Genomic DNA, 57671 nt, shown 5'->3' on the forward strand with positions numbered 1-57671 from the left:
TGCATGTATTAGGCACGCCGCCAGCGTTCGTCCTGAGCCAGGATCAAACTCTCATGAAAGATTGTTTCATGAGCTTCTAGCTCATTTTATTGCTGACTTATTTATAGTAGTTCGCACTACTTTAAATTGTTTGGGTTGTTAACTTCTGTTAACTCCCTACACAAATTGGTTCGTCTTCTTTGTTCAGTTTTCAAAGGTCTATGTCGTTGCGTTTGCTGCAACTTTTATATCATATCACAAGCAATAAATGCTTGTCAATAGATTTTTAAAAAATAATTTTAGAGCATTTTGCCCTCCGTTGCTCTCTTGAAGCAACTCATATATAATAGCAACTCCCACTAACACTTGTCAATACTTTTTCAATAAAAAATAAAAAAACTTGTTCCCAAAGCGGAAACAAGTTAATAAACTGGTGGATAAATTGATATTAAAGTTTTTCTAGCATGTAATGGAAGGACTTATTTGTTTGTTTTTGTACCATTAAGACACCATCACCTAAAGGTAGGATACTAGTTTTTAAATCTGGATGGCCAGAAATTTCATCTAGCAGTAAATTTAACTTCTTATGGATTTTTCTAACGCGTTTAGGAATTGTCTCTAAATCATCGAAAACTGTTCCACCTTGGAAGATATCATCTATCATCAAGACGCCACCTACTCTTAAGCGGTCAATACAATAAGGGAAAAAATCGTAATATTTGGCTTTAGCAGAATCCATAAAGATAAAATCATAAGTTTTATCAAGCTGTGGCAGGATATCCACTGCATCCCCTTCTAGGATGGTGACTCGGTCTTCTACCCCTAGTCTAGCAAAATTCTCCTTGGCTTCATTAATCATTAAATCATAGCGATCAATGGTGTCCACATGTCGCTCTTCATGCCCATAAACCATTAGGCTAGCGGAAAATCCAATTGCCATGCCGACTTCAAGTATTTCTTTGGGCTGAATTAGACCTAAAAGAAAGTCTAAATAGACTGCTGTTTCATGAGGAATAATAGGAACACGGCGTTGGTGGGCGTTCATTTCTAAATCATAAATAGCCGCCGGAAAATCTCCTTGTCCATGACGCATAAAATTTAATATCCGTTCATCAACAACGGGACGGTCTAACATTTCGTTTAATTGTCGCTTCTCAGTCATTGTATCTACCCCTTATCTGTCATTCATTTAGAAACAAAAAGAGAGGCCGGGCTCCTAGCCTCACCCTCTCCATTATCAAAGCCGCATTAATAGTTATCTACTTACTATTAATCGACTAAATCGTCATTATCTTCTTCCGGATATTTTTCTTTGACTTGAATGCCACGAATTCGTCCATTTTCTACGGCAGTTGTCGTTAATTCATATTTACCTACACGGATAATTTCTTCAGCGCGGTCTTCCGGAAAATAACCCAAGCGTTCAATCATATAACCAGCAATAGTATCTGATTCTTCAGTGTCGACATCTTCCTTGAAGAGGATATTAAACTTATCAACTGGTAAGACACCGTTGATAATATAAGTCGTATCATTGATTTTCTTGTAAAGATGGGAGATTTCATCATACTCATCTTCGATATCTCCAACAATTTCTTCCAATAAGTCTTCTAAGGTGACAATACCAGCAACACCATTATACTCATCTTTTAAAACTGCCATATGCTGATGATTGCGCTTAAAATCAAGCAACAAGTCATCAATAAAAATAGTTTCTGGGGCAAAGTAAGCAGGCTTAGCAATCTCTTCAATTTGAATCCCTTCAAAACCTACCTTCTTAGCTGCTCGCAAGATATCCTTGGCATGCATAATCCCAATAATATTATCCTTATCATCTTCATAAACAGGGATGCGCGAATATTGAGAAGCCAAGACCTCTTGTAAGGCTTCTGCTTGGTCGTCTTCAATATCAACCATAAAAGTATCCGTACGTGGCGTCATCACTTCCTTGGCCAATTTTGTATCCAAAGAAAGAACCCCTTGCATCATACGGAATTCATCAAGGTCAATCACACCATCATTACGACCACTAGCGATAATGGCTTGCATTTCATTACGGGTCAAATGCTGATCCTTGTTGGTAAATTCAATCGGGGTAATACGTTTCAACAAAGACGTTGATGCTGACAACAACCAAACAAAAGGTTTAAATATTATTTGCAAAAAATTGATGCTAGGCGCAACAAATTTGGCATATTTTTCTGGCATTTGCATAGCCACTTGTTTAGGAAAGAGCTCCCCAAAAACCAAGGTGAAATAAGACAAGATCAAAGTCACTATAGCAGTCGCAATTGTCGCTCCTGCAGGAATTCCTGACAAGAGTGGCGCCAAATAAGAAACGAAAGTCGTTGACGCTGACGCTGAGGAGAAGAATCCTGCGAAGGTGATTCCTACTTGAATAGTCGATAAGAAGTCATCTGAATTCTCTAACAATTTTAATACCTGCCGAGCACGCTTATTGCCTTCCTCAGCTTCTTCCTTGAGTCGAGATTGGTTGACAGATACAAAGGCCAACTCGGCTCCCGCCAAATAAGCATTAATAGCGGTTAATATAATAATTAAAATAATCTGTCCGCTTAAATTCGCGGCCCCGGGGTCTTCCATAGTAAAGTGTCTCTCCTTTAAAAATCTTAGTATGAGTAGCTTAATTATAGACTTAGTGTAGCTCTTTTGCAAACCTCTTTTTAAGCAGGGCTCTAGTATCAAGACGCCAGTTCCCTCACCCTGAAATGATTGCTCATACAACAGAACACGCCAAATACAGTCTAGCCAATAATTAAGAAAAACCAGGCCAATATGACCTGGTTTTTTATACGACAACCCTAACAAGTGATGAAATGATTAACTAGGGGTGTGTCGGTTAAAATTTATTTTTTCAAACGGTTGATGCGGTTTTCATAAACATCAGCTGATGAATATTTAGTGTCGTTGAAGCCACAGAATGAATCCACTGGATCAACACCCTTGAAGGCTTCTTCACCTTGCATTAACTTATCAACCAAAATCTCTAAGTTAAATTCTTTGTCATCGTAAGCATTGATATAAGTTTGCACTTGAGGCACATCAGCCAAGGCAAACGGATGGTTAACAGAGATTTGGATAACAGGGACTTCATTGACATAGAACGGAATGTCAGGGGTACCCTTAGATGCAGGCCAAACTACACGTTGGTCAGTTGCAGCAGCAATCTTAGACAAGTTAATTGCTAAGTCATATTTATCTACCAAGTTAGCAATTGGTTGTTTTTGTGCGTAAACATTAGCAACCGCTGCAGCGCGTTCGTCTTCTGGTAATTTCATGATTTTTTCTTCAGTTGATTCCCAAATGGTTACATTGAAGCCACGTTCTTCCATCAATTTAGCCATAATTTCAACAGGGGACTCAGCAGAAGCAATCATTTGACCGAATCCAGTTTTAACCCCTTCGTTCAAGACAAGTAAAACATTCTTGTAACGTTCTGGTGTCACTGGGAAGACATCTGGTTGTTCATTCTTAACCAAGGTAATCGCATGGTCTGCCACTTCACGAGCCATTTCTTGGTGCTCGTCAGTTTTAATCTTAGCTAGGGCTTCTTCTTTTGGCGCTAGCAATGATTTAGGATCTTTTTCATGCAAGCCAATTGAAGCTTTTAATCCTAAAGTACGACGAAGGGCATCATGTAAGCGTTCGTCAGTAATGATACCATTTTCGTAACCTTCCTTCATCCAAGCGAAGTCTTCGTCTGGATCGTTGAAGAATAGGAACAAGTCACAACCCGCTTGGATAGCCATTGGTAGGGCATCCTTACGAGACATTGCTGAAGTTAAAGCAACCATGTGAGAAGCATCAGTAATGACCGCACCATTGAAGCCTAGTTCTTCTTTTAATAGGCCTTCAGTGACTTCATTTGAAAGTGTTGCTGGTAAATATTTTTCTGATAAAGTGGCATCTGGGTTAACTTTTTCTACCCAGTGAGGCAAGGCGATATGTCCAGCCATAACTCCAGGTAAACCAGCATCAATTAAGCCTTTGTAAATCTTACCGTAAGTTTCCATCCATTCGTCAACTGGCATTTCGTTAGGTGCGAATGAGAAGTGGTGGTCACGTTCGCTTTGACCATCACCTGGGAAGTGCTTAGCCATTGCTAGGATATTAGATTCTTCAATCCCTTTTAAGTACTCTAAAGAGTTCGCCAAAACTTTGTCCACATCGTTAGACCATGTACGGACAGAGATAATTGGGTTACGCCAGTTAGAAGTAATATCTACAATTGGCGCAAATGACATGTTACAGCCGATTGCTGCAGCTTCAACACCAGCTATACGTCCCATTTCGTAAGCATACTTAGGATCATTAGTAGCCGCAATTTTGACCTCATGACCAATGTAAGTACCGTCTTTAGCAGCCCCGTCTCCACCTGCTTCAGTGTTAGCAGCGATTAGAACAGGAATCTTAGAATTTTCTTGTAACACACGGTTTTGGTCATAAACCACATCAGCGTTAGATTTGTTGTAACGCACACCAGCAATGTGATAGTTGTCTAAGACATCTTTAAGGTAGTCTTCTTCAGTAGAAGCCCCCATGTTAAAGAATAATTGTCCAATCTTTTCGTCTAAAGACATATTAGCGATTGTGTCTTCAACCCATTGGATAGCTTTGTCATCCAAATTATAGGGTTGTTTGGTCAAATCAACAGTTGCCATAAAATTTTTCTCCTTTCAAGAACGTAAACGCTTTCCGAAGATCGCGTCAAGACTAATGTATTTTTGTTCACAACGCAATTATAACAAGTTTTTCAATAAATGTAACCCCTTTTCTAGGAAAAATATGAAATTTTATTAGAAAACCTGCAAATTATGCAAACTAATCCTAAAGCACAAAGAAAGATAGGCGAATGATTAGAATTGTGTTATACTTCAATGAGAAACTTCAAAAGTAAAGAGGCTCATCATGAATATAACAGACTATAGTATTAAAAAAGAGGATATTGTCTACGTCCATGAAGATTCCACTTTGAAGGAAGCCTTAGCATTAATGGAAACACATCATTTTCGTTGTATTCCTATCTTAGATAAATCAGCGACGCTTTTTCGGGGGACCATATATCGGCAGCATATTTACCAATATATTATCCAAAAAAAATCGTTAGATTTACCTGTTACCCATTTGCAAAAAAATGCCACTAAGTATATTTATGCTAATAGTTCCTTCTACCAAGTAATGTTTGCTGTACGTGACCTTCCCTACATCACTATTCTAAATCCTGACCATACCTTTTATGGAATTTTAACCCACCGGGCCTTTGAGACCGCCCTCTACCGAGCTTGGGGACTAAATGCTGATTCTTACATTTTAACCATTGAATTGCCACAAAATAAACGTGGCAGTCTAGCCAAGGTCACTCGTATTATCGGGCGGTATGTTTCCATTTCATCCATGATTTCTTGGGCGGATAAGGACCATAAAAAGAATTATATGACGATGAATCTAGATGAATCTTGTGATTTAGAAACCTTGCATAAAATTATCAATCGCTTAGAAGCACGCGATTTTCGCGTCTTATCCACCCAACACACCAAGGAAATTTTTCTATAAAAGCCAAAAATACGGCCCATCTGATTTTGCAGATGGGCCGTATTTTTAATTTACGCTCTATATTCAGTTTTTATCTGGTCTCCCAAAGTTAGTGTTGGCATGTGTTTTTCAAAATCCTAGGATATCTTAGCGATACCATTCGGACTTTGATCCAACGATGCAGCACTAAAGGACTTTGGTCACATCCTTTTTTATTTAAAGAAAGGATTGTTGGCTTTTTCTTCAGCAATACTTGTCGCCTGGCCATGACCAGGGAAGACCCGCACTTGATCTGGTAGAGTCAGCAAATGCTTTTTGATGCCACTGATTAAGCGGTCATGGTCGCCATCTTCTAAGTCAGTCCGCCCTATCGTGCCTTTGAACAAAGTATCCCCAGCAATAACAAAGTCATTAAAGATAAAGACTACCGAACCCGGTGAATGACCTGGTACATGAGCCAGTCGGAATTTAAAGCCAGCAATAGCATAGTCCCCTTCATGGTCCCAAAAATAAGTTGGAGTTGTGGCAGGATGGCTTTGCCGCTTTACTACCCAATTAGCCTCACTAGCATGTTGCCAAAGCGGAATTTGATAGTGGTCACGTAAAGCCTCGACTGCCAAGATATGATCAAAATGCGCATGGGTCAACAAGATGGCTTGCGGCCGCACATTCAACTGAGTGATTTCTTGAATCAAGAAATCAGCTTGGTCACCAGGATCAATAATCAAACATTGACCGTCATCCAAATAAATCAAATAACAATGTTCCCCGTAAGGACCGACAGTATAACGGGCGAGCTGCATAAGGGACCTCCTTATAAGATAAACATTAACGTTCTAATAATTTACGGAAGTTTACACGTTGATTTAACAATAACATCACGGGCGCTGTCACCGCTAAAATTAAAAGTTCACTCAAGAATAAAGTGAAGTAATTAAACCAAAATGGCAAATCTAAGACAAAGTATAACTCTAGTCCAATAATAAACATCATCACGGAAAAGACTAAAGTAATGACAGCCATTCGTTTTTTAGGATCAACAATACGCCGCATTAAGAATTCTGCAATAAAAAAGGAAACGGCCGTATGGAAAGTTCCAAAAATTAAATCTACAACCCCTAAGTCCGTTGAGAACAAGAGATTCGTCAAGAACACCCCGAGAATTACTCCCCATTTATAGTCCTTGTGGAAGGCACCTAAATGATTTAAGCCTTCCGCTAAACGAAACTGAATGGCACCAAAGCCAAAACTGGCAAAGGGCATAGTCAAAACAACATAGATGGCAGAAACCACCGCTAAATTCACTATCTTCTTACTATTCATATTTTTCCCCCTAGTTTTTTAATGTTGGATGGTTGCGAACAACATGATTAATTTTAGCACAGTTTTCCATCAGGAACAATTTGCTCAAAATACTCTTAGGAAGGATTCGATAGAAAAAGAGGTAGGGCCAAAAGCCCCACCTCTTCATATTATCCAAAGTATGCGTTTTTCATCGCATCCTCACAGTCGAGTTCTGAAAAACAGCCCCATCAGTATTTTCTGCAAATGAGTCAGTATTCTGCGAATACTTCCCATTTTCAGACAAATCCTTTGGGGCTAACCGTTTTTCATCTCATCCTATTTAGTCTTCAATATAGGTTTTTTTATCGGGAATTTCTTCTACAACAATCTCTTCTTGAGCCTTATCTTTCTTGGCAGCTCGTTTAATCAATGGTTTATTCACGCGTTTCGACCAGAAACCACCATGGATATAACGGGCATCATAAGAAATATAGAAGGCCTTCTCATCAATCTCATCAATAGTATTACGTAGGGTCAGTTCATTGGCCCGCGGTGTTAAGACAGTCAATACCAAACGGTCACCGTCCCGACCATAACCAGGTTGGATGGTAACCCCATAGCCCCGCTCACGCAATGCATTGGGTAAGGTATGGTCCGCTGATTGTGAGAAGATTTGAATCACTGAATAACCTAGAGCGAGACGGTCTTCAATCAGAATACCTAGGTAGATACCCACTCCAAAACCGGTCGCATAGGCTACGAGATAGACTGGATTGGACAGGTATTGAATCACTATTGATAGTCCTAAGGTATAGATAATAACCTCAACTACAGCAATAAAAGGCGCCACACGTCGGTAGCCTTTCATTACCAACAAGGTTCGGATGGTATTCAACATGATATACACTAGGTTGATACCAAAAATTTTAAAGAGTAACAGCCAATCCATTCTATAATGCCCTCCTTATGCTTTTTGCCGAGAAGGATCCATCTTTTGTTCGATATAACTCAATAACCAGTCCGTAACCATTGCCATTAGAGCAATTGGGATAACTCCCGCTAAAATAATCGAAGTTCCCTCAGAGGCATTTACCCCCCGAGTTAAGACGTCACCTAATCCACCAGCACCAACAAAGGTTCCGATTGTGGCAATTCCGATTCCAGTAATGAAAGCATTACGGATCCCCCCCATAATCACGGGTAAGGCTAAAGGAAACTCTACCTTAAAAATCAATTGCCACTTGGTCATTCCCATTCCTTTACCAACATCTACAATACCGGCATCCAAATTTTTAACGCCAGTGTAAGTGTTACGAATAATAGGTAACAAGGAATAGAGGAAGACAGTCAATACCACCAAGTTAGTACCAAGCCCTAAGACTAACATTAAGATAGACAACAAGGCAAGTTGCGGCACCGTTTGAATCAAGTTAGCGATGGTAATAATCCATTCTGACTTTTTGGGATTGTGAGCAATTAAAAATCCCAGCGGAATCGCCACAATCATAGCGAAAACCACTCCGTAAAAGGTCATTAAGAAATGCCGTAACATTTGGTCAAGAACATAGCCGCCATTGACTTGGAAATAATAAATCAATTGTTCCCATAAATTCAGCGTTGTAATATCTTGCATTATTCCAGCACCCCTTTCTCAACCGGTTCAACATAAGGTTCTTTGTCTTCAAAATAATTGTTTTCTTCCAAGAATTTAGTGGCCACCGTTTTAGGCTCTAACAAATATTCATCTGAAGTATAGTTCAACCGTTGCATATCTTCATCAGAAATTGTGCCTTCTAATTTCATCAAAATATTATCTAATTCTGGATATTCAGCTAAAATTTCATGATTGGCCACAGCTGACCCATCATAAGGCGGGAAGAGATGACGGTCATCTTCTAAAACAACTAAGTCTTCAGAAATAATCCGACCGTCAGTGGAATAACCTAATACCACATCCACCTCGTCATTGGCTACTGCCGTATAAACTAAACCAATTGACATTGGGTAGAGATTAGGCAAGCCAAAACCGTATGTTTCTTGGAAGGCAGCGTAACCATCACCGGCCCGAGAAATCCAAGAAGAGTCCACCCCAACATCAATGCTATCAGCATATTGCTCTAGATCAGAGACCTTTTCAAGTCCGTATTTTTCGGCATTTTCGCGAGTAACCATGAAGGCATAGGTATTGGCAAATCCATAAGATGGATACCATTTTTGGTCAAACGCTTCATCGAAGCCTTTGACAACAGTTTTAAAGGCAAGATCAGGATCAGTAATTGGGTCTTGTCCCAATTCTCCGGTCAAGGAAGTTCCAGTATATCGAACGGCAGAAACATTCGCATCGCCACCCATCAAAGCTTGGTGGTTCATAGTTGAACTTCCTAAGTTACTTACAATATTAACATCAGTATCAATATAGTGCTCAATCATTCCTTGCACGATATATCCCATAATCTGCATTTCTGTGGATCCACCTGAAGTAACCGTAATCGTTTGTCCCGTCAGATTACCACCTAAACCAGGTAGGGAACAGCCGGCCAATAAAATAAGTGACAGGGCAAGGAGGATTTTTTTCTTCATTTGTTTAAACATTAGCTCTCTCCTTTCTTAGAAGTCGTTCGTGGGCTTACCCAAACTTCTAATTTACCCATTAAGTAATCTGCCAACAAGGCTAAGATCGTCACTGGGATGGTCCCACCAAGAATTAATTCTGGCATAAAAAGGTTCAGACCATTAAAGATCATTTCACCTAAACCTCCACCACCGATATAAGCAGCCAGAGTAGTCCAAGAAATCACATAAACGGTCGATAAACGAATACCGGCCATAATAACTGGTACCGCTAAGGGAAGTTGGACCTGACGGATGACCTGCATTTGGGTCATTCCCATTCCTTTGGCAGCATCTAACAAGTTGCTACCAACCCCCTGCATACCTAAGTAGGTGTTCCGTAAAATTGGCAAGAGAGAGTAAATGAATAGGGCAATAATAGACGGTAAACGCCCAATTCCAAAGAAAGGAATCATCAAGGCTAAAAGAGCCAGGGTCGGAATCGTTTGTAAAACCGAAATAAAGTTAATCACACCATTGGCAATTTTAGGGAATTGAGAGAGTAGAATACCTAAGGGGACTGCCACAACCACTCCAAGCAATAAAGCAATAGCCGATAGACTAAGGTGGTCAATGGTCAACCGCAGCAACTCACTCCCATTGTTTTGGAAAAACGAAATCATTTATGGTCAACTCCTTCAGCTTGGTCCTTATGATCATGACTAGAGTGACTTTCCTCGCTAGAGGCAGAATCTGTCGCTTCTTCACCCTTGTCGCTAGATGAGTCATCACCCCAAACAGAATCATAAACAAGGTTAACCAAAGCAGCCCGGGTCACAATACCAGTTAACTCGTTCTTATCGTTAATAACCGGGACGTTTAGAACGCGACCTTTAAGAATACGTTGCATGGTATCTTGAACAAGTTCAGATTCTTTCACAGGACGATTAGCCGCATGCATCACATCAGACACTGACATATCGTAATCTGAACGGGCAGTAATATCAGACAAGGTAATAATGCCCTTGTAATGGTTACGGTCGTCAACTACAAACAAGGAGTCGACATTACTGTTACGCATGATGGTCAAGGCGTCAGACAAGGATTTACCAAGTGTGATAGTTAGTGGATTCTTACGCATAATATTACCCACTTGGATATAGTTGGTCTTAGCTTGCAAGAGACGGTCTTCACCCAAGAAACTACGCACATAGTCATTCGCTGGGTGACGCAAGATGTTTTCTGGGGTATCGTATTGCAAGAGATTCCCTTCATGCCAAATTGCAATACGGTCAGCCAAGTTCAAGGCTTCATCCATATCATGGGTCACGAAAACAAAGGTATTCCCATACTCTCTTTGTAATTCTTTCACTAAGTCTTGTAAGGCATCACGGGTAATCGGGTCTAAGGCACCAAATGGCTCATCCATTAATACAATTTCTGGATTCGCAGCTAAGGCACGAATAACCCCAATCCGTTGTTGTTGCCCACCAGACAATTCACCGGGGTAACGATCAAGGTATTCCTCTGGTAGCTCCACTCGGTCTAGAAGACGTTTAGCGGTTTCACGACACTTATCATCAGACCAACCTAACATCTTAGGAACCATCACGATATTGTCATAAACCGTCATGTGAGGCATTAGTCCAATTTGTTGGATAACATAACCGATTTGTCGACGGAGTTCCACAGGGTTTTTATCAATCGTTTTTTCACCATTGATATAGATGGCCCCTTCAGAAGGGTCGTGCATCCGGTTAATCATCCGTAAGGCAGTAGTTTTACCTGATCCAGAGGTCCCAATAAAGCAAACGAATTCGCCATCCTCTATGGTCAGATTAGCGTCCTTCACTGCTTGGACACCACCTGGATAAACTTTTTTCACATCTTTAAATTCAATCATTTCTCCAACTCCTGTTAAATGTTTTTTCAAATAATGCTCCATTATAACATTATCAAGAATCCCGGCAAATCGCTAGTTTTGAGGCAAAATTTACCAATATTTATTAAAAATATAAGGATTGAGACAAAATTATCCCCGACTAATCCTTATAAGCTTAAGACTTAAGCCGGTTTTTATCTAAAAACAATTATTGTTTGTCGTTTTTTCGTTTTCATCTCCAAATAGAAAAAGCACCAACCAAGGAATTGGCTGGTGCTTGCATTCAAAATAAGTGACTCAAAGATTGGTGTTTTCTTCTAAGACCACCTGAGCCACTGCATAATGGTGGCTATGGGAAATCGATAAGAAAGCAGCGCCCTTGAAATGAGGGCTTTGGATAGTAACTTGGCCACTGGACCCATAAGAAAGGCTAATGTCTAACCAAGAACATTGGCTACCAATACCGGTTCCTAGGGCTTTAGCATAAGCTTCTTTAGCGGCCCATCGCCCCGCTAAAAACTCTACTTGTCGTGACCAAGTGTTAAGTTGATGGTAATCCGCTTGTTCACTGATTGTTAAGAGGCGATCAATGAAACGAGGATTGCTGGCTGCTTGGTCAATTCGAGCGATCTCAATAATATCGATACCAATCCCATAAATCATAGTTAATCTCCTTAACTAATAAGCACTAGGTCTAAGCCCTATCTTAATGCCAAGTCTAGACTCTTATCTAGCGAATCTTGAAGCCTTTGCTTTGTTTGTGCTGACCACTTTTATTTGCTGGTTTACCTGGCTTCTTTCCTTTGCCTTTTTCTGCATGCTTGCCATTCTTACCATGGTTCTTATTCGAATGCTTGCCTTGCTTGTGGTTTTGGCGCTTACGATGACCACCCTGTTTATAATTCTTCCGACCCTTTTTATTACGATGCGGCAAGGTTTTTTCTGGGGTAATTTTAACCTTGACATCAGATGGGTCCTTAGTTAAGGCCTTCATTAAGGCATAAGCGAGTTGGTCTTGGGTGTATTGAGCGCCAAGATAAGCCACAGCATCTTCATACTTAGCCATATTTTCTTCGCTCTCAACTAGGTCGGCCACTCGGTCTACTGAAGCTCGCATTTGCCCAGTAAAGGCTTCTTCTGATGTTGGCGGACGCAATGGGGATAATTTCTTACGCGTCAGATTTTCAATGGTCCGTAAATAATCCATTTCATGGTTGATTACGAAGGTCACTGACATCCCTTCCTTACCGGCCCGACCCGTCCGTCCAATTCGGTGGACATAGCTCTCAGGGTCTTGAGGAATATCAAAATTATACACATGACTAACGCCACCAATGTCTAGACCACGCGCGGCCACATCGGTAGCCACTAAGATATTTAACTTACCAGCCTTGAAGTCTTTTAATACTTGTAGCCGTTTTTGTTGGGTCAAGTCTCCATGAATTCCTTCTGCAGTGTAGCCACGTTCAATCAAGCCACGAGCCACTTCGTCAACTCGTCGTTTGGTACGAGCAAAAACAATAGCCAAGTCAGGATTGTGAATATCAATAAAACGCGTCAAAATATCAAATTTCTCATAGTCCCGACACTTGGTAAAGTATTGGTCAATTAAGTCGGCCGTCATTTCCTTGGCTTCAATCTTGACATGGTGAGGATCCGTCATAAATTGTTGAGAAATTCGCTTGATTTCACTCGGTACAGTAGCTGAGAACAAGAGCGTTTGCCGTTGTTCTGGAACTTGTTTCAAGATGGCTTCAATATCATCAATAAAGCCCATATTCAGCATTTCGTCAGCTTCGTCAAGAACCACCGTTTCAATCGCGTCTAAACGTAACGCCTTCCGTTGAATTAAGTCCAACAAACGACCCGGCGTTCCCACGACTACACTAGGATGTTTCTTCAACAATTGGATTTGTCGTCCAATCGCCGCACCACCATAAACTGTAACCACCTTAGTTCCTTGGTGTTTACCTAGGTGATACATTTCTTCTCCAGTTTGGACTGCTAATTCCCGAGTGGGTTCAACAATCAAGGCCTGGATAGCTTCCTTATTAGTGTCTAGTTTCTCTAATAATGGCAAACCAAAAGCCGCTGTTTTCCCGGTTCCGGTTTGGGCTTGGCCAAAGATATCTTGGCCAGCTAAGGCCATAGGAATGGCCTGACTTTGAATAGGCGTCGTTTCTTCGAAGCCCATATCGTCAACGGCTTTAATTAAGGCCGCTGATAAATTTAATTCTGAAAATTTCATTGTTTCCTCCTTATAACTCAAGGAGTGCTCATTCAAATAAGTCACTGTTATCAGAAATACTTCCCTAATAAAAGCAAAGGAGACTGCCATCTGCACAGTCTCGTCCTTGAATTGACTTTTTAGTCATTGGGCAAGTGTTCTTACCCTATATGTCACTGAGTAATCCTTAAGCGCATTAAGCATAGCATAAGTCAGCTAGATAAACAAATCTTAGCTGACTCATAAGTTGATTATTTCTCTATATCAAGGCGTAAAGCATCCACTAATTCGAGTAAGCCCGTCCCATTGCTAGCCTTCACTAAGACTAAGTCTTGGGGCGCTAGGACAGCTTTTAGTGTGGCAATTAAAGCTTCCTTGTCATCTGGGAAGTAATGTAAGTTGTCACTTGTATAGCCTTTATCACTGAGCGCTGTTTCAAGAGCTTGCATTTCTGGTCCAAATAAGAAGACCTCAGAAAAAACTTCCTGGTCAATATCTTGGGCCACAGACGCATGCCAAGTAGCTGAATCCTCACCTAATTCCAACATATCCCCTAAAACAAGAACTTTCTTGGCACCATCATTACTAGGCAACATAGCCAAATTACTGATAACTGCCCGCATAGCAGAAGGATTGGCATTATAGGCATCATTTAGAATTTGCGCATCATTATAACCTTGGAACCATTCCATTCGATTAGCAGTGAGTTTGAAATGGGCTAATTTCTCTTGGACTTGTTCCATGGATAAGCCAAAGACATACGCGGTCGCCAAGGCATAGAGGGCATTTTGGACATTATAAGCCCCAGTTACAGGTAGATCCATATGACATGTTGGAGACAAGTTAGTTGTGAAACCTGCATGGTATTGGTCTAAAACAATATCCATGGCATAAACATTTTGTGTGTCAGATGTCCCTACAGAAATTAGATCTTGGGTCATTTGATTATTAAGTTCTTGGTTAATTAAATCCTCTTCACCTGGATAAATAAAGGTTCCATCCGCCTTCAATCCCGATAATATTTCGAGCTTGGCTTTAGCGATATTTTTTCTGGATCCTAAATATTCGATATGAGATTCGCCAATCATAGTGATAATAGCCACATCAGGCTGGGCTAAACGACTCAAGAGGTCAATTTCGCCTCGACCTGACATGCCCATTTCCAAGACCAAGACTTCTGTGGCTTCAGGCATCGCTAAGATTGTCATTGGTAGTCCAATTTCATTGTTGTAATTTCCTTCTGTCTTATGCACATTAAAGCCCGCTGATAAGACAGCAGCTGTCATGTCCTTAGTGGTCGTCTTACCAGAAGAACCGGTGACTGCCACAACTTTAGGGGCAATCTCTGCCAAGTAATATTGGGCTAAGTCTTGCAAGGCTTGTAAGGTGTCTTCCACCTGGATAACGCCGATATTCTTAGGAGCCTGGTCTAAATCCTTGGCCCAAAAGGTAGCCTTAGCCCCATTAGCAATGGCATCGTCAACAAAATCATGGCCATCCCTAATACCTTGCAAAGGCACAAACAAGCCATTTTCTTGGTTTTCCCGAGAATCAAAGGCCACCGAATCCACCGAATCAAATCGCATGGCGGAGCTATAATCAATGGCACCGACCGCTTTAACAATCTCGTTAATCTTTAATGGTCTCATAAAAACTCCTCTATTAATGTTAGTGTTCCACTTGATTTAAGCGTTTTTGCTTGGCTTCATATCTTGACAAGGCTAATTCTAACAAATCAGCAATCAATTGGCTATAGGACTTACCAGTGGCCTCCCATAAGCTAGGATACATAGAAAATTGGGTAAAGCCTGGCATAGTATTGACTTCATTGATGTAAATAGCTTCATCAGCAGTAATGAAGAAGTCACACCGGGTTAAGCCTGACCCATCAATAATGAGATAGGCGGCCTTGGCGTAATCTTGTAATTTGCTGACTAATTCTTTTGATAGCGGTGCTGGAATAGCCATTTCTACTGTATTATTAATATATTTCTCATCATAGTCATAGAAACCTTGTTCCTTAACCAATTCACCAGGAACAGAAACTTGGGGGTCATCATTGCCCATGACAGCTAATTCAATTTCACGCGCTCCGTCCAAGGCTTTTTCAAGGACCACACGACGGTCGAACTGCAAAGCTAAGTCGATAGCTGTTTTTAAGTCTTCACGACTATCCGCACGACTAATTCCCACACTAGACCCTAAGTTAGCTGGCTTAACAAAAACCGGTAAGTCCAAGTCATTAATCACGACATCCAAAGCCGCTTCTGGATCTTTTTCCCAGTCAGCAGCCCGTAAAGCATGGTAAGGCAATTGTGGAATACCCGCTTTTTCAAAGAGGTATTTGGAAATAATCTTATCCATAGCGGTGGCAGAAGCCAGCACACCAGCCCCCACATATGGGACGTTTAAACTCTCAAACAAACCTTGAATAGTACCATCTTCTCCGTTAGGTCCATGAAGAGCAGGAAAGACAATCGTGCTAGCATTCAAAACATCCGTGGGAACTACTGATAAACCCGTAGAATTCGCTTCTTTGAATTCTGCATGGTCAGCTGGACTTAAGTTAAAATCCCATCCCATTTGTGGCAACTTATTAAGTTTAGGCCCCGCTAACCAGTCCCCTTGTTGGGTAATATAAACAGGTTGTACAGTATATTTCATATAATCAATATTTTTGGCAATAGCTTGAGCAGTTAAGACTGAAATCTCATGTTCTGCACTCTTACCACCATAAATCAAAACAATTTCCATAGTTTCCTCCATTGTTATCCTTTATTTGTTCGTTTCTTCCTTTAATGTCCATGTACCTGTTTTAAAATTATAGGTAATGGTTCCGGCTCGTGGGCTGGTGCTGAGCTTAGGTAAGGTTGCCTCTATTTGGTCCCAAGCCACAATCAAGGGAAGCTCTACATGGTCAGCTGGTCCCGTTAAATGGCCAAGGTCGATAATGACCCCTTCAGTGAAGTAATCATAGAGCTTCTCAATAAAGGCCTGGCTGGGCGCTTGAATAGTAGGCTTATTCTTGATTGTGCGCTTAAACTTAAAGGCTGAGGCTTTGTCTACCTTGCCTTCGCTCACTGCCCGTCGTAAAGCCTGGGCAATTTGTCGATAAAAATCATCAATATAACGGTAATAGATTTTATAATAATTATGCTCAACCGGCAAATAAACAAAACGATTCTGTAATTTATAAAAAAACGGCGACCGTATCGCTTGATCCATGTGACTCAAATATAAGAGCTCTGCAATTTCGCTTGCTTGCAGACGATGAAGCAAATTATATGACTTAAAATCTACCCATTTGGCTTGTGTACTCTTTTTTCCTTCTTGCCGATTAAGATAGGAACTTACTCTATCTCTACCCAAAACCACATGAAATCTGGTATAATCATCAAATTGACCCTGATAATCGCTATGATTCAACAAGATCAAATTGCTCGGTTGATTTTCCCCATCAGCTAAGAAAAAATCAAGGCCCTTTGTTAAAATGTGGTTAGCTACGGGATTAAGTAGAATATATAGATATTTCTTTTCCAATCCTTGCACCCCCAAAATGTCACTTAATATCATAGCAAAAAAAGCGTGAAAACACTATAATTTTTGAAAGGACTTATAATGGAACTCATTGCCCTTCCCTATCAAAAACAATTCTATACTTATCTTCCGGCTAGTAATATTTATGGCCGCATCACGGTGGCTGACCTTCCGATTAGTTTCCATAACCTCTTAAACCAACAAAATGGGGGCTATTGCTCGGTAAGCTACTCCCCATCACCCCGACCCAGCCGTGATGCCCTGAATGCAGTCAACATTAGCTATATTGCCGGTATGTTTGACCAGAAAAAACCAGTTCCTGGCCAGGTTCCCAGCCTTTTTGCCCAAGACGAATTCTTCTGTAGGGACTATTTAGCGGCTAACAAGCTGATTTTCTTTGAGGACCAGGGACGGTGCGCCTACCTAGGATTCGATGACGATCATCCTTCCCAACATCCTTGGGTTGGCTATTATGACCACTTGCGCCAACAAGAATTCGGCTTAGCGGACTCTTTTGATGAATTTCTTAGCACCTTAGAAGACCGTCACTTCCATAGCCACCAACAGACACCTGGTTCCTACCATATTGGTAACCAACTCTTCTTAAAAGCAAAAAGCAGTCAAGACATCCAAAATGCTTTTAGCTACGGTCTTGGAGTCAATGATGACTACTGGCTAAACCTGTGGCGCACATACCTAGTCAAGACAAGTTGACTCCTTATAATCTTCTTAGATTTTAGATTAGGGACGAAAACAATTACATCCTATTCTTCATCTTCCAAACGATATTGTTTTACTGTATACTATAAAAAAAGGGCTGGGACTTAATCCCAACCCTGCGCTAGCTGCCAACTAACTAATATGGAGAAAATCGTTTAGTCAAAACGTATGAAGGTTAACTAATTTAAGACAGCTAGCATCGGGCAGTTTTCCTGCCCTTTTTATTTACTCAATACTCCCTACACGACAAGGAGTCATTCAGTAAAGGAAATTCTCATTTCCTACTTTCACACTAACACTATTAAAACAATAATGGAAGTAATAGCCATCACCTTAGTGCGCCCTATCCATCAAATACAAAATCGATACATAAAAAGAGGCTGGGATTTTATCCCAACCTCTTTCTTTATCGCTTGATTGCTTATTTGTCTTCTGGTTTGGCATTGGCGTCTGTAAAACCGTATTTTTTGTTGAAACGGTCCACACGTCCATCTGCTTGGGTGAATTTTTGACGTCCAGTGTAGAATGGGTGAGAATCTGAACTGATTTCCACACGAATCAATGGATAAGTGTTACCATCTTCCCATTCAACAGTTTCTTCTGAGTTCTTAGTTGAACCAGATAAGAATTTATAGCCTGTTGATGTGTCCATAAATACAACTGGATGATATTCTGGATGGATATTTGCTTGCATGTTTTTCTCTCCTTTTCGCCCTAAACTATTTGCTAGTCTAGAGATTATTTTGACATAACATCGGTTATTCTACCACATGTGTATGCCCTATGCAAGACTATTTTCTTGGTTTTCTATTTTTCCCAAAAACTTGCAAACGGTCAAGAAATTGTTGGTTGTTCTTCGTTTTTTGCATTTCATCGATAAAATCTTCGGTAAAGGTCATAGTGTCATGGCGCATGGCCCGACGAAATTGGAAAATGGCATGTTGTTGATCCTTATCTAAGAGTAGATCATCACGCCGGGTGCCTGACTTGGCAATATCGATAGCAGGATAAATCCGCCGCTCAGCTAATTCTCGATTGAGATGTAATTCCATATTTCCAGTGCCCTTGAATTCTTCATAAATCATATCGTCCATCCGTGATCCGGTATCCACTAAGGCTGTAGCTAAAATTGTTAGGCTTCCCCCATCTTCAATATTACGGGCTGACCCGAAAAAGCGTTTAGGTCGGTAAAAGGCCGCTGGATCAATCCCACCAGACAAAGTACGTCCTGAAGGCTTTTCGACCAAGTTATAGGCGCGGGCTAAACGAGTAATGGAATCCATCAAAATAATCACATCTCGCTTGGATTCAACCAAACGACGGGCCCGTTCCAAGACTAATTCCGCTACCCGAACATGGTTTTGTGGACGTTGGTCAAAGGTTGATGAAACAACATCAGCTTGGACAGCACGCTCGATATCGGTCACTTCTTCTGGCCGTTCATCAATCAGCAGGATGATAAGCTCGGCATCGGGATGATTACGGCTTACAGAATTGGCAATTTCCTTAATCACCGAAGTTTTTCCTGCTTTCGGTGGCGCAACAATTAATCCCCTTTGCCCAAAACCGACTGGTGCCACTAAATCCATCATTCGCGTCGCTAAGCGATTAGGCGCTGACTCCAAGTGAATCTTACTATCCGGATATATTGGCGTCAAAGCAGGGAAATGAGACCGTTCCTTGGCCTCATCCGGATCCGTGCCATTAACCTTATAAACATGCATCAAACCATTATACCGCTCGCTAGACTTAGGTGGGCGCGCTGTTCCAGCCACCATATCCCCATTCCGCAAACCAAAACGTTTAATCTGAGAGTTAGAAATGTAGATATCTTCTTGACTAGGAGAGTAGTTAATCGGTCGCAAAAAGCCATATTCTGTGCCCGTGATATCTAATACCCCTGCCACGGTAAAGTATCCCTGGTCTTCTTCCTGGGCACGCAAGACTGACATGATCAATTCTTTTTTATTCATTTGACTGTAATAGGGAATCTTATAATGACGGGCATAGGCATAAATCTCCTTGAGCGTCATTTTCTTGAGCGCAGCTAATGTTAAATTAGGGTCTTTATCTGCCATGGTTTTCCTCCTAAAGAAGGTGGCGAGCACAGATACTCCCCACCTAAACACATATAATCAATGGTAGCTTAGTCTTCGATAAAACGAATATCAGCACCTAGTCCATTGAACTTATCAATAATATGGTCATAACCACGCAAGATGTTTTCTACGCCGGTCAAAGTTGTTTGTCCTTGAGCAATCAAGCCAGCATTAATTAAGCAAGCCCCTGCACGTAAGTCAGACGCCCGTACTTCAGCACCGGTTAATTGATTAGGCCCTTCCATAAAAATTTGGTCATTGTTGACTTTAGCCTTAGCGCCCATTCGTTGTAGTTCAGGGATATGGTTAACCCGTTTAGGATAAATGGTATCTTCAATCTGTCCATGACCCTCAGCCATTAGTAGTAACGGCGTAATAGGTTGTTGGAGGTCCGTTGCAAAGCCAGGATAAGGCATCGTTTTAATATCTACCATTTTTAAGTTAGCTTGTTTGGGATGGACGTAGATACTTTCCTCAGTGATATCAAGCTTAACGCCCATCTCATTGAGCTTAGCTACGAAGCTTTCAATGTGTTCATAAATAACATTATTCACCTTAACCCCTTGACCAATAGCAGCAGCTGCTGACAAATAAGTCCCTGCTTCAATACGGTCAGGAATAATTTGATGACTCACTCCGTTTAAATGGTCAACACCTTGTACACGGATAGTGGACGTTCCAGCGCCCTTGATATTGGCCCCCATCTTATTTAGTAAGTTCACTACATCGATAATTTCCGGTTCCCGGGCAGCATTTTCAATCACTGTCTCACCCTTGGCCTTGACTGCTGCTAGGAGGATATTAATCGTTGCACCCACGCTGACCATATCCAAATAAATATCTGCACCAGTTAAATGACCTTGTGGCGAAGACAAATGCATGGCACCCATTTCATTATCGACTTGGGCCCCCAACATTTCAAAACCTTTAATATGTAGGTCCATTGGGCGTGGGCCAAGCGAACATCCGCCTGGCAAGCCAACAACACCTTCACCATATTTACTCAATAAGGCGCCCATAAAATAGTAAGATGCGCGTAAGCTTTGGATCTTACCATCTGGCATCGGGATATTTTGCATTCCCTGCGGATCAATACGCAATACATTATCCTGGAAGAAAACTTGGCAACCAAAGTCAGTCAAAATTTCCATCAAGGCATGGACATCTTGAATATCCGGTACCCCTTCTAATACCACCTCAGAATCCGCCATAATGGCAGCTGGTATTAGGGCCACTGCACTATTCTTAGCTCCAGAAACCGTGACTTCACCCGCTAAAGGCTTTCCTCCATTGATAATAAACTTCTTCATGAAAACAATATCCTTTCAAAACTTGTCTAATTTTTTCGGTGATTTAAGCATATACAAAAATCATTATACCTAATTTTGTGCGCTGGCACTAGCTTTTCAACCAGTATTAATATATTTTTAAAAAAAGTAAGGAAATTGTTAGTTGATGAAGGACAAACTGATTAAAAAGTATCACAAAATACAAAACGAGGAAAGAAATTAGGTGGAGAAGCAATAGGCTCAAATAGCTATATAAAGTAAAAAGGCTGGAACCTTCGTCCCAACCTCCTTATATAGTTTGTATTAATTTGCTTATGCTTTGTTTGAAGAACCGAAGTTACGTAATGTTTCCCGGGCAGTCTTAACGATTGCTTCTTTACCAGGTCCGATTACCTTACGTGGGTCATAAACGTCAGAGTCGTTGTTCAATTTTTCGCGAACAGCGGCAGTCCAAACTTGTTGTAGTTCAGTGTTAACGTTGATTTTAGCATGGCCACGATCAATGGCTTTTTGCACTTGTTCTAGAGGAATACCAGAACCACCATGTAATACTAATGGCGCACCAGTTAATTCAGAAATTTCTTTCATTTCGTCGAAACCTAAAACAGGTTCACCTTGGTAAGGACCGTGAACAGAACCTAGGGCAGCTGCTAAGGCATCCACACCTGCTTCAGTCACAAGACGTTGGCATTCTTCTGGGTCAGCGTATTTAATTCCGCCAGTTACACCATCTTCAGTACCACCAACAGTACCAATTTCACCTTCAACAGATACGCCACGTTCATGCGCATATTCAACAACATCTTTAGTCATTTCGATGTTTTCTTCTAATGGGAAGTGTGATTTGTCGATCATTACAGAAGTGTAACCCGCGTCGATTGCACGTTTACAAGCATCGAATGAAGAACCATGGTCTAGGTGAATAGCAACTGGAACAGTGATTTCCATGTTTTCGATAAGGGCTTTAACCATTGGTACAACCACTTCTGGGCCGCCCATGTATTTACCAGCACCTTCAGAAACACCTAAGATAACTGGAGAATTTTCAGCTTGTGCTGCTTCTAGGACTGCTTGAGTCCATTCCAAGTTATTGATGTTTAACTGTGCTACTGCATAGTGTTCTTCTTTTGCCTTGTTCAACATGTCAACCATATTTACTAATGCCATTTGAATTCCTCCTATTTTTTAAATGACGTACGGGAATTCCCCGTTCAGTTGATATTGTAACCTTTCTCACATTTAAAAGACAAGGGAAATCCCCTTATTTCAACGGACTTTTTATTTTTAATGCAAGCTCGGATGGCTATCTCTTGATCACTAATTCCCCATTCTGGGCCATGTATTCGTTTACTTTTAAGCAGTCACTGATTTATTGCCATTTTTTAAAAAGAACATTCTTTGTTTATTGGTTTTCACGCTAGCAAACAAGTAACCAAGAAAGGCAAAAATTCTATCCTATTAAACTTTTTTCTTAGGGGCGCTGAGAAGGAAAGCTACCCCTGCTAGAAGACTTAAGACGATTAAGCCTACGTTAGCTTCTTGACTACCAGTGGCTGGTAAAGCACTTGATATGGCTACTTTTTCAGCTTTTACACTGTTTTGATTACTTTCTTTATAATCAGTTTCTTTGCTTAGCTTACCTTTTGGATCTACAGCTTGATTCGTCTCAATGTCATCCGTCTTCTGACTGTCCTGTTTGAGATCTTGGTCATCCCGACCTGTTACTGGCAGATCGTCTTTATGGTCAGCTTCTGAGTCAGGGTTTGTTTGGCCAGACTCGTCTTTAACGTCTTCTGTTTGATCGTTTTCTTGAACATCTTCCTCGTCCGATTGAAGTGAAGTCAAGCCCAATCCCCCACTAAGGTTAAAATGACTATGACCAACAATCTCTGCCACTTGGTCCGCCAAGACACTCGGCAATGTCACTTGATCATCTTCTACTAGTAAAGAAATAGGATTAGAATAAAACCATAAATCACTATAATTCCGTTCATTAACTTGGTTGAAATAAGTTCTTAAGGCTTCAAGATAATCCCTTTCATTTTCAAAGTCGTCTTCTTGAGGCTTTTCCATGTAGGGATCAAGCAATGGATTCCCCAAGTCATCCGTTTCCCCTGCTGTGTTGACAGCATGATTAGTCCCGCGTAAACGGAGGTAGAAATCTTGGTCCACTATGAAAGGAAGATCAATATGGTAGTACCCTTCTTCATCTGCCTCGCCCCAGTCGGCACTAGTGAAACGTTGACCAATACGTGTGGTTGGATTGTAGTCATTAGTACGATCAGTAACTTGGCCATAAATATTACCTAGGATAAGGTCCATATGGTCTAGAATAGGTTGGTTAGTAATCGTCGATTCATAACCTGGAAAGATTGGTTGGTAGTTATTTTTTTCCGTTGCTCGGAAACGAACCGATAAATTAGCAGGGGTATTCATAGGCACTGCCAAAGTTTGTCCCATTTCAACTCGCTGGTCACCTACTGTAACAAAGAATTCTAGATCCTTTATTAAATCTCCATAAACGGACCAACTATTACCTGATTTCAATCCGCGTGCCACATCTTGGAAGGTATTACCAGTAACCTTAGTATAATTACGGCTATACTCACTTGGCCAATAACCAGAAGAATACAGTTCATTTGACGACACTTTGAAATGGAAATCAGAGTTAGCAAAGTTATAGAAAGGACGCCCTTCACCTAGCATGGCATCCCAAACACCACCAACTTTGGCAACCATCAAATCGGCTCCTCCATAAATATCAGTGGTTTCGCCACGGTCACCACCCATTTGGTTACCAGGCATCCCTTCTAATCCAACTACTACATTAGGAGCCAAATCTTGGATGTCACGTATATCAGCTGCTTTTACTTCGCCACTCCCTCCATTATGGCGGGAAGGATGGTTAACTAGGAGTAGGGACTCTGGATAGTGTTTTTGCAACCAACGCAAGCCGTCATAGGAGTTACTCTTATCAGCTTTGACATTATCGCGCGGGCCAAACACATTGCTTTCATTGTAGTGAAAAGTTTCTGTCGGAGTATCGTAAGCATATAACCACTCAAAATGCCGATAAGCTTCTAATGGTACTCGGTTGGTCCCATCTTCAATAATGGCAACCGTCGCATGGTCCAAACCAAACATGTCCCACTCAAAACCAGGATAATAGATTTTACCTGCATATTTCCCTTGAGATTTCAACTTATTGTATTGCTCAACCTGTTGGGCTAGCGACTTCCAAGTTGGTTTTTGAGCCACTTCTTCACCATTGACATCACGGTCAGACCCACGCAAATGGTCAGCTGTCATATAATAATCAAAGGGTTGGCTGTGGTCTAGTTGTGGTTGACCACCAGTAGGTAAATCAGACAGCTCTTCGCCAAAAGCAGCATCTAAAACATTTTCAAAAGTCATATAAGGTTCAGAAGCATCACTGGATTGGTTGGTATGGTTGTGGACTTCTCCTTGCACAATCCGCGTTTCACTAGGCACCGCTGGATCCTCCACTAAATGGCCTTGGTTTTGTAAATCAAGTGGATCTTCCGCTTTATTATAATAGTCACCAGTGTTTTCCGTTTCTAGCTCGCCATACTCATTATTACGTGTGACCACAGACTCTTCTGGTGCTTCTTCCAACATTTGAGCCACTTCTTCCGCTTCTGCCGCTTGAATCAATTGAATTTGACTTGACCAAGCTGCCGCCAAAGTCACCGCTGATATAAATAAAATTCGTTTCCCAAGTCCCATCGCTTTCAATCCTATTACCTCCCTCAATCTAACTCTGCCTTGTAGACTCTTTCATTATAGCGAGTCAATGTCAATTTTAGGTAAAGCTTGTGTCAAATTTATGTAAAATCAGAGGGGGTATAATGGAACCAGCAAGCAATAGAACCCGCTTACATCATCCATCCCATTCCTGTCTTTTGAATTAGTCAGAACAGCAAATTGCCACTTACTAATTGAAAAGAGACCCTTTATCTAAAAACAATACAAAAAAGGCCGGAATCTAGTTCCAGCCTTGCCTATAGATTTATATTTATATCTGCTTAGAATTCATCTTCGTCGTCTTCATCGAGGGCGTCATCGTCGATTTCAGTGAGGTCGCCCTCTAAACCGTCTTCTAGGTTGTCTTCAGAATCATCTTCAGTGAAGTTGTTGAGGTCAGAAGAGTATTCTTCTAATTCGTCGTCTTCATCGTCATCTTCGTCGTCGTAGTCAGCTTCTTCATCAACGAGATCTTCGTCTTCAGGGTCATCTGAGTTATAGTCGATAAGGTCGTCTTCAGTCGCAGCAAAGGTTGATGTTTTCTTGCGTGTTTTGTGTTTTTTCTTGATTTCTTCATCATCAATAGAAGAAATGATTTCTTCATCAATTGAATCAACTGGGTACCATTCCCGTAATCCCCAACGATTTTCACCTAGGGAAATGAAGGCACCATCCGCATTCATTTCAGTGTAGAAGAGGGCCATTTTGTTTTCCAATTCATCTTGGGGCATTTCAAGATAATCTTGAATTTTAACCAATAAGTCATCAAAAGAGTGGACGTCATTCGTTTCTTGGAGAATGGCGTAGGCCACTTCGACCATTGAAAGCTGTTGTTTATTTAAACCATCCAAATTTTTTAATTTCATCTGGGGCTCATCCTTTCGCCTGAATATTGCAGCTTGGTGTGCATCTCTATTATTCTACCTCATTATTGGTCGGTATTGCAATCTTATTTTATAATGTCCCAAAACATGGTCATCTTGGCTGAGCTGATAGGCAATGGTTAAGGCTTGCCAGTCAGAGGCTAATTCCTCATAGTCAACCGTCTTTAAAAACCCTTCAAATTCCAAGGCTTGGTCTTGGAAAATTGGATAATAAATCAGGGTCGGTGTTTGATAGGAAAAGGGCATGATGATTTTGCTTTGGTCAAATTGCCGCTGAATGGTCAGGTCTTTGTTGGCATTGAGTTTAATCCGCACCTGACTTTTTTGGCCTTCCCATTCTTCTTGGTAGGTAATGTAGTGTGTCTCTCCCACCTGGAAATAGTGACCAGAACTCTCCCAGTTAAATGTTTCTTGTCCGCCCCCTTCTGCCTTGGGGTTAATAATTTCTGAACTCGCCTTTATTTCAATCGGCTGTTTATTCATTGGGATCCCATCCTCTCCCTTTTATTTTAGCGGATTCAAGCGCATTTTTAAACCACTAAGTCGCCTCCCACCCTAGTCTTCCTGTGTTATAATGAAACCACCAATTAGAAAGGATGCGCCTATGACTCTATCGACTCTATACCCCGATCAATCCACCCTTGTTTTGGGCCAAATTGACCATTTTGTGGACAAGGAAGACTTCTTTCTGCCCTTTGCGCTTGATGATGCCTCACTACACTTGTTGAACCAAGCAGAGACAACTTATGATGCCATCCTACATTTCTGGCCCACTGTACCAGCTGTTTTTCTCGGCGGGATGGATATGCGAACTCCCTTTATCGACCAAGGATTAAAATTCCTAATTGATAAGGCTCAGGTCCCCACTATTATTCGCCCAGCTGGAGGCTTAGCGGTGGTTTCTGATCCTGGCATTCTTAATTTCACCTTAGTTCTAAATGCTGGTGACCAACGTTTACCTATTGACCAGGCTTACCAGGTCATGGTTGATTTAATGAACGAGGTCCTAGCCCCTTACGATTTAGTGGGGAAGACGGGACAAGTCGATGACTCTTATTGTCCTGGTGCTTATGATTTCTCCGTTCAAGGCAAAAAAGTCGCCGGTATCGCCCAACGTCGTATTGGTCAAGCAGTGGGCATTTATGTCTACGTGTCTCTAAAGGGGCCTCAAGATCAGCGAGGGCAATTGATTCAAGACTTTTATGCGCAAGCTATTCAAGGGCAAGAAACGCGCACCTTCTACCCTCAGATTAATCCTGATAGTATGGCTAATCTTGGTGACTTTTGTTCTGACTTAGCTAGTGTCTCTGCCTTTAAGCAGGCCTTGGTTAAGGCAGTAAAGGCTAATGGTTTTAGCCCTGAGCCTCTGGATTGGGAGCAATTAGCCATTGATAAACACTTAGAAAAGATGCACAAACGTAACCAAAAAATTGTGGAGATGACCTCCCTAGCAGATAAGGAGTAATACTATGTCCATTGCCTCTGCCAGTCAAAGAATTCCCGAAAAAGTATTCCGTGACCCTGTTCACGACTATGTTTACGTGCAACATCAGCTAATTTTAGACCTGATTAACACCAAGGAAATGCAACGTCTGCGTCGCATCAAGCAATTAGGGGCGTCAATTTTTACCTTTCATGGTGCCGAACACTCCCGTTTTTCGCATTCGTTGGGAGTCTATGAAATTACCCGACGAATCGTCGACAAATTCTACCGGTCTTACCCTAGCCAAGAACCTGGTGATGGCCTCTGGGATGATAAGGAACGGATTGTGGTCTTATGCGCTGCTCTCCTTCATGATATTGGTCATGGGCCATTTTCGCATACTTTTGAAAAGATTTTTGCCACCGACCACGAGGCCTTGACTCAAGCGATCATTACTAGTCCCGAAACTGAAGTCAACCAAGTCTTACGCCAAGTCAGCCCCGAGTTTCCCGAAATGATCGACTCAGTCATCAACAAGACCTATCCTAATCCCCAGGTGGTCCAGCTGATTTCTAGTCAAATTGATGCTGATCGAATGGATTACCTAGTAAGGGATTCTTACTTCACCGGCACAAACTACGGAAACTTCGATCTGACGCGAATCCTTCGCGTGATGCATCCCTATAAGGATGGGATTGTCTTCGATTATGCCGGTATGCATGCGGTGGAAGATTATGTGACTAGCCGCTATCAGATGTACATGCAAATCTACTTCCACCCGGTTTCGCGTGGGATGGAAATGATTCTCAATCGTCTGATGCAACGGGCCGCTGACCTCTACCAAGATGACAGCATTTATTTTGACCCACAAAGTCCTTTTCTTATCCCCTTCTTCGAGAAGAATTGGACGCTCAATGACTATCTCAACTTGGATGATGGGGTACTCCAATGCTATTTTGCCCAATGGTTGGTCCAAAATCCTGATGCCATACTCAGTGACCTAGCGGACCGTTTCCTCAATCGTAAACCTTTTAAGTCGGTGACCTTTGACAAGGAGAAGGACCAGGCCAATTTAGCCAAATTACTGACACTCATTGAAGAATTGGGTTATGACACCCATTACTATACCGCCTTGAATTCTAGCTTCGACCTTCCCTATGATTTCTACCGGCCTAATGCCGAAAAACCACGGACTCAGATCGAGCTTCTTGAGAAGGACGGTACCATGGTCGAACTTTCCCAAGCTTCTAGCCTGGTTCAAGCCTTCACTGGTAAACCACGAGGTGACCAACGGATTTACTTCCCTAATGAACTCTACTATGGCAAGAATCACGACCATATCTCCCTATTCGAGCCGCTCCTAGATAACATCCATGACATGACCCGAACAGGCAAATTACGCGCACTCGATTAGCAAATAAATAAAGGAACAGGCGGGCTCCCGGGCTCGCCTGTTTTCCTTTAAGATTAGATTTCCAAGAGATGCTTTGTTTTTCAGATTTTAAAGCGGGTTATTAATCGATTAAGTTAAGAGGCGAATTAATTTTGATTTTTAGGCAAATTCGGTTTCGCGAATGTGCACATCTAGCTTTTTTAGCAATTCTATCACAGCTTCCACTTGCCTCCCAAACGCACACTTTATAAAATTTTGCCAAAGTTAAGGGGTAGATATTCCTAATTGTTGATTTTTTTAGTAAGATGGAGGTATTAAGTAAAGGAGCTATTAGCATGAGCCAAACTACCCATGAACACAGCGCCCAAGAGGCGAGCTTATCTTTATACAAAAAAAATAAAGAACGTATCAAAAACTTAGATCCAGCTTTTCAAGATTTTTATCTGGATTGCCAGTCCTATCTCTACCTATCGACCCCGCCTAGCTTAGCGGTTGATCAGGCCCTTAGCCAATTAATTGATAAGTTAGAACTTGCCCAAAAGCAGGGCATTTCTATCGATGCTATGATTGGTCTCGATGGTGAATCTTATTGCAAACAGGTTCTCCGTCGTCTCAAGGCACCTAAATATTCTTTCGAAGTGACACCTTACATGAAATATATTTTCTACTATGTCTTGCTTACCATGACCATAGTGGCTATTTTTGAAGGGATACGTGGTGGTTTTTACTATGGTGATTTAGCTGCTGCCTTTCAAATGCCGATTGCAATCTCCTTGCTCGGTTTACCCTTGCAAGTATTAACGATTTTGACTGCCTTCTTCTTTGGCGTTCAATTCCGTTTAAACCGGTCGTTTGATGCCACTTGGTACAGTAATGGTAACCCTTTGTATCTAGCGGCCTTCCTTATTTCTCTATTAGCAGCTATTACTATTCCTTTTATCACGCATTATTATGGGGTCTTTTTAGTGCATTTCCCCGTTTGGCTGGTCTTATTAGTGGCCCTTATAACAGCAATCAGCCAATACCTATCTGATAAAATCAATCTCAGTGACCACTTTTTCAATTATGTGGATGCTCGCCAAGCGAATGACCAAGCCACGAAGCGTGAGAGTCAGAACTATGAGGCTATCACCAGCGATGATTATTATGGTAGCGAAGATGAAGAATTCGACACCGACAAGGCAAACGACAATAATCTGACCCTTTGGCAGACGGTTCGTTTGAAAAACCCCCTAATTACACGGAAATCTTACCGGAAAATGCGGCAGCAAGAAGATAAAGCTGACAAAGAACATAAGAACCACAGTAAAAAACACTAGAAAGAGATGACCAGCTTATGCCTAAAATCGCAGTAATCGGCGGTGGAATTGTGGGTTCTACCGCTGCCTATTACTTATCCCAAAAACCTGATGTAAGGCTAACCTTATTTGATGATGATCAAGGCCAAGCCACCAAAGCGGCAGCCGGCATCATTTGCCCTTGGTTTTCCAAACGTCGTAATAAGGCGTGGTACCGCTTGTCCAATCGCGGGGCCCACTTTTACCCTGAGTTATTGGCAGATATGGCAAAACACGGCTTAAGCTCTAAGGCCTATGAGAAAAAGACCACCTGGATCGTTAAAAATAAGGCGAAGACTGCTGATGACTTAATTGAAATTGCTAAAAAGCGTCAAGTGGAGGCGCCTTTGATCCAAAAAATTGCCAAACTCACTCCCCAACAGATTCGCGACAAAGTCCCACAAGCCCAAACTCAAGCCACTGTTATCGTAACCGATGCCGGTGCCATTGTTGATGGCCAAGCCTTGTGCCAGGACTTGCAAACGTTATTACAGGCACAAGAGGGAGAAATCATTCGTGAGCGCGCCCAAATTGAGGCAATTACTGACAACAGCCTTACCATTAATGACAGAAAGTTTGATGCCGCTATCCTAGCGGTAGGAGCGTGGTTACCTGAGCTACTCCAGCCTCATGGGTATAATGTTGACGTCCGCCTACAAAAGGGGCAACTGGCGGTTTACCAAGACCAATCGTCAAGTCAAGATCTCCCCTTGATTATGTTAGATGGGGAAGGTGATATTATCCCTCATCACCATGGCCAAATTTTCATCGGCGCTAGCCATGAAGATGATATGGGCTTCGACCTCACCGCTGACCCTAGCGTTCTAGCTGCGATTGAAAAGGCAGCGGCTGATTTTCTTCCAGCTATTGAAAATCGCCAAGCCGCTGAGATCAAAGTCGGTACCCGTGCCTACACCTCTGACTATGCCCCATTCTTTGGTCAGCTAGCCGACCATCCTCACATCGCAGTGGCCTCCGGGCTTGGCTCATCTGGTCTTACTTCTGGCCCACTAATTGGCAAAGAATTGGCCCAGCTAATTTCCGGCCAGCCGACTGAAATGACCCTGGCTGACTATGATGTCAATCGCTATGTCACTAAACAATAAACAAAACAGCCTTCTCTGCTAGACTTTATCTACAAGAGAAGGCTGTTTTTTATCATTTTTTACGTTTAGTCCAAGACTGCTGTTCTGAAGGCGATTGCTCACATTCTTTATTTTTGTTGGTCTTTTAGTAAGTCGCGGATTTCAGTAAGCAATACTTCTTGGGCGTCCACTTCTTCTTCCTCTTCTTCTTCCTCAGCCACAAAGTTGGATTTCAATGTTGCGACTGCTTTCATGACGAAGAATAGGACTAAGGCAATAATTAGGAAGGTGAAGACTGCTTGGATAAAGTTACCCACCATCAAGTCAACTGGTCCTAATGATAGCACGATGCTAGAGAAGTCAGTTGATCCCATTGCGGCACCTACGATTGGCATAATAATATCAGCAACAAGTGAATCAACAATAGCAGTAAATGCAGATGCCATAACTACCCCAATTGCCATATCGAGGACGTTACCTTTAGCGATAAAATCGCGGAATTCTTTTAACATAATAATCTCCTTTCTGTGGTTAATTCCCTTCATATTAAAGCACAAACCACCCCAACCTGCAAGATTTTTACTCAAGTCGATTGCAGATAATAGAAAAATTTCTACCATGAGAAGAGTATTAAGTTAATCATTTGCAATAATTAAGCAAAATAATGTACCCAGGCCAAACCTGCGCCCAATAGCAAAATAGTCATCATGAAATGGAATTTACGGTGCATAAATAAAATGGCAATAAATTCTCTAATCATGCCAAAAATTCGGTCCCCAAGTGGAGAAGGGGCACCCAAACCGATAATCTGATAAATCCCTTCCATATGCGCGTATAGATAAGCCCGATAAAGGTGGTAATTAGAAGTCACGAAGGCAATGGGTGTCGCCTGAAGAATACGGCGGTGACCTTCGATAATTTGTCTGGTAAAGATAAAATTATCATGAGTGCTGTGAGCCTCTTCTTCTTGGATAATTTTCTGACTAGGAATGCCTTGGTCCACGAGGTAAGCCGACATAAGCTTGGCCTCGCTAGACTGAATGCTATCCTGGGTTTGGGCTCCACTGACGATAATCGTTGGATAATTTTGATAGAGAAACTTATGCCGCTCTAAGTAGCGAACCGCCATGTCCAAGCGAGATTTGAGATCAGTAGACACGCCCTTCTTCTGGTCTAAACGCGCCCCTAAAATCACTAGATAATCGACTTTTTTCTCAGTCACTAATAAGGACAAGCGTAAACTCACCAGGAGATAATTAAAGAATAACAGGACAAAATAGGCCATAGCAAAACTCGGTACAGTGACCCAACGCTCATAAAAAGCATCATCCATAGAATAATACTGGTAATAATGGAAGAGGGTCATCGCTAACAAGATTAACCCTAAGGCTACACCCACTGCCAACTGTAAGCGACTGCTTTCTTCTTGGTATAGATGGTAGGCAAAACTAATAGAGCCAAAACCAAATAGCCCCATCAATAAGGGCGCAAAGACCATCGCAATGGTTTTTAAGTGATAAAAAAATAATTGCAAACTCACATTATCCCCAAATTGAGGATCATTGACAATGGCAACCCCCAAAACAATTAGGGCCACTAAAATAATCAAGTTATCAATTAAATTTCTGGGCGCAATTAAGAGAATTAAGACCCCCAAGATAAAGAGGGCCAAAGCAATCAGATAGAGCATCTAACCCTCCTCTCCCATATGATAAGCTGCATAGACTTCTTGCTTAGCAAGACCATTTTGTTTGGCCACCTTCTTAATGGCTTGTTTGGACGTGAGACTATCATTGGTCATCCACCAGTTGACTTGCTCAGCTAAGGAAAGATCGGCTAAAGCCGATTGGAGCAGGTCATCATTACTTTGCGGATGATCGTTACCCGCAAGCAAAAGACAAATTTCCCCTTTAATATCGGGATGGACATCATAATAATCGACTAGTTCTCCCAAACTACCACGAACAAAATTTTCATAAGACTTGGTAAGTTCGCGAACGACCACAGCAGATCGGTCAGCCCCAAAAACCCCCATCATATCGGCCAAAGTTTGTTTGAGTCGAAAAGGCGATTCGTAAAAAATCATCGTATAGGGAAAATTGACATGGTCCTGCAGGCTATGCAGGCGGTCGTTTTTCTTACGGGGCAAGAAACCAATAAAGGCAAAGCGGTCAGGATTTAAGCCCGACGCAACCAAGGCCGTTAACCCGGCACTAGCTCCTGGCAAGGGAATCACCGGAACATTAGCTGCAATACAGGCCGTCACTAGGTCAGCACCTGGATCTGAAATAGCCGGCATCCCAGCATCAGAAATTTGAGCAATCCTTTGTCCTTCGGCTAACTTAGCCAGAACTTCTGCTTGTCGCTCCTTCTCATTATGCTCATGGTAAGAGAGTTGGGGCGTGGTAATATCAAAATGATTGAGAAGTTTCTGGCTATGACGCGTATCCTCAGCTAAAATCAAATCCGCTTCCTTGAGAATATTTACTGCACGAAAAGTCATATCATCTAAGTTACCAATTGGAGTCGGAACCAAATATAATTGCCCTACTTGTTGACTTTTAAAACTCAATTGTTCCTGCATCGTTTTCCCTCCTAGTCTCTACTTACTCGCAATTTTAGCTTGCCAAGCCATAAAAAAAGGACTGCTACAGTCTAAGTCCACACGGGCAGCCGAACTTGCATAGTTTAAATCAACCACGCCCGCTTGGTAGAGTTCAGCTTCCTTTTCTTGGCGGCTTAATTGTTTAAAATGATACTCGCATGACATGGCCAATGACTTACTTGAAAAGGCCTTGGTCATTACCATGCGATTGGGACGACGAGAAGCTGGCCGGGTGTATTTGGCCGCTGTTCCAGCTAGGTGTTGGGCTTGGCGGCGGTCAGGATCGGTGGTGTAACCTGTATAGAGACTGCCATCCCGACACGCTAAAACATAAAAATAATACCACTCTTTACTAGCCATAATCCACCCGCCTATTCCTCATCACCATAGATAATCTTCTTAGCTTCTTCACTATAATCATCACTTTCGGTTTGCGTATAAAAGGGAGGTTGAATCACTAAGCCCTTTTCTTGGCCATTCTTCATAAATTCCAACAAGATGGTTTTAGCAGGTTGGCCAAACTTGGGATAAACAAACTGTAGACGCTTCAAGGTAAGTTGGTAGCGATGGCCTAGCACGATCAACTCAGATAAGCGCTCTGGTCGATGGACCATATATAGTTTCCCTTTGCCCCGTAAAATATATTTGGCTTGTTTAAAAATATCTTCCTGGGTCATTAAAATCTCATGGCGGGCAATCGCCTTTCGATCATTAGGATTGAGCCGCGACTCATCATAGCGTTTGAAGTAAGGCGGATTACAAGTAATGACATCCACAGAATCCTTGCTAAAATAGCGCTTAGCGTCCTTGATATCCGCAGTTAAAATCTTGATTTGTTGCTGCAAGTGGTTATGGACCACTGACCGGCGCGCCATGTCTGCCAGGTCTGCTTGAATTTCAAGTCCTTGAATCGGCGCCTCCGTTTTTGCGGATAGGAGCAAGGGGATTACCCCATTGCCCGAGCAAAAATCGACAATTACCTGCCGTTTTTTCATCCGAATCTTGGCGAAGTTTGCCAACAATAAGGCATCAATCGAAAAGGTAAAGGCCTCCGTACTTTGAATAATATCTAATTTTTGCGGAATCAACCGGTCCAAGCGTTCATGAGGGTGTAAGTCCAATCCAGATTTTTCCTGATTAGCGCTCATTACTTGTCGCCTTCCTTGTTGCCATAAAGAATATCCAGGCAAAACATGCACTGTTCATCATTTTCCCGTCGTTGGCCATAGGAAATATTACAAATGTGAAAACCGTCCTCATAAATATGCATGAGATTTTGTCGGGCTTTAGACAAGCCTAAGTCATGACTTGCTTGGGTCGCATTATGATTAGCACTGTCTTGACCGTCTTGGTAGGCGCTAGAATAAGCATTGATTCGTTCTCGCAAATAATGATTTTCCATTTCTAAGTTATGCGAATTAACCAAGAGTTCATCCCATTCCCGGCTTAAACTCTCCACTTCTTGACTCATCTGGGCGAGCTGCTCTTGCATGGCCAATAATTTATCCGTCATTTCCCTTTTGTCCATGACACACTCCTACTTTCTAAACACTTGCCTGTAAACTCTAACACATATCTTACCATATTTTGTGGGTCAACTCCTAGACGGATACAAGATTCTCTATGAAAAATTACTTTATTCAGCTAAAATGGAAAGAGAAAAAGCTAAGTCATAATTTTCGCTCACACAAGGAGGCAATGACATGAGTTCATTTGATGCAATTTACCAATGGGCCGACCGTTATGATGAAACGGACTATTATCATTTCTGGGGCAACTCTCAATTACCCTTAGGCTACACCTACAACAAAATCGTCCTAGATTTCATCCCTAATCTGGACGAATTTCCAATTCTAGAGGATATCTTTTTAGATTACGCCTATGAACTTGACCTATCCTACTATAGTTTTGACTTTCCCGCTAATCAAGCCTTGGGGCAAAAATTGATTGCTTATTTAAATCAGGAAGAATACGGCCTAGAAATTAACCGTCTCTTAAGTATTGACCCTAAGGATTTTAAGACTAGTCGCCTTAGTCCCAAAGACATTACTGTCACTGCCCTTAGTTCAGCAGGCCAGGGATGGGATGACTTTTTCCACTTTCATTACCGAGAAAATCAGGCATTTGGCCAAGACTTTGCCAATCAATCTCAAACTTTCTACCAAGCTGTTAGAGAAGAAGACCAGCTAATTGCCCTTACAGCTTATCGAGAGCAAGAGCTCTTAGGGGTCATGGTCCTAATCGATAGCCCCAACAGCCTAGAAATTGACGATTTCACGGTACTCGAAGACTACCGAGGCCAAGGCATTGGCCAAGCCATGCAAACTTGGGTCATGGACCGCGCCCAAGACCAAGGCAAAAATGTCATTCTACTAGCAGACGCTGATGATACGCCACTTAAAATGTATCTAAAACAGGGCTATCAAGACCTAAGTTTTCGAATTTCTGCCCATAAACGCATTCCTCAAGCCATCCGCCAAGATATCAGTAATTATCAAGCAGGCAATCCCCCGCAATTTTAAGGCTCCCTCACTTAAAAACTCCCTTAAAGTAAGTATCAAATGACTAACTTACTTTAGGGGAGTTTTCACTATTTATACTTGGGAAGCATCCTAGGAAGGGGTATCTGCTTGCCACCATGCCAAGACTAAATATTCCAGGGCTGCTTGGACAGCGACCTGGTGGTTGATCATCAGCTGAGCCTTATGCAGCAGGTGCTGTCCCTGAATCAAGTCTGCCAGCTGGCAATGGTTTAACCACTTACTATAATTGGCTTGGTAGTGGGGGAATACCAAATTTTCTTCCAAGTATTGGTCGGAAATTTGCTTGGCATCCGCCAAAGCCAAGTGCATTAAATCACGCGTCATAAAGGCCATTAAGCGTAGAAATTGAATATGCTGGCGACGGTCATCACTTAGCCCTTTGATAGTGGTTTGCACCATGGTAAAGGCGCGCGGATCTTTTTGTAAGATTAAAGGAAGCCACTGGGCGCTGACCTTGACCGCTTGGCTAAAGACCTCATCCTCTGCCAAGGCCAAGGCTTGGTCCCGGTCATTAGTTAGATGGGCTAATAAGTGAGCCTGCTGACTATTAATACCCGCTTGCATTAAGAGTTCCGCGAAGTCTTGACTATTTAAGGCTGGAAATTGGATCACCTGACAACGCGATTGAATCGTCGGCAAGAGGGCATCACGGTTAGGAGTAATCAGAAAAATCAACATATTAAGACTGGGTTCCTCAATAAACTTCAATAGGCTATTGGCCGCACTAGCTGTCATCGTTTGCGCCTGGTTGATGACAAAAATTTTATAGTCGCCTTCCATGGGAGATATAGTCAACTCTTGTTTCAGCTGGCGAATTTGGTCAACCTTCAACGATTGCTCTTCTGGAGCAATGGTAAGGAAGTCAGCATAGTCACCATTTTGAATCCGCTGGCAAATCTGACAGTGACCACACGGCGCCTCTGCATTAGGACATAGCAAGGCCGCGGCAATATAGCGCGCCATATCTTCTTGGCCCGACCCGGCCATCCCTTCTAAAATATAGGCATGACCCAAACGATCATTCGCTAAAACCTGGTCAATCATAGTGACCAACTGAGCTTGTTTATCTTTAATTAGCCATGTGTTTTCTGCCACAAATCGACACCTCCTCCATATCGTTTTCCTCAAATACTCTCGCTTTATGCTCTCTTATTAATCGTTTTTAAAGCATTGGGGAAAACGAGCTTTAATCGCAACCAATGCTTGCGCTTGCATGCGGTCAGGTGACTGGCTGGCGTCAATCTTCACTAGTCGGTCCCCAGCCTGGGCGTTAATGATTTGGTAACCAGCCACTACCCGCTCGTGGAAGTCAATAGCCTCCTTGTCTAGGCGATTTTGTTGGGCCTCCTCACGGTTAGCCTGGATGCGGTCAATCCCTTCTTGAGCAGACAGGTCCAGATAAAGGGTCATATCTGGTAATTTCCCTTCAATAGCAAACTCGTTGATAGCGGCTACTCCTTGAGCGCCAATCTCACGCCCATAACCTTGATAAGCAATAGAAGAATCCACATAACGGTCACACAAGACCATTTTCCCCGCCGCTAGCGCAGGTAGAATCTTATTCACTAGGTGCTGACGTCGACTAGCAGCGTAAAGCAAGGCCTCCGCCCGTGGATCTAAGTCCGTGTGTTTAGGATCTAGAATGACACCACGGATTTTCTCTGCTAGAGGCTCTCCCCCGGGTTCACGGGTCAACAAGAGTGGCACCTGTAAGTCCGCTTGTAAACGATCAACTAGGCCTTGAATCAGGGTGGTTTTGCCTGCCCCATCTGGCCCTTCAACAGTAATAAAATAGCTCATGCTTATACTCCTTTACTGGAATTAATCAATCTCACGACGCCCTTCCAAGGCCCGCATCAAAGTCATCTCATCAGCATACTCAATGTCAGAACCTACCGATAATCCGTAAGCAATCCGTGATACCTTAATCCCAGCTGGTTTAATCAAACGCGACAAGTAGGTGGCTGTTGCTTCCCCTTCAGCAGTGGCATTCGTTGCAATAATCACTTCTTTGACCGTTTCATCTTGTAAACGTGTCAAAAGTGAGGGAATGTTTAAGTCTTCCGGACCCGTCCCGTCCATGGGCGACAAAACACCGTGGAGAACATGGTACTTCCCAGTAAACTCATGCATCCGTTCCATAGAGACCACATCACGGATTTGCTCAACCACTAGAATTTGTTCATTATTCCGGTTCGGGTCAGCGCAAATCTCACAAGGATCATCCTGAGTAATATTACCGCACACCGAGCAATATTGCAGCTCCCGTTTAACATCGATTAAGGCATTGGCAAACTGGAGCACATCCCCTTCATCCATGTCTAAGATATAAAAGGCCAGGCGTGACGCTGTCTTCCGCCCGATACCCGGTAATTTAGAAAAACTATCAATCAGATGTGCAATCGGTTCTGGGTACTGCATAGCCCGCTCCTCTCCAAAATAAAGAACCTAGGAACAAGTTCATTTGCCCTAGGTCCAAGTGTCGCCAGTTTTATAGTCCAGGAATGCCCTTGGTGTATTGGCCCATCATGTTGTTGGTTTCCTTCTCAACCTGGTCTAAACCATCATTCACTGCTGCGATGACAAGGTCTTCTAACATATCCACATCATCAGGATCAACAGCATCAGCTTTAATATCGATGGCTTTCAATTTTTTATCCCCAGTTAAGGTGGCTGTTACCATACCAGAAGGCTCTTTGCCAGTAAACTCCTTGGCTTCCAGTTCCTTTTGAGACGCCTCCACTTGCTTTTGCATCTTCTGCATTTTACGCATCATTTGTTGCATATTGGCCATTCCGCCTGCCATAAATGCTCACTCCTTAAAATCGTTTTTACTATTTCCTCTATTGTAATATAGATTCTTGCCTAAAAAAATTATTAAGCACTGCACCCCTAATCATAGCAAAAATTGCCCCTAGTTAAAAGCCATAGCTAGGTTCGAACGCCAATTTCACTAGTTAATTTAACCGTAATGTCACACTCCCATTAGTAATATTAAATTTGTTCAAAGGCAAAAGCCTACTCATGCCCAACCGCTACAATCCCGTTAGCAGTGTTGGTTAGCTAGGTTGGAACGAAACTTTCTCAAGTTAATTTTTAAGGCGACGACTATGATAAACCAAGAAGCAGCTCCAGAAAAAGGCAAGCACCTGCAGCATCATAAAGCCATCATAGCCAGTATTTTCAAAAAGCCAATCCGTAAAGAAAGGATTAAAGTAGTAGGTCCCCATTAATAAAGTCAGTAAGACGACCTCCACTACAAAGAAGGACTTTGGAATTTGTTTTTTAAAACGGGCCCAAACAGAAACCAGCAAGGCCAAACCAGAGAAAATTCCGATAAAGTAAAAACTCAATACCATAGCTGCCATAAAGACTGATGCGAAAAATTCAGTGCTTGCAAATAATTGTAACCAAGAAGTAATGTAACTCAGTAGCAAGCTCCCAAAAATAAGGACATAGACAGCAAAAGGCAAACAATTAACGATTTTCACTAATCTTTTCATTAAATTCCCTCCTTAATACGCTAATATACCTTTATTATATTAGGCTAAACTATAGGAAATAATTTAGATCAACAGCTTATGAGAAATACCCGTCGCACAAAATAAACAAGAGCAAAAATTTAAAGACAACGGTGAAACGGCACGCAAGTATCCATTCTTAATAGGTAATTTTTATTAAAACCACGCATGCAATTTCTAACTCTAGACTAGGCTAACAAACGCCCTTTTCTACTCATAGTATAGCATCACGGATTCTTCACTGTTAAATTTGACCAATATTTCACAATCTATCTTTGCAGATTACAGCTTTCTTAATTAGGGTGAGACGGCAGAGATAAACTTTCTTACTAAAATTACTACTTGACTACAAACTGTATTGACTATTTTTCCAACAAAAAAGCAACCACCTACTTGAGGAAAGTCGCTAAAATTGAATATTAATAGATTGATTACTTATCAGGAATCCGATTGAAGAGATAATAAATCATAAACACGGTCCATAAAAAAAGCGCAATCCGCACTGGCCATAGTGGAACAAAGACAATAGATATTGTCATCAAAAGTGCAATCCGCTTGGCAATTCGCTTCTTTGTATCGCGCGCAATAGTTTTAGTTTCCGCATAATCAGCCACATACGACTGATAAATTTTAGTCCCCTGTAGCCATTGGTGGAAACGCTCAGACGAACGGGCAAAACAGAAACCTGACAATAACAAAAATGGTGTCGTAGGTAAAATCGGCAAGGCCGCTCCCAAAATACCTAAAGCAAATGATAAACAACCCCCTACAATTAGAAAATATCGCATAAAAGCTCTCCCTTCAAGCTTTATTGTCCGAAATTCACAAGATTTTGTCAATATCTTTTAGCCTTTATATTGCAAGTGATAAATTTTCGAGACCAATAAAAAGCGCTATCAAAGGTTTTATAAACAAAATAAAAACAGCCGTTTCTGCGGCTGTTTTTTTTACTATATTAACGAATTAAGCTGGCTTGTGAAAATTGCTAGCGTTTTGTGGTATTGCTTGGCATCTTGTGACGCTTATGGAGGGCTTGCGATTCTTATCTTCTGGGATATGACGCGTATAGACCTCTTTCACTTCTTATCTTCCGCGATATGACGCGCAAAAACCTCTTTCACTTCTTATCTGCTGCGATATGACACGCATTCGCCTTTTTCACTTCATATCCACTACGATATGACGCGCATACGCCCTTTTCACTTCTTATCTACTGCGATATGACGCGTATAGACCTCTTTCACTTCTTATCCACTACGATACGACGCGCATACGCCCTTTTCACTTCTTATCCACTGCGATATGACGCGCATAGACCTCTTTCACTTCTTATCTTCTACGATATGACGTGCATAGACCTCTTTCGCTTCTTATCCGCACTCTAAGCCCTCTACAAAATCCTAGTCATCCACCACAGTCACAGATTCCTCGCCAAAGAGATCAACTGCTTGCTGGACCATGTCATCCGCCTGATCAGCGTCGCTATCCTCACCTACCGCAGCAGTCAAATCAGGATCAGCTTGGGTCATAGCGGTTGGCGTCGCTTGGTCATCAGTACGCGTTTCCCCCAATAACTCGTTGACTTTACCGGCTTTATAGGCTTGGGCGAATTTTTGCCGGGTTTTGTCCCATTGGTCGCTAGTTAAGACTAACATCTTGCTAGGGTGTCCTAACATCTTCTCCGCAGTGGCTTCTATCTCAGCCTGAGCTTCAGGGTTATCGGATAACTTTTGGCAAAGAATATCATAATCAAAGCGCACCACAAAGCCATGGGAGCTAGCGGCTGCAGGATAAGTTTGTTCTAATAAGGCCGCCTGTAAACTAGGCAAAGAAGCCACCAAATCTTGCCAAATTGCCTTGACCTGATCTAAATCTGTGCGCGAAGCCTGGCTGAGCACCTTATAAATTTGTCCATAATTAGGTTTAAAAGGCGCATGGTTACGGCGGGGTTTGGTGCCAGCCTTGGCTGCTGAGCCAGAATGACTTTGGTCACTAGCACCTTGACCACCTTGTTTGGCTAGCGCTGCTTGCAAGTCCTTAACCTGGGCTTGTAAGTCAGTAAGGGCTTGATTGGCATCACCCGCTAGTTCTGACTTCGCTCCAACAGCCTCCTCACCCGTAGCTGACACCATCTTAGGGAGGTCATGGGCCAACTGGACGCTAACTACTTCTAAATAAATCTCCGCCTGCAAAGTAAAGCGAATTTCCTGTTGGGTATCTTTAAAGGCAGCCATAATACGGTTAATCTGCTCCACACTAATGGCCTTAGCAAAGAGGTAGAAGCCGTCATCATAACGCTGGGTCAAGAGTTCAGTGGCATCCTGAGCCATCTCCTTGGCCATCAACAAATCTCGGACAAAGAGTAGCTCTTCCTCCACAAAACGCTTGGCATCTTGACCTCGCCGCAGCATATCTTGGAGAAAACTCAAAGCAGAAGCCACCTGACCATTCACTAGAGCTTGGTTGAAATCAACCAAGAGCTCCTCGCTCAAGGTCCCAGTAATTTCACGGGTCGTTTCTAGACTAATGGTGTCTCCAGAAAATGAAATCACCTGGTCCAATAAAGACAAGGCATCCCGCATACCCCCATGAGCTGCTCGCGCAATCACCGCCAAGGAGCCGACTTCATAATCGATCCCCTCATCATCCAAAATATAAGCCATACGCGACTCAATTTCTCGGTGGTTAATCCGCTTAAAGTCAAAACGCTGGGTCCGCGAAATAATCGTTGCCGGTATCTTATGGGGTTCCGTCGTCGCTAGGATAAAAATAACATTGGCAGGAGGCTCTTCCAAAGTCTTCAACAAAGCATTAAAGGCTCCTGTCGATAGCATATGGACCTCGTCAATGATATAGACCTTATAGTCTGCTTGCGTAGGCGCATAACGCACCTTATCCCGGATATCACGAATCTCTTCAACTCCATTATTGGAAGCCGCATCAATTTCAATGACATCACTCAACGACCCCTCCGTAATGGCCCGACAAATTTCACAGTCATTACAAGGCTCTCCATCTTCTTGATGGGGACAATTAATGGCCTTAGCAAAAATCTTAGCAGCTGACGTCTTTCCAGTCCCCCTAGGGCCAGAAAATAAGTAAGCGTGGCTAGTTTTATGCGTCCGAATGGCATTACGCAAGGTGGTCGCTACCGCCTCTTGACCAACAATATCTGAAAATTTTTGCGGCCGCCACACCCGGTACAAGGCTTGATAGGTCATAATCGCTGCTCCTTTTCTCTAGTCTTCATAACAGACTCATTATACTTAAGATTTTTCCCTAATTCAATCTAGGTTCTCCCAGACATTTTGCTAATAAAAAAGCCCATCTCCTAGCATTTCCCGCTAAAAGATGGGTTAATTTTCGATTAATCTTACAGCACAAGATGGACAATGCTTAGAGCTGCTTCGTTCCCGATCTGACCCGGTTCACACCTCCACCCTTGCCATAAGGCCTTTCGGCACTCTATATCATAACACAAGTAGTCTTACTATGTAAAGAGAAAATAAAATAGACTACCTTACTGCCCTTACCAAGTAATCCAAGCGATTTAATTAATATCATAATTATACTATCTCCCCACCCAAAAACATAGTGTTCTCTTACTCACCAACACAAAAAGACTGGACGCATTCGTCCAGTCTTTTCTTCTTCTCTATGCAATTAATTATCGTCACCCATGTCTTTGACTTTCATCATTCGGGTGATTGAAGCCCGTTCATCTTCTTCGAGTTTCATTTCGATATATTTGATGGTTTCTTGGTGGTCAGGAATCATCCGATATTCGAGGGCGTTTACCCGGCGCCGTGTGGATTCAATTTCGTCTGCCATGAGTTGGCAAGTTTTTTCGATTTCACTGAGTTTGAGCAGCTTGGGTAAGACCTCGTTCAAGACGTCTAGGGATTCATCGAGTTCACTAGAAGTATTGAGGTAACCGTAGGAGAGTTTTTCTTCTTCGGCTTCTTTTTCCTCTGAGTAGTGAAATTGCATGTCAGGCACGCGGACACTCATCACGTTTTTCTCACGAATTTGTAGGCTAGCTTCTTGGCTAGGGATTGCCACCAATTCTTCTACAAAGGCGTCGTTCATAGTGGATGAGGCCAAGACAAAGTTTTGTAGGGCATCGGAGAGTTCTTCTTCGACTTCGATCCGCAATTGGTTGTTTTCCTTGATGAGATCGATAAATTGCCGCATCAATTCGTCTTGTTTGTCCTTCAATAATTTATGCCCCCGCTCAGCAACATCTAAGCTATCCTTGAGGTTGCTGAGCTCCATCCGGGTCGGTTTGACGTTTAATGCGTTGGCCATTTAAACATCACTCTCCTTCAGGCATGTATTTTTCAATCATTGGGTCCTTAATCCGAGTTAATTCAGACTTAGGTAAGATTGTTAAGAGTTCCCAACCTAAATCTAGGGTGTCATAGATTGACCGGTTGGTGTCGAAGCCTTGGTTGACGTATTCTTCTTCGAAACGGTTGGTAAACTGCAAGTAAAGTTTATCCGTATCGGATAGGGCAGATTCACCTAGTACGACAGAAAGTTCCTTGGCTTCTTTCCCTTTGGCATAGGCAGCAAATAGTTGGTTCATGGTTGCCGCGTGGTCTTCACGAGTCTTACCTTCACCAGTCCCCTTGTCCTTCAACCGTGACAAGGATGGGAGCACGTTAATTGGTGGTTCAATCCCTTGGTTGGCCAAGTCATTATCTAGGATGATTTGACCCTCAGTAATATAACCTGTTAAGTCAGGGATTGGGTGGGTGATATCGTCTTCTGGCATGGTTAGGATTGGAATCTGTGTTACCGAACCGTTTGAGCCTTCTAAACGACCAGCCCGTTCGTATAAGGTAGACAAGTTAGTATATAGGTAACCTGGGTAACCACGACGACCAGGAACTTCCCGACGTGCTGCGGAAACTTCCCGCAAGGCTTCACAATAGTTCGTCATGTCAGTCATGATAACCAAGACGTGCATGTCTTTTTCGTAAGCTAGGTATTCGGCTGCTGTTAAGGCAATCTTAGGTGTTGCTAAACGTTCGATTGCTGGGTCGTCCGCCAAGTTAACAAACATCACTGACCGGTCGATAGCTCCTGTTTCTCTAAAGGAATCCATGAAGTATTTTGATTCTTCAAAGGTAATCCCCATAGCCGCAAAGACAACGGCGAATTTTTCGTCGTCATTTAATACGGTTGCTTGACGAGCAATTTGGGCCGCCAATTCCTTGTGGGGAAGACCGGAACCAGAGAAAACAGGAAGTTTTTGCCCACGAACCAAGGTGTTCAAGTGGTCAATAGTAGAGATACCCGTTTGGATAAACTCATCTGGATAGTCACGGGCCATTGGGTTAATGGCTTGACCGTTGATGTCTAAGCTCTTGTCTGGGATGATTTCTGGGCCATCATCAATTAAGTTACCTAAACCATCGTAGATCCGACCAATCATATCTTCAGAAACGCCAAATTCTAGAGGACGTCCTTTGAAACGCACCTTGGTTTCTTGGAGGTTAATTCCTGATCCCCCACCATAGATTTGGACAACGGCTTTGTCTTCTTGGATTTCTAGAACTTGTCCAATCCGAGTTTCGCCGTTTTGTAGTTGAATTTCTACCAATTCGTCATAAGAGACGTCTTCAACATCTTCGACAATCATAAGAGGTCCGTAGACGTCAGATACTGTTTTGTATTCTTTTAACATTAGTCATGGCCTCCTTCTTGAATCACTGATTCGATTTGTTGGTCGATATCGGATTCGATGGTGTCAAATTCTTGGATATCGTCTTCATGAATGTATTTCATCCGTGAGATTTTTTCGCGGACGTCTTTGCTTCCTTCTAGAATTTCATCATAATAGGCACCTAAGTCCATGGCTTTACGTGCCTTGTCACCGTAATGCAAGATAACAGATAACATCTTCGTTTGTTTTTCATCAGAAGTTGTCGTATCTACATCATCGAAGGCATTTTGTTGTAGGAAGTCTTCACGCAACATCCGAGCCACGACTAGGGTTAGTCGGTCAGATTCAGATAAGGCGTCTACCCCTACCAAACGCACAATTTCTTGTAGGCTTGATTCTTCACTCAATACTCCCATGGCTTGACGAACCATCGCTGACCAGTCAACTCCACGTTCTTCTGACAAGTGTTTGGTGACGTCAGCTTGGTAGAGGGAGTAAGAGTCTAACCAGTTGATGGCTGGGAAGTGACGTTGTTGGGATAGTGAGGAGTCTAGTCCCCAGTAAACCTTAACTACCCGTAAAGTATTTTGGGTAACTGGTTCAGATGTATCTCCCCCTGGAGGTGATACGGCACCGATAGCTGTAACTGAACCTACCCGGTCATCTGAACCTAATGTTTGGACAATACCGGCCCGTTCATAGTATTCAGCAATACGTGATCCTAGATAGGCTGGGTAACCTTCGTCACCAGGCATTTCTTCCAAACGACCTGACATTTCCCGCAAGGCTTCGGCCCAACGTGAAGTAGAGTCAGCCATAATAGCAACAGAATAACCCATATCACGGAAATATTCAGCAATCGTAATACCGGTATAAACAGAAGCTTCCCGAGCGGCAACAGGCATGTTGGAAGTGTTGGCAATCAATACGGTCCGTTCCATGATTGATTCACCGGTTTTAGGGTCAACCAGTTCTGGGAATTCGTTAATAACGTCAGTCATCTCGTTACCACGTTCCCCACAACCAACATAAACAACGATGTCAGCGTCGGCATATTTAGCGATTTGGTGTTGCACCACTGTTTTACCTGCTCCGAATGGTCCCGGAACAGCAGCTGCCCCACCCTTAGTGATTGGGAAGAAAGTATCAATCACCCGTTGACCGGTTGACATAATTTTGTCAGGGGCATATTTTTCTTGCACTGGGCGTCCTTTACGTACTGGCCATTTTTGTACCATAGTAAAGTCCTTGACCCCATCTTTGGTTTCCACTTGGTAAACAGTATCTTTGATAGTAAATTCGCCACTTTCAATAGCAACTAATTTACCGGACACGCCGACTGGAACCATGATACGGTGTTCAACGACATGACCTTCTTGAACAGTTCCGACGATGTCCCCAGCTTCTACCTGATCGCCCACTGATTTTTGAGCTTTGAATTCCCAAACAGTGTCGCGATCTAGTGGGTCAATGCGGACTCCACGTTCTAAGAACCATGAATCGGTTTGGTCCATAAAGTCTTGTAGGGGACGTTGAATCCCGTCAAACATCTTAGTTAACATACCGGGACCAAGTTCAACAGACAGGGGTTCCCCTGTAGTTTTCACTACTTGGCCTGGTTTCAATCCTGAAGTTTCTTCGTAAACTTGGATAAAGGCAGTGTCGCCGTGCATCTCAATAATTTCTCCGGTTAGGTTTAAGTCCCCAACCAAGCAAATGTCACGAACAGCTGCTTCATCCATGCCACTGGCTTTAATCAGTGGTCCAGAAACTTCGATAATTTTTCCGTCTTTCAAAGCTGTTCCTCCCTTGTGATTATAAAATGTTTTGTCCAACCGCTTTTTCTACATTGCGGTTTACGCGTTCTTTCGCAATACCTAGACTTCCTTGGTGAGAAGGAATAAGGATAATTGCAGGAATAACTTGGGTATCGTAATGGTCAATAGTATCAGGAATTTGTTTGGCCATGGTTTCTGTGAGGTAAATCACCCCATAGTCTTCCTTAGCCAATTTATCTACTACCTGACGGGCTTGGTCACCATTAGCCACAGGATAAGAGTCGAAGCCAATCAATTGAAATGGGACAACGACATCTTTTTCACCGACTACTCCAATTTTATAAGCCATAGATTGGTCGCATCCTTTCTTCAATTTTTTCTTTTGGCAATCCATAGTCTTTAGCCGTTAAGATTAAACGAATATTACTTATTTCATTTTCCTTGAAATAGAGGTAAGCCAGACTAGGAAGAGGACCAAAAGCGGCTAAGTTAGCGTTCTTCATCATTTGCGCCTTGATTTCAGCAATAGTGGCATCCAAGGCAACCACATCAACCGCATCCCCTTGGCCAACATAATCCTCTAGGGCATCCCCGTAAGCTTGGTGGGCATAAAGGCTTATAATCCCATCAAAGTCATGACGGTCAGCTAAAGGTAAGAGTTCTTCTTGTTTAACTGTCCCTTGATCAGACGTAATAACTTTTAGGAAGCCTTGGGACCGGCCCTGTTTCATGGCCCGAATAATCGTTGATAAATTCTCTAAATCAATAATAGCCTCAATGTAAGTTTCTACCTCTGGAGAATCGATTCTCTCCTTAATGCTGCCGATATGGTTAAGGTAAGCATTATCCAAGAGGATGGAAATACCATTAAGATCCTCATAATCTTCGTAGTATGTTTTGACATCTGAGATTGCCTTGTGCATCACGGAATCCATGTCACGCCCTTCATCTGTCTTAATGGCATGACGAAGGCTGTCAACGGAATAATGACCGAAATCTAAGAGCATGTCATCAAATTCTTTGTCAGCATACCAGGCTTTGAATAAAACCTTTAGATTATGGTAGTCATAACGTAAGGCCAAGATATCAATAACCTCAGCATCCGGCACACCAGCATAGAGTTCACGGTAATTAGCCTTGAGACTCTGGTTGAGAAATGCTTCAAAATCTTTACTTTCCAGGATGTCATCAGGCACATGATAGTCTGTTTTACGCAATACAGCAATGGCGTCTGCCAATGAATCTGCTCTAAGCATGGCCTCATAATCAGCCTTAGTTAAGAAAGTCGTTTCACGAACACGTACCGTGGTATTTATGGCACCATAAGCAACGTCTTGCATTGTTCCACTCCTTTCTTAAAAGCCACGTTTAACAATTTCAGGGGCAAGTTGATCCTTTAATTCCGCAATAATTGCTTCAAACGTGAAGTTATAGTCCATTCCTTGACTAGCTAGGATAAAGCCAGACCGGTCAGCCACTGTACGCTCAGTAAAGGTCACTTGGCTGTCTGCGTTTTGAATTGCCGTCTTGTCTTGGTCAGAGAGAATGTTTTGGCTGAATTCGCCCATCTCCACCGCAACGGCTTGACCACTAGGAACTTGTTTTAAGGCGTCTTTAATCAAGTCAGCAAATTGGCTACTATCCATAGCATTTAACTGATCAATCGCTGCTTGATAGGATTGGTCAATCAAATGTTGTTTGCCCTGTAAGATTTGATTACGCATTTTATTTTCATATGATTGCTTTTGGCGTTGCAATTCGGCTTGGGAAGCAGATTGGGCTTGGTCCATGTCGTTTTGCAAGTCATCAGCAATGGCCTTAGTGGCTTGATCTTTTTCACTTGCGAGTTCTTTTTCTAAGTCTTCGAGTTCGGCGGCTTCTTTCGCTCTTACCTTGTCCAAGACATTTTGGGTTAAATCGTTAATTTCTGCCACGACACTTCCTCCTTCCTAATTTTTTCAGCTCAAATTAAACTGATAAAACAAGTAGGAAGGAAATAACGAAGGCCAAGATAGCGTAAGTTTCTACCATGGCAGCATAAATAATCCCGTTAGAAGTGTTTTCTGGGCGTTTAGCTAAGATTTGTAGGGCAGCAGTTGATACTTGACCTTGGTATTTACCTGAAATCAAACCAACGAACCCAATTGGTAAACCAGCCACGAAGTATTGGAAACCTTGAGCAAAGTCAACTCCACCAGATAATTGTAGGTAAATCATAAAGCCAACAACGAATCCGTAAAGTCCTTGTGTACCTGGTAATAGTTGTAGTACCAATGATTGTCCGAATTTTTCAGGTTGTTCCTTGATTAAGGCAGAAGCTGCTTCACCAGTTTGACCAACACCACGAGCTGATCCCATACCAGAGAAGATAACTGCTACAGCAATACCTAACATCGCAAAAATTTCGCCACCGTTTTCAACAAAGAAAGAAATCCAATTTTCCATAATGATATAAACCTCCAAATTTTTTAATTATTATTACTTATCATCTTTTAAACGTACATGGTCTTGTAGGGTTTTGATTGGTGCAAAGGCACGTCCTCCACCTTCATAGAATTTACCGAAGAACTCTACAAAGATTAACCGGGCACCGTGAACATAAGCACTCAATAGCCCTAAGAACATATTAAATAGGTGCAAGAATACTAAAATCAATAAACCGATTGTGAAACGAGCAGGTGCAGGGAAGAAGGCAATCAACATGTTGAAAGCCAAGGCGATAGACCCTGAGGAAACCCCTAAGGCCATCAACCGGGTGTAAGAAACGAAGTCCCCAACATAATTGGCAATACCATACAAGTTGTAGAGACCTAAACCAGCACCCAACAATTTCTTGTCATTGAATATCATTGGTACAACCACCATACCAATAGCAGCAATGATGGCTACCCATTTACCAATATTAGTCATTAAGGCGTTGTCCATAGCCATAGAACCAATGACCATAACGATAATTCCTAGTAAGAGTAGCAACCAACCTAATCCATCGCTATAGGCAGAATCATAATCCTTTTCCTTGGATGCCAAGTAAGTCTTTAGCATTAGACCCAAGAAAATTTGGACTGCCCCGAAAGCGATTGATAAGATTAGAACTAATTCCACATCTTCGGTGGGATTAATCAATTGAATGGGCAAGCTAGCCCCGAAGATGGACCCGTAAATAATCCCCCAAATCATCGTTGGGTAAGACAGGATGTGACCAAAACGCATAAAACGTTTGACACCAGGTTTCAAGTCCATAACCTTCAAGACAAAAATAGTCACTAGCCACATCAATAGCCCGTAACCTAAATCGGCCATCATCATACCAAAGAACAAGATATAAAATGGCGTCAAATAAGGGGTTGGGTCAAGTTCATTGTATTTAGGTAAACTATACATTTCCGTCACTGTTTCAAAAGGCTCAACCAATTTATTATTGTTTAATTTAATTGGCACCTCGTTGTTGTCAATCTCTGATTGAGAGATTTCTTCAGTGAGTAAGACGGCACTTGGATAGTCCGCTGTCATAATTGCTTGTAGGTCAGGATAGTCCTCTTCGGTGACCCAACCTGAAACTAAGGTCAGCAAATCATTGTCATAGGTTAAGTCATCGACCGTTTGTAATTGGGCTTGGTTATAGAAGACCTCCGCAGCTAGGGCGATGGTTTGCCGTTGACCCTGCAAGTCTTGCAGATCACTGACTAAGTGTTTTTCTTCATCTAATAAGTCCTTACGTTCTTTTTCCAAGTTTTGGAAGGCGCGGTCAGGACCATTTTGGTAGGGGTATTCCCATTCAGAGAAATGATTATCTGCCAATAGGCCATCCAAGCCATCCCCTTGGTCCTTATCGATAAAGAGGACCACACCAATTTCATTTTCATCGGAATAAACTTCCGCTAAGCTTAAGCCTTCTGCTGCTTGTAGGGTGTTCCAGAATTGACGATTGTCATCATTAGGTAACTTCCCTAGTTTGGCATCGAAATGCTCAAAGTCAGCAAAGGTGGTAGGATCAACCGGTAAGCTACGCCAGTTAACCAATTCATTTTGTTGTGTCTCAATTGTTTCGCGTTCATCTTGAATCGCAGTCCGTCGACTCTTCAACGACTCAATCCGACTAATCACTTCCTCTGCCTTGTCCAAATCAGCCTCTTGGTAGAGTTGGTCCATCGTCATCACTGGACGTTTGGCAGTGAGTTTGTCTTTAAGGGATTCTTTTTGTCGGTATTGGGATAGGTCGACTAAGGCCTGCTCTGCGCGCTCATACCAGGAAAAGTTCTCAGCATAGGCTTCTGAATTTGCTTGCGGTAATTGCAATTCATCTTCTGCTAATTCACTCGGCAAATCACGAACTTCAACCTTTTGTAAATTTTGTAGGTCACGCAATAAGGCAGCTTTTAATTCTGGTTCAGCGACAATTGAGAGCTTTCTCATTTTAGCGATTGCCATAAACTTTTGTCACCTCTCCAACAATATAATCAACAATGCTATCTTGCTTATCCTTGAAGGCAGTTTCAATCTCTGCCATCTCGCTTTGCTGTTGACTGGCTTTTTCCTCTTGAAATTGTTTGAGAGTTGCCGCTTGGTCATTAGCGAGATCTTCTTTGTAAGCTGCTAACTTGTCTTGGGCTTGCTTGCGATAGTCTTCAATAGCTTGTTGATTGTCTGCTTTCGCTTGCTTTTTCTTGTCTTGATAAGACTTGGCGATTGCTTTGGCTTCTTCTTCTGTTTCCATCACTTTTGCGATTGTATTGCTTTCCAAATTATTCCACCCCCTATTTATGCATACGCTTTATTATAACACTCTTGGGCAGTCTTTTTAAGGAAATCTTATAAAGGGAAGGGCCATTCATTAAATTTAAAGGTTCGATTGCATTTTTTGCTGTTCTGCTTGGCGACGTGCTTTTTTGCGGGCCTTATTTCTTTGGCGGAGCGTCTTGAAAAAAGCTTGCAACATTTCCTGACTCTCTGCTGCTAATAAGCCACCAGTGACTTGGACTTGATGGTTGAAGCGTTGGTCAGTTAGCAAGTTCATCAAACTTCCAGCTGTGCCCGCCTTTTGGTCATAGGCGCCAAAATAAACATGGCGAATGCGACTAAGAATCATAGCCCCAGAACACATCGGACAAGGTTCTAAGGTGACATAAAGGTCACAGTCTGATAAGCGCCAATGGCCAAGTTTTTGGTTAGCTGCTTGGATAGCTAAGACCTCCGCATGACTCGTGGCCTCTTGGTTAGTCTCCCGTAAATTATGGGCAGCGGCAATTACTTGATCCTGATAGACCACCACTGCTCCAATCGGAACTTCGCCAATGGCCCGTGCTTTATCGGCTTCGACTAGCGCCTGGCGCATAAATTCATAGTGTTTATCAGCTAATGGCTCCTGGGCCATGCCAATCCCTCCCTGTTAGATTACCTCAGTATTTTCCCAAGAATTACCTTTCTTGCCTAAAAAAATAGAAGACGAGGACAAGCCTCATCTTCTTATTTTAACATAGGTCATCATTGGACTGGATCCTTATGCTTCCCAACGTTTAATAAACTTGTTTAAGAGATAAACTAGGAAGGTGGATACTACAGCAGCAGCGAAAATAACTCCCCATGTTTCTAAGCGCAATGCTTCTGTACCAATCACAGTATTCATAAATGGTGTGTAGACGGCTAATAAGAGCAGAATCACTGAAATTATGATGGCACCAACTAAGAAGTGGTTTTTGAATACGGTACGATCTAAACCAAAACGATCAGTCTCCCGAACATTGAAAATGTGGAAGAGTTGGGCCACAGCCATGAAGGCAAATACTGATGTTTGTACATATGGCAAGCTTAAGTCATCATTAGCGCCAAAGATTAAGAAGACAACAAAGGAAGATAATCCAATCACTAAACCGCTCAATAGAATCCGTCCCAAGAAGACCTTGTTCATTAGACCCTTGTCTTGATCGCGCGGTGGTTTGTCCATAATCCCTTCTTCAGCCGTTTCAAAAGCTAAAGCCATTGCAGGTCCAATATCAATAACTAAGTTCAAGAAGAGAACGTGTAGCGGTAGAATTGGTAATGGCAATAGGAAAACAGTGGCCAAGAAGATGGCAGTGATTTCCACCATGTTACAAGCAAATAAGAAGGAAACGTATTTTTTGATATTTTCAAAGATGATCCGTCCTTCACGTACAGCATCTACAATCGTAGAGAAACGATCATCCGTTAAGATCATATCGGAAGATTCCTTGGCAACTTCGGTTCCCCGAACACCCATAGCAACTCCGATATCCGCGCCATTTAAGGCTGGGGCGTCGTTAACCCCGTCACCGGTCATGGCAACAACTTCACCTTCTTCTCTAAGGGCATCAACAATTTGTAGTTTATTTTCTGGTGAAACCCGAGCAAAGACTGCTGTATCACGAATCTTATCGATAAAGTCAGCTTGGCCATGGGCTTGGTCAATTTCCTTACCAGTCATGGTATTTTCACTATCATTGATACCAATTTCTTGGGCAATAATAGAAGCAGTTTTCGGATGGTCACCAGTAATCATTTTAACCTTAATGCCCGCATTTTGAGTCATTTCGATGGATTCCTTAACGTCTTGACGTGGTGGGTCAATGATTCCAAACAAACCATCGAGTTCTAATTCATGTGGGTGGTCGTCAATTAAGGTATTAATGTCTTGGCCAGAATGGTCGTCTAGACGAATAGACGCTAGGGCAATCACCCGTAACCCTTTTTCGGCTAGTTCTTCATTACGTTGTGACCAAGTTTGGATTTCTTCATCAGATAATTCCGTCATATCAAAGAGGACATCTGGGGCCCCTTTCATAATGACAATTTCTTGTGGGCCATCATAGTGAACGGCCATGTACTTGGCTTCGGAATCAAATGGAATTTCATCGATGCGTTCCCAACCATCTGATTGGAGTTGATCTTCGGTCATCCCCATCTTCTCACCAAGAACAGTTAAGGCACCATCAGTAGGGTCCCCGATAATATCGTATTCGCCATTGTCTTCTTGAGTTAACTTGGCATCAGAAGCAAAGTAACCATATTGGATAAAGTCGTTTAGGGCTTGGTTGTCAGCCAAATCCACCTCTTGGCCATCTTGGCTAATTTCACCTTCTGGCGTATAACCCTTACCAGACACCTCGTACTCTTGGCCATCAGCTAAAATCAAGTGCTCAACAGCCATTTGGTTTTCTGTTAATGTTCCAGTTTTATCTGAAGCAATAACTGAAGTCGATCCTAGGGTTTCCACAGCTGGTAGGGATTTTACTAGAGCCTTGTGGTTGGCCATAGTCTTCATCCCCCGTGATAAGGTAATGGTTGATACTGCCGGCATGGCTTCAGGAATAGCAGCCACGGCTAAGATAACGGCAACGTGGAGCATTTCTGTAATGGGTTGGCCAGTAATTAAACCAGTCACCAAGACTGATATACCAGCAATAGCAGCCGCCACGATAATTACCTTAGAAATCTTATCTAATTCAATATCCAATGGGGTGGCTTGCTTATCATTACCTTGTAGTAATTCGGTAATCTTACCGACCTCAGTATCCATCCCCGTTTCAGTAACCACTGCTTCAGCAGTCCCCCGTGTTACCGCCGTTCCTGAGAAGACCATATTTAAGCGGTCACCAATACCTTCTTCTTCGTCATATGTTGCTTCTGCGTCTTTATCGACAGCTTCAGACTCACCAGTTAAAGCCGATTCAATCGAAGCAAAGTTTTTAGTTTTCAGGAGTCGGGCATCAGCAGCCACGGCATCTCCTTCGCTCAAAATCAAGATATCGCCAGGAACGACATCGCCAGCATCAAGCTCAGAAACCTTTCCGTCGCGTCGCACTTTTGCTACGGTAGAACCCATGTTTTGCAAGGAGTCAACAGATTTTTGGGCAGTGTATTCAGTCACAAAACCAGTAATCACTGATAGTAAGATAGCAATAATCACTGCAATCCCTTCAATTGGTTCATTCGTTAAGAAGGATAATACAGCAGCTGCTATTAATAGATAAACAATGAGATCATTAATCTTATCCCATAAAATTTCCCAGGCTGAAAGTTTTTCTTGTTCGTCTAATTCATTCCGTCCATACTTTTCTCGGTTGGCTTCCACTTGGTCAGTAGACAGGCCTTGTCTTTGTTCAACATCAAAGGCTTGTAAACTGTCTTCAATGGATTCTTGGTAAAAGTTTCTTTCTGTCATAACATCTCTCCCATAATTTTTTTAAGTTATAGTGACTAAAAAGTGATAAAGGGCTCGGCGTTGGTCAGGGTTCAAGGTTTTGATACGGTCAGCAAATTCTTGATCTGTCGGTAGGGTGTCTTCCTTGAAGAAGTCTGCCATAGTGACATTCAAAACCCGGCAGATGATTTCAAGTTTTTCAAAAGACACATTTGAGGCATGGTGTTCCACCGAAGATATAAAGGCAGCAGACACCCCTACGCGACTGGCGACTTCCTTGACTGTAAGTCCCCTGTTTATTCGTAGTTCATGTATTCTCGAGCCGATATCCATTTTTAATCTCCTTAACTTTATTCTGTCTACTAGGTTAACATCTTAGTTTTATAATGTAAAGTGACACGCACGTTTTACATATAAAAAATAAGTACCACTTAATAAAATAGTCAAAATCCCCTTCTTTCTTGTTATATAACCGCTTACATGGTATAATCTTTATACACTTGTATAGACAAGTTGACTATTTGCACTTATTATGCACTTATATAAGAGGAGGATATATTATGTCAGAAGAATTTAAACAGGATGCCAAATCTTTGTTAGAAGACATTGGTGGTTCAGATAACATCCAGGCAGTCACCCATTGTGCAACTCGGATGCGTTTCGCTCTAAAAGATCCTAGCCAAGCTGATGTCAAAAAAATTGAAGAATTGAAGTCAGTCAAGGGAACCTTCACCCAATCGGGACAATTCCAGGTCATTATCGGGAATAAAGTCGCAGATTTCTACAATGAATTTGCCAAATTTGCCGATGTCAAGGAAAGTTCCAAAGATGAAGTGAAGTCAGCGGCAGCTGCCAATAACCAAAACTGGTTGCAACGCGCCATGACCTTCTTGGCGGAAGTTTTCGCTCCTATCATCCCTGCTATTATCGTTGGTGGTTTGATTCTCGGTTTCCGTAATATCTTAGAAGGTGTTCCAATGGAAAACTTAGGTGGCCAAACCATCGCCGAAAGCTCCACCTTCTGGAATGGTGTCAATACCTTCCTATGGTTACCTGGAGAAGCTATTTTCCACTTCCTACCCGTAGGAATTACTTGGTCAGTGACCCGTAAGATGGGAACCACACCAATTCTAGGAATCATCCTGGGAATCACCCTAGTGTCTCCTCAATTATTAAATGCCTACGCTGCTCCAGAAGCCATCTTAAATAATGAAGTGCCTGTTTGGGACTTTGGTTTCTTCCAATTAGATATGATTGGTTACCAAGCCCAAGTCTTACCAGCCCTATTCGCTGGATTAGCCCTAGGTTATCTAGAAAAATTCTGGCGTAAGGTGATTCCAGAAATGGTTTCTATGATTTTCGTGCCTTTCCTATCCTTATTACCGGCCATTATTTTGGCTCACACCATTCTAGGACCAGTTGGTTGGACAATTGGTACTTGGATTGGTGAACTCTTCTACGCTGGTTTAACTGGCTCCTTCTCATGGTTGTTTGGTTTACTCTTCGGCGCCTTCTATTCTCCATTGGTTATCACCGGTCTCCACCACATGTCCAACGCCATCGACTCTCAATTAATTGCTGACTTCGGAGGTACTGGTTTATGGCCAATGATTGCCCTATCTAACATTGCCCAAGCCTCTGCTGTCGTTGCCGTATGGTGGATGACTCGTCATGATGAAGAAGAATCACAAATTACCATTCCATCCTTTATCTCGGCTTATCTAGGGGTTACCGAACCTGCTATGTTTGGGGTCACCTTAAAATATATTTACCCATTTGTGGCTGCAATGATTGGTTCTGGTATTGCCGGTTTAATTTCTACCGTCAGTGGTGTTCAAGCCAATTCCATCGGTGTCGGTGGTTTACCAGGTTTCCTAGTCATTCAACTCGATTCTATGGTGCCATTCGTTATCGCTATGGTGGTTGCTATGATTGTGCCATTTGTATTGACCCTAACCTTCAAACGCTTCAACATCCTAACTAATGCTGGTTTAGATTTCAACATCCCGTTCTTCAACAATAAATAAGGAGGTAAGTTATGACCCAAGGATTTAGCGACAAAGTCATTTATCAACTCTATCCCCGGTCTTTTAAAGATTCTAACGGTGATGGTGTTGGCGATTTACGCGGTGCCATTGAAAAAATTGATCATATCAAGGACCTGGGTGCCGATATGATTTGGATGAATCCTTTTTATCCGTCACCGCAAAACGATAATGGCTATGATATCCAAGATTACACTGCCATTGACCCAACATTTGGAACTATGGAAGATTTCGAAGACTTAGTCCAAGCCGCCAAGGACCGCGGTATTGGTATCATGCTAGATTTCGTTCTCAACCATACTTCAACGAGCCATGAATGGTTCCAAAAGGCTCTAGCCGGTGACCC

At 42.4% G+C, this 57671-nt stretch carries 56 protein-coding genes, 1 rRNA gene, 1 other RNA gene and 1 riboswitch (1 of these 59 running past the window's edge); of the genes, 9 read left to right on the forward strand and 49 right to left on the reverse strand.

The features are described from left to right. The 4 genes from OW157_RS06230 to OW157_RS06245 all read right to left on the reverse strand — a co-directional run. Positions 1-59: ribosomal RNA gene (locus tag OW157_RS06230) — 16S ribosomal RNA — on the reverse strand; the annotation flags it as partial. Positions 60-427: 368 nt separating this feature from the next. Beyond that, positions 428-1141: an O-methyltransferase gene (locus OW157_RS06235; RefSeq protein WP_268752490.1), complete on the reverse strand. Its 714-nt coding sequence runs from the start codon at positions 1139-1141 to the stop codon at positions 428-430. A gap of 107 nt (positions 1142-1248) precedes the next feature. Next, on the reverse strand, positions 1249-2583 hold the full coding sequence (locus OW157_RS06240) for a hemolysin family protein (protein WP_268752491.1): 1335 nt from the start codon (positions 2581-2583) through the stop codon (positions 1249-1251). Positions 2584-2846: 263 nt separating this feature from the next. Beyond that, on the reverse strand, positions 2847-4661 hold the full coding sequence (locus OW157_RS06245; protein WP_268752492.1) for a glycoside hydrolase family 3 protein: 1815 nt from the start codon (positions 4659-4661) through the stop codon (positions 2847-2849). Between the two features lie 247 nt (positions 4662-4908). Here OW157_RS06245 and cbpA point away from each other — a divergent pair, with 247 nt between their 5' ends. After that, the gene (cbpA, locus tag OW157_RS06250; RefSeq protein WP_268752493.1) at positions 4909-5553 is read left to right on the forward strand and encodes a cyclic di-AMP binding protein CbpA; all 645 of its coding nucleotides are present in this window, start codon (positions 4909-4911) and stop codon (positions 5551-5553) included. A 191-nt stretch (positions 5554-5744) separates the two neighbouring features. Here cbpA and OW157_RS06255 read toward each other — a convergent pair whose 3' ends face one another. The 12 genes from OW157_RS06255 to OW157_RS06310 all read right to left on the reverse strand — a co-directional run bounded on the left by OW157_RS06255 (position 5745) and on the right by OW157_RS06310 (position 17015). Further along, a complete protein-coding gene (locus tag OW157_RS06255) occupies positions 5745-6335 on the reverse strand; it encodes an MBL fold metallo-hydrolase (RefSeq protein ID WP_268752494.1) in 591 nt (196 codons plus the stop codon). Positions 6336-6360: 25 nt separating this feature from the next. Further along, positions 6361-6855: a QueT transporter family protein gene (locus tag OW157_RS06260; RefSeq protein WP_268752495.1), complete on the reverse strand. Its 495-nt coding sequence runs from the start codon at positions 6853-6855 to the stop codon at positions 6361-6363. A 4-nt stretch (positions 6856-6859) separates the two neighbouring features. Then, positions 6860-6904: riboswitch (PreQ1 riboswitch) on the reverse strand. Positions 6905-7156: 252 nt separating this feature from the next. Then, positions 7157-7765 carry a DUF2179 domain-containing protein gene (locus OW157_RS06265; protein ID WP_268752496.1) on the reverse strand — a complete coding sequence of 203 codons (609 nt, stop codon included), beginning with the start codon at positions 7763-7765 and terminating at the stop codon, positions 7157-7159. A gap of 15 nt (positions 7766-7780) precedes the next feature. Then, complete coding sequence (locus tag OW157_RS06270; RefSeq protein WP_326938042.1) at positions 7781-8449, reverse strand: ABC transporter permease; 669 nt, start codon at positions 8447-8449, stop codon at positions 7781-7783. Beyond that, positions 8449-9408, reverse strand: a complete 960-nt coding sequence (locus tag OW157_RS06275; protein WP_268752497.1) for an osmoprotectant ABC transporter substrate-binding protein — start codon at positions 9406-9408, stop codon at positions 8449-8451. Before OW157_RS06275 ends, OW157_RS06270 begins: the two co-directional genes overlap by 1 nt. Continuing rightward, entirely contained in the window at positions 9408-10049 is a 642-nt protein-coding gene (locus OW157_RS06280) for an ABC transporter permease (protein ID WP_268752498.1), read from the reverse strand. The genes OW157_RS06275 and OW157_RS06280 overlap by 1 nt, the downstream gene beginning before the upstream one ends. Continuing rightward, positions 10046-11269 carry an ABC transporter ATP-binding protein gene (locus OW157_RS06285; RefSeq protein WP_268752499.1) on the reverse strand — a complete coding sequence of 408 codons (1224 nt, stop codon included), beginning with the start codon at positions 11267-11269 and terminating at the stop codon, positions 10046-10048. Before OW157_RS06285 ends, OW157_RS06280 begins: the two co-directional genes overlap by 4 nt. A gap of 276 nt (positions 11270-11545) precedes the next feature. Then, on the reverse strand, positions 11546-11911 hold the full coding sequence (gene acpS / locus OW157_RS06290) for a holo-ACP synthase (RefSeq protein WP_268752500.1): 366 nt from the start codon (positions 11909-11911) through the stop codon (positions 11546-11548). A gap of 67 nt (positions 11912-11978) precedes the next feature. Further along, complete coding sequence (gene cshA, locus OW157_RS06295) at positions 11979-13496, reverse strand: degradosome RNA helicase CshA (RefSeq protein WP_268752501.1); 1518 nt, start codon at positions 13494-13496, stop codon at positions 11979-11981. Positions 13497-13726: 230 nt separating this feature from the next. Further along, a complete protein-coding gene (locus OW157_RS06300) occupies positions 13727-15124 on the reverse strand; it encodes a UDP-N-acetylmuramoyl-tripeptide--D-alanyl-D-alanine ligase (protein WP_268752502.1) in 1398 nt (465 codons plus the stop codon). Between the two features lie 19 nt (positions 15125-15143). Next, complete coding sequence (locus tag OW157_RS06305; RefSeq protein WP_268752503.1) at positions 15144-16229, reverse strand: D-alanine--D-alanine ligase; 1086 nt, start codon at positions 16227-16229, stop codon at positions 15144-15146. 21 nt (positions 16230-16250) lie between these two features. Beyond that, the gene (locus OW157_RS06310; RefSeq protein WP_268752504.1) at positions 16251-17015 is read right to left on the reverse strand and encodes a hypothetical protein; all 765 of its coding nucleotides are present in this window, start codon (positions 17013-17015) and stop codon (positions 16251-16253) included. 78 nt (positions 17016-17093) lie between these two features. Here OW157_RS06310 and OW157_RS06315 point away from each other — a divergent pair, with 78 nt between their 5' ends. Beyond that, the gene (locus OW157_RS06315) at positions 17094-17726 is read left to right on the forward strand and encodes an SMI1/KNR4 family protein (protein ID WP_268752505.1); all 633 of its coding nucleotides are present in this window, start codon (positions 17094-17096) and stop codon (positions 17724-17726) included. Between the two features lie 427 nt (positions 17727-18153). On the opposite strand, the gene OW157_RS06320 is transcribed toward OW157_RS06315, so the two are convergent. The 7 genes from OW157_RS06320 to OW157_RS06350 form a co-directional block, all read right to left on the reverse strand. Next, positions 18154-18426, reverse strand: coding sequence for a type B 50S ribosomal protein L31 (locus tag OW157_RS06320; protein ID WP_268752506.1), 273 nt, complete (start codon positions 18424-18426; stop codon positions 18154-18156). Positions 18427-18523: 97 nt separating this feature from the next. Beyond that, on the reverse strand, positions 18524-19810 hold the full coding sequence (rho, locus tag OW157_RS06325; RefSeq protein ID WP_268752507.1) for a transcription termination factor Rho: 1287 nt from the start codon (positions 19808-19810) through the stop codon (positions 18524-18526). A gap of 68 nt (positions 19811-19878) precedes the next feature. Next, the gene (locus tag OW157_RS06330) at positions 19879-21141 is read right to left on the reverse strand and encodes a UDP-N-acetylglucosamine 1-carboxyvinyltransferase (protein ID WP_268752508.1); all 1263 of its coding nucleotides are present in this window, start codon (positions 21139-21141) and stop codon (positions 19879-19881) included. A 291-nt stretch (positions 21142-21432) separates the two neighbouring features. Continuing rightward, positions 21433-22287: a class II fructose-1,6-bisphosphate aldolase gene (gene fba, locus OW157_RS06335; RefSeq protein ID WP_268752509.1), complete on the reverse strand. Its 855-nt coding sequence runs from the start codon at positions 22285-22287 to the stop codon at positions 21433-21435. A gap of 291 nt (positions 22288-22578) precedes the next feature. After that, positions 22579-24876: a CehA/McbA family metallohydrolase domain-containing protein gene (locus OW157_RS06340; protein WP_268752510.1), complete on the reverse strand. Its 2298-nt coding sequence runs from the start codon at positions 24874-24876 to the stop codon at positions 22579-22581. Positions 24877-25166: 290 nt separating this feature from the next. Continuing rightward, complete coding sequence (gene rpoE, locus OW157_RS06345; RefSeq protein WP_268752511.1) at positions 25167-25751, reverse strand: DNA-directed RNA polymerase subunit delta; 585 nt, start codon at positions 25749-25751, stop codon at positions 25167-25169. A gap of 54 nt (positions 25752-25805) precedes the next feature. After that, a complete protein-coding gene (locus OW157_RS06350; RefSeq protein ID WP_268752512.1) occupies positions 25806-26252 on the reverse strand; it encodes a DUF1934 domain-containing protein in 447 nt (148 codons plus the stop codon). Positions 26253-26373: 121 nt separating this feature from the next. Here OW157_RS06350 and OW157_RS06355 point away from each other — a divergent pair, with 121 nt between their 5' ends. The 4 genes from OW157_RS06355 to OW157_RS06370 all read left to right on the forward strand — a co-directional run bounded on the left by OW157_RS06355 (position 26374) and on the right by OW157_RS06370 (position 31028). Then, on the forward strand, positions 26374-27234 hold the full coding sequence (locus OW157_RS06355) for a lipoyl protein ligase domain-containing protein (protein WP_268752513.1): 861 nt from the start codon (positions 26374-26376) through the stop codon (positions 27232-27234). A gap of 4 nt (positions 27235-27238) precedes the next feature. Then, on the forward strand, positions 27239-28606 hold the full coding sequence (locus tag OW157_RS06360) for an HD domain-containing protein (RefSeq protein WP_268752514.1): 1368 nt from the start codon (positions 27239-27241) through the stop codon (positions 28604-28606). 314 nt (positions 28607-28920) lie between these two features. Beyond that, positions 28921-29904 carry an ABC transporter permease family protein gene (locus OW157_RS06365; protein WP_268752515.1) on the forward strand — a complete coding sequence of 328 codons (984 nt, stop codon included), beginning with the start codon at positions 28921-28923 and terminating at the stop codon, positions 29902-29904. Between the two features lie 17 nt (positions 29905-29921). Next, a complete protein-coding gene (locus OW157_RS06370) occupies positions 29922-31028 on the forward strand; it encodes an NAD(P)/FAD-dependent oxidoreductase (protein ID WP_268752786.1) in 1107 nt (368 codons plus the stop codon). 107 nt (positions 31029-31135) lie between these two features. Here the strand turns inward: OW157_RS06370 and mscL are convergent, their stop codons facing one another. From mscL to OW157_RS06400, 6 genes are all read right to left on the reverse strand, one after another. After that, positions 31136-31519: a large conductance mechanosensitive channel protein MscL gene (gene mscL / locus OW157_RS06375; protein ID WP_268752517.1), complete on the reverse strand. Its 384-nt coding sequence runs from the start codon at positions 31517-31519 to the stop codon at positions 31136-31138. A gap of 140 nt (positions 31520-31659) precedes the next feature. After that, positions 31660-32697, reverse strand: coding sequence for a YdcF family protein (locus OW157_RS06380; RefSeq protein WP_268752518.1), 1038 nt, complete (start codon positions 32695-32697; stop codon positions 31660-31662). Continuing rightward, a complete protein-coding gene (gene rsmI, locus OW157_RS06385; RefSeq protein ID WP_268752519.1) occupies positions 32698-33591 on the reverse strand; it encodes a 16S rRNA (cytidine(1402)-2'-O)-methyltransferase in 894 nt (297 codons plus the stop codon). 18 nt (positions 33592-33609) lie between these two features. After that, positions 33610-33972, reverse strand: a complete 363-nt coding sequence (locus OW157_RS06390; protein ID WP_268752520.1) for a GIY-YIG nuclease family protein — start codon at positions 33970-33972, stop codon at positions 33610-33612. A gap of 11 nt (positions 33973-33983) precedes the next feature. After that, a complete protein-coding gene (locus OW157_RS06395) occupies positions 33984-34760 on the reverse strand; it encodes a tRNA1(Val) (adenine(37)-N6)-methyltransferase (RefSeq protein ID WP_268752521.1) in 777 nt (258 codons plus the stop codon). Continuing rightward, positions 34760-35140: a DNA replication initiation control protein YabA gene (locus OW157_RS06400; protein ID WP_268752522.1), complete on the reverse strand. Its 381-nt coding sequence runs from the start codon at positions 35138-35140 to the stop codon at positions 34760-34762. Before OW157_RS06400 ends, OW157_RS06395 begins: the two co-directional genes overlap by 1 nt. A 175-nt stretch (positions 35141-35315) precedes the next feature. On the opposite strand from OW157_RS06400, the gene OW157_RS06405 reads away from it, so the two are divergent. After that, positions 35316-36134, forward strand: coding sequence for a GNAT family N-acetyltransferase (locus OW157_RS06405; RefSeq protein ID WP_268752523.1), 819 nt, complete (start codon positions 35316-35318; stop codon positions 36132-36134). A 90-nt stretch (positions 36135-36224) separates the two neighbouring features. On the opposite strand, the gene holB is transcribed toward OW157_RS06405, so the two are convergent. From holB to OW157_RS06505, 20 genes are all read right to left on the reverse strand, one after another. Next, positions 36225-37250 carry a DNA polymerase III subunit delta' gene (gene holB, locus OW157_RS06410; protein ID WP_268752524.1) on the reverse strand — a complete coding sequence of 342 codons (1026 nt, stop codon included), beginning with the start codon at positions 37248-37250 and terminating at the stop codon, positions 36225-36227. Between the two features lie 57 nt (positions 37251-37307). Further along, entirely contained in the window at positions 37308-37955 is a 648-nt protein-coding gene (gene tmk / locus OW157_RS06415; protein ID WP_268752525.1) for a dTMP kinase, read from the reverse strand. A gap of 21 nt (positions 37956-37976) precedes the next feature. Then, positions 37977-38576, reverse strand: coding sequence for a recombination mediator RecR (recR, locus tag OW157_RS06420; RefSeq protein ID WP_268752526.1), 600 nt, complete (start codon positions 38574-38576; stop codon positions 37977-37979). Positions 38577-38646: 70 nt separating this feature from the next. Continuing rightward, complete coding sequence (locus OW157_RS06425) at positions 38647-38961, reverse strand: YbaB/EbfC family nucleoid-associated protein (protein WP_268752527.1); 315 nt, start codon at positions 38959-38961, stop codon at positions 38647-38649. 283 nt (positions 38962-39244) lie between these two features. Further along, positions 39245-39658, reverse strand: coding sequence for a hypothetical protein (locus OW157_RS06430; protein ID WP_268752528.1), 414 nt, complete (start codon positions 39656-39658; stop codon positions 39245-39247). 449 nt (positions 39659-40107) lie between these two features. Then, positions 40108-40464: a YbaN family protein gene (locus OW157_RS06435; RefSeq protein ID WP_268752529.1), complete on the reverse strand. Its 357-nt coding sequence runs from the start codon at positions 40462-40464 to the stop codon at positions 40108-40110. A 612-nt stretch (positions 40465-41076) separates the two neighbouring features. Next, positions 41077-42897 carry a DNA polymerase III subunit gamma/tau gene (gene dnaX, locus OW157_RS06440; RefSeq protein WP_268752530.1) on the reverse strand — a complete coding sequence of 607 codons (1821 nt, stop codon included), beginning with the start codon at positions 42895-42897 and terminating at the stop codon, positions 41077-41079. Positions 42898-43042: 145 nt separating this feature from the next. Next, an RNA gene (gene ffs, locus OW157_RS06445) (signal recognition particle sRNA small type) lies at positions 43043-43131 on the reverse strand. 208 nt (positions 43132-43339) lie between these two features. Continuing rightward, positions 43340-43984 (reverse strand): V-type ATP synthase subunit D, encoded by a 645-nt coding sequence (locus tag OW157_RS06450; RefSeq protein ID WP_268752531.1) that lies wholly within the window; start codon positions 43982-43984, stop codon positions 43340-43342. Positions 43985-43991: 7 nt separating this feature from the next. Then, entirely contained in the window at positions 43992-45368 is a 1377-nt protein-coding gene (locus tag OW157_RS06455) for a V-type ATP synthase subunit B (protein ID WP_268752532.1), read from the reverse strand. Next, a complete protein-coding gene (locus OW157_RS06460) occupies positions 45368-47143 on the reverse strand; it encodes a V-type ATP synthase subunit A (RefSeq protein ID WP_268752533.1) in 1776 nt (591 codons plus the stop codon). The genes OW157_RS06455 and OW157_RS06460 overlap by 1 nt, the downstream gene beginning before the upstream one ends. A 19-nt stretch (positions 47144-47162) precedes the next feature. Further along, complete coding sequence (locus OW157_RS06465; protein ID WP_268752534.1) at positions 47163-47474, reverse strand: V-type ATP synthase subunit F; 312 nt, start codon at positions 47472-47474, stop codon at positions 47163-47165. Beyond that, on the reverse strand, positions 47464-48465 hold the full coding sequence (locus tag OW157_RS06470) for a V-type ATPase subunit (RefSeq protein ID WP_268752535.1): 1002 nt from the start codon (positions 48463-48465) through the stop codon (positions 47464-47466). Before OW157_RS06470 ends, OW157_RS06465 begins: the two co-directional genes overlap by 11 nt. Positions 48466-48480: 15 nt before the next feature. Next, positions 48481-49059, reverse strand: coding sequence for a V-type ATP synthase subunit E (locus tag OW157_RS06475; RefSeq protein ID WP_268752536.1), 579 nt, complete (start codon positions 49057-49059; stop codon positions 48481-48483). Positions 49060-49093: 34 nt separating this feature from the next. Further along, entirely contained in the window at positions 49094-49570 is a 477-nt protein-coding gene (locus tag OW157_RS06480; RefSeq protein WP_268752537.1) for a V-type ATP synthase subunit K, read from the reverse strand. Positions 49571-49603: 33 nt separating this feature from the next. Then, on the reverse strand, positions 49604-51553 hold the full coding sequence (locus OW157_RS06485; RefSeq protein WP_268752538.1) for a V-type ATP synthase subunit I: 1950 nt from the start codon (positions 51551-51553) through the stop codon (positions 49604-49606). Next, the gene (locus tag OW157_RS06490) at positions 51540-51866 is read right to left on the reverse strand and encodes a hypothetical protein (RefSeq protein WP_268752539.1); all 327 of its coding nucleotides are present in this window, start codon (positions 51864-51866) and stop codon (positions 51540-51542) included. Before OW157_RS06490 ends, OW157_RS06485 begins: the two co-directional genes overlap by 14 nt. 96 nt (positions 51867-51962) lie before the next feature. Continuing rightward, entirely contained in the window at positions 51963-52496 is a 534-nt protein-coding gene (gene tadA, locus OW157_RS06495; protein ID WP_268752540.1) for a tRNA adenosine(34) deaminase TadA, read from the reverse strand. 126 nt (positions 52497-52622) lie between these two features. Then, positions 52623-55301, reverse strand: coding sequence for a cation-translocating P-type ATPase (locus tag OW157_RS06500; RefSeq protein ID WP_268752541.1), 2679 nt, complete (start codon positions 55299-55301; stop codon positions 52623-52625). 21 nt (positions 55302-55322) lie between these two features. Continuing rightward, a complete protein-coding gene (locus OW157_RS06505; RefSeq protein WP_268752542.1) occupies positions 55323-55613 on the reverse strand; it encodes a helix-turn-helix domain-containing protein in 291 nt (96 codons plus the stop codon). A 227-nt stretch (positions 55614-55840) separates the two neighbouring features. Between OW157_RS06505 and treP the strand changes: the two genes are divergently transcribed. Next, a complete protein-coding gene (gene treP / locus OW157_RS06510) occupies positions 55841-57307 on the forward strand; it encodes a PTS system trehalose-specific EIIBC component (RefSeq protein WP_268752543.1) in 1467 nt (488 codons plus the stop codon). 11 nt (positions 57308-57318) lie between these two features. Next, positions 57319-57671 carry the start of an alpha,alpha-phosphotrehalase gene (treC, locus tag OW157_RS06515; protein WP_268752544.1) on the forward strand. It continues 1303 nt past the right edge of the window, so only the first 353 of its 1656 coding nucleotides appear in the window; the start codon lies at positions 57319-57321; the stop codon falls past the right edge of the window.

It is taken from the genome of Aerococcus kribbianus (assembly GCF_026805545.1).
Taxonomy (GTDB): Bacteria; Bacillota; Bacilli; order Lactobacillales; family Aerococcaceae; genus Aerococcus; species Aerococcus kribbianus.

Coding starts and splice junctions, on each gene's coding strand:
- OW157_RS06235 (WP_268752490.1), bottom strand. CDS start 1,141: ATGACTGAGAAGCGACAATTAAACGAAATGTTAGACCGTCCCGTTGTT.
- OW157_RS06240 (WP_268752491.1), bottom strand. CDS start 2,583: ATGGAAGACCCCGGGGCCGCGAATTTAAGCGGACAGATTATTTTAATT.
- OW157_RS06245 (WP_268752492.1), bottom strand. CDS start 4,661: ATGGCAACTGTTGATTTGACCAAACAACCCTATAATTTGGATGACAAA.
- cbpA (WP_268752493.1), top strand. CDS start 4,909: ATGAATATAACAGACTATAGTATTAAAAAAGAGGATATTGTCTACGTC.
- OW157_RS06255 (WP_268752494.1), bottom strand. CDS start 6,335: ATGCAGCTCGCCCGTTATACTGTCGGTCCTTACGGGGAACATTGTTAT.
- OW157_RS06260 (WP_268752495.1), bottom strand. CDS start 6,855: ATGAATAGTAAGAAGATAGTGAATTTAGCGGTGGTTTCTGCCATCTAT.
- OW157_RS06265 (WP_268752496.1), bottom strand. CDS start 7,765: ATGGATTGGCTGTTACTCTTTAAAATTTTTGGTATCAACCTAGTGTAT.
- OW157_RS06270 (WP_326938042.1), bottom strand. CDS start 8,449: ATGCAAGATATTACAACGCTGAATTTATGGGAACAATTGATTTATTAT.
- OW157_RS06275 (WP_268752497.1), bottom strand. CDS start 9,408: ATGTTTAAACAAATGAAGAAAAAAATCCTCCTTGCCCTGTCACTTATT.
- OW157_RS06280 (WP_268752498.1), bottom strand. CDS start 10,049: ATGATTTCGTTTTTCCAAAACAATGGGAGTGAGTTGCTGCGGTTGACC.
- OW157_RS06285 (WP_268752499.1), bottom strand. CDS start 11,269: ATGATTGAATTTAAAGATGTGAAAAAAGTTTATCCAGGTGGTGTCCAA.
- acpS (WP_268752500.1), bottom strand. CDS start 11,911: ATGATTTATGGGATTGGTATCGATATTATTGAGATCGCTCGAATTGAC.
- cshA (WP_268752501.1), bottom strand. CDS start 13,496: ATGAAATTTTCAGAATTAAATTTATCAGCGGCCTTAATTAAAGCCGTT.
- OW157_RS06300 (WP_268752502.1), bottom strand. CDS start 15,124: ATGAGACCATTAAAGATTAACGAGATTGTTAAAGCGGTCGGTGCCATT.
- OW157_RS06305 (WP_268752503.1), bottom strand. CDS start 16,229: ATGGAAATTGTTTTGATTTATGGTGGTAAGAGTGCAGAACATGAGATT.
- OW157_RS06315 (WP_268752505.1), top strand. CDS start 17,094: ATGGAACTCATTGCCCTTCCCTATCAAAAACAATTCTATACTTATCTT.
- OW157_RS06320 (WP_268752506.1), bottom strand. CDS start 18,426: ATGCAAGCAAATATCCATCCAGAATATCATCCAGTTGTATTTATGGAC.
- rho (WP_268752507.1), bottom strand. CDS start 19,810: ATGGCAGATAAAGACCCTAATTTAACATTAGCTGCGCTCAAGAAAATG.
- OW157_RS06330 (WP_268752508.1), bottom strand. CDS start 21,141: ATGAAGAAGTTTATTATCAATGGAGGAAAGCCTTTAGCGGGTGAAGTC.
- fba (WP_268752509.1), bottom strand. CDS start 22,287: ATGGCATTAGTAAATATGGTTGACATGTTGAACAAGGCAAAAGAAGAA.
- rpoE (WP_268752511.1), bottom strand. CDS start 25,751: ATGAAATTAAAAAATTTGGATGGTTTAAATAAACAACAGCTTTCAATG.
- OW157_RS06350 (WP_268752512.1), bottom strand. CDS start 26,252: ATGAATAAACAGCCGATTGAAATAAAGGCGAGTTCAGAAATTATTAAC.
- OW157_RS06355 (WP_268752513.1), top strand. CDS start 26,374: ATGACTCTATCGACTCTATACCCCGATCAATCCACCCTTGTTTTGGGC.
- OW157_RS06360 (WP_268752514.1), top strand. CDS start 27,239: ATGTCCATTGCCTCTGCCAGTCAAAGAATTCCCGAAAAAGTATTCCGT.
- OW157_RS06365 (WP_268752515.1), top strand. CDS start 28,921: ATGAGCCAAACTACCCATGAACACAGCGCCCAAGAGGCGAGCTTATCT.
- OW157_RS06370 (WP_268752786.1), top strand. CDS start 29,922: ATGCCTAAAATCGCAGTAATCGGCGGTGGAATTGTGGGTTCTACCGCT.
- mscL (WP_268752517.1), bottom strand. CDS start 31,519: ATGTTAAAAGAATTCCGCGATTTTATCGCTAAAGGTAACGTCCTCGAT.
- OW157_RS06380 (WP_268752518.1), bottom strand. CDS start 32,697: ATGCTCTATCTGATTGCTTTGGCCCTCTTTATCTTGGGGGTCTTAATT.
- rsmI (WP_268752519.1), bottom strand. CDS start 33,591: ATGCAGGAACAATTGAGTTTTAAAAGTCAACAAGTAGGGCAATTATAT.
- OW157_RS06390 (WP_268752520.1), bottom strand. CDS start 33,972: ATGGCTAGTAAAGAGTGGTATTATTTTTATGTTTTAGCGTGTCGGGAT.
- OW157_RS06395 (WP_268752521.1), bottom strand. CDS start 34,760: ATGAGCGCTAATCAGGAAAAATCTGGATTGGACTTACACCCTCATGAA.
- OW157_RS06400 (WP_268752522.1), bottom strand. CDS start 35,140: ATGGACAAAAGGGAAATGACGGATAAATTATTGGCCATGCAAGAGCAG.
- OW157_RS06405 (WP_268752523.1), top strand. CDS start 35,316: ATGAGTTCATTTGATGCAATTTACCAATGGGCCGACCGTTATGATGAA.
- tmk (WP_268752525.1), bottom strand. CDS start 37,955: ATGAGCTATTTTATTACTGTTGAAGGGCCAGATGGGGCAGGCAAAACC.
- recR (WP_268752526.1), bottom strand. CDS start 38,576: ATGCAGTACCCAGAACCGATTGCACATCTGATTGATAGTTTTTCTAAA.
- OW157_RS06425 (WP_268752527.1), bottom strand. CDS start 38,961: ATGGCAGGCGGAATGGCCAATATGCAACAAATGATGCGTAAAATGCAG.
- OW157_RS06430 (WP_268752528.1), bottom strand. CDS start 39,658: ATGAAAAGATTAGTGAAAATCGTTAATTGTTTGCCTTTTGCTGTCTAT.
- OW157_RS06435 (WP_268752529.1), bottom strand. CDS start 40,464: ATGCGATATTTTCTAATTGTAGGGGGTTGTTTATCATTTGCTTTAGGT.
- dnaX (WP_268752530.1), bottom strand. CDS start 42,897: ATGACCTATCAAGCCTTGTACCGGGTGTGGCGGCCGCAAAAATTTTCA.
- OW157_RS06450 (WP_268752531.1), bottom strand. CDS start 43,984: ATGGCCAACGCATTAAACGTCAAACCGACCCGGATGGAGCTCAGCAAC.
- OW157_RS06455 (WP_268752532.1), bottom strand. CDS start 45,368: ATGTTAAAAGAATACAAAACAGTATCTGACGTCTACGGACCTCTTATG.
- OW157_RS06465 (WP_268752534.1), bottom strand. CDS start 47,474: ATGGCTTATAAAATTGGAGTAGTCGGTGAAAAAGATGTCGTTGTCCCA.
- OW157_RS06470 (WP_268752535.1), bottom strand. CDS start 48,465: ATGCAAGACGTTGCTTATGGTGCCATAAATACCACGGTACGTGTTCGT.
- OW157_RS06480 (WP_268752537.1), bottom strand. CDS start 49,570: ATGGAAAATTGGATTTCTTTCTTTGTTGAAAACGGTGGCGAAATTTTT.
- OW157_RS06485 (WP_268752538.1), bottom strand. CDS start 51,553: ATGGCAATCGCTAAAATGAGAAAGCTCTCAATTGTCGCTGAACCAGAA.
- tadA (WP_268752540.1), bottom strand. CDS start 52,496: ATGGCCCAGGAGCCATTAGCTGATAAACACTATGAATTTATGCGCCAG.
- OW157_RS06500 (WP_268752541.1), bottom strand. CDS start 55,301: ATGACAGAAAGAAACTTTTACCAAGAATCCATTGAAGACAGTTTACAA.
- OW157_RS06505 (WP_268752542.1), bottom strand. CDS start 55,613: ATGGATATCGGCTCGAGAATACATGAACTACGAATAAACAGGGGACTT.
- treP (WP_268752543.1), top strand. CDS start 55,841: ATGTCAGAAGAATTTAAACAGGATGCCAAATCTTTGTTAGAAGACATT.